The organism is Enterobacter sp. V87_3, from assembly GCF_029967835.1.
Classification (GTDB): domain Bacteria; phylum Pseudomonadota; class Gammaproteobacteria; order Enterobacterales; family Enterobacteriaceae; genus Enterobacter; species Enterobacter cancerogenus.
Window position 1 is genome coordinate 1 of record NZ_JASCAM010000030.1, and the last position, 57,671, is coordinate 57,671.

Sequence of the window (57,671 nt, forward strand, 5' to 3'; positions counted from 1 at the left end):
GCTTACCGGGCCTACACGTGGTAGGGGTTTGCCTCCCTCTCCCTGTGGGAGAGGGTTGGGGTGAGGGCACCAGACCGCACGTAATCCTTTGCCCGGTGGCGCTGCGCTTACCGGGCCTACACGTGGTAGGGGTTTGCCTCCCTCTCCCTGTGGGAGAGGGTTGGGGTGAGGGCACCAGACCGCACGTAATCCTTTGCCCGGTGGCGCTGCGCTTACCGGGCCTACACGTGGTAGGGGTTTGCCTCCCTCTCCCTGTGGGAGAGGGGTGGGGTGAGGGCATCAGACCACACGTAAGCCCTTGCCCGGTGGCGCTGCGCTTACCGGGCCTACACGTCATTACCCAACCAGCAAACGCGTCTTCTTTATCGTGACCCCTCTCCCAAATCCGCCTCGATCCCCAGGATCTTTATTTTGTAATCGATTACTTTTTAATTGAACTGTTTTGTAATCGATTACTTTCTCTGGGTGAGGCTTATCATGGTGTCAACAACCGAAAGTCGTGGACAGGCGATAGGGCAGCACCGGCTGCTGGTGCCGCGTTTGTCGCTGATGATGTTTCTGCAGTTTTTTATCTGGGGTAGCTGGTCGGTCACGCTCGGCCTGGTGATGACCCAGCACAACATGTCTTTGCTGATTGGCGATGCGTTTTCCGCCGGGCCAATCGCCTCCATTCTCTCGCCGTTTGTACTTGGTATGCTGGTGGATCGCTTCTTTGCCTCGCAGAAGGTGATGGCGGTGATGCACCTCGCGGGCGCGGCGATCCTGTGGTTCGTTCCCGGCGCGCTTATTGCACAAAACGGCGCATTGCTGATTGGCCTGCTCTTTGGCTATACGCTCTGCTACATGCCAACGCTGGCGCTGACCAACAACATCGCGTTTCACAGCCTGGCGAACGTCGATAAAACCTTCCCGGTGGTGCGCGTGTTTGGCACCATCGGCTGGATCGTGGCGGGGATATTTATCGGCGTGACCGGCGTGGCCTCAAGCGTCACCATCTTCCAGGTGGCGGCGGCCAGCTCCGTGCTGCTGGCGCTTTACAGCCTGACGCTGCCGCACACGCCCGCGCCGGCGAAAGGCCTGCCGGTGAAGGTGCGCGATCTTTTCTGCGCGGACGCCTTTGCGCTGCTCAAAACGCGCCACTTCCTGGTCTTCTCCGTCTGCGCGATGCTGATCTCCGTGCCGCTCGGTACCTATTACGCCTACACCGCCTCGTATCTCGCAGATGCAGGCATTGCCGACGTCAGCACCGCCATGTCCTTCGGACAGATGTCCGAGATCTTCTTTATGCTGGTGATCCCGCTGCTGTTCCGCCGTCTGGGCGTGAAATACATGCTGCTCATCGGCATGCTGGCGTGGTTCGTGCGTTACGCCATGTTCGCGATGGGCGTCAGTGAAGAGGGGCGCATCCTGCTCTACCTCGGCATTCTGCTCCACGGCGTCTGCTACGATTTCTTCTTTGTGGTGGGCTTTATCTATACCGACCGCGTGGCGGGCGAAAAGGTTAAAGGTCAGGCCCAGAGCATGATCGTCATGTTCACATACGGTATCGGGATGCTGCTCGGCTCGCAGATATCCGGCGCGCTGTATAACCGTCTGGTGGCGGGTCAACCTGTGCCGCAGGCGTGGGTCACATTCTGGTGGATCCCGGCGGTGGCTGCCGCGGCGATTGCACTCATTTTCCTTTTCACGTTCAGGTATGACGATGACAAGGCGTAAGGTTCAGGAGGTGGTATGAGGACGATAAAAGGACCCGGGATTTTTCTGTCGCAGTTTATCGGCGGAGACGCGCCGTTTAACTCGCTGGACGGGCTGGCGGGCTGGGCGGCAGGGAAGGGCTATAAAGCCCTGCAAATTCCCTGCAACCATCCGCACATTTTTGACGTGGAGAACGCGGCAGAAAGCCAGGCCTACTGCGACGACATTACCGGTAAGCTGGCGGAACACGGGCTGGTGATAAGCGAGCTGTCGACTCATCTTGAAGGCCAGCTGGTTGCGGTGAGCGACGTTTACAGCGATGCGTTTGACCACTTCGCCCCGGCCAGCGTGCGCGGTAACGACGCGGCGCGCCAGGCCTGGGCAACGGAGAAACTCACACAGGCGGCGGTGGCCTCCGCCAGGCTGGGGTTAAAGGCGCACGCGACGTTCTCCGGCTCGCTGGCCTGGCCGTTTTTCTATCCGTGGCCGCCGCACAACGCGCAGCGGTTTCAGGCGGCGTTTCAGGAACTGGCAAACCGCTGGCGGCCCATTCTCGACGCCTTCGATGAACAGGGCGTGGACGTCTGTTTTGAGCTGCATCCGGGGGAAGACCTGCACGATGGCGTAACCTTCGAGCGTTTCCTGGCGCTGCTTGATAACCATCCGCGCTGCAACATTCTCTACGATCCCAGCCACATGCTGTTGCAGCAGATGGATTACCTGACCTTTATCGACATCTACCACGCGCGCATCAAAGCGTTCCACGTCAAGGATGCGGAATTTCGCCCCAACGGGCGCAGCGGCGTATACGGCGGCTACCAGCCGTGGATCGATCGCGCCGGGCGTTTCCGTTCGCTCGGCGACGGGCAGATCGACTTCAAGGGTATCTTCAGCAAGCTGACCCAGTACGACTACGACGGCTGGGCGGTGCTGGAGTGGGAGTGCTGCCTGAAGGATGGCGATACCGGTGCCCGCGAAGGCAGCGAGTTTATCCGCCGCCATATCATTCCGGTTTCCGGGCGGGCGTTTGATGATTTCGCCGCAGGAGGCAGCCATGATTAACGTCGGTATAATCGGCAGCGGCTTTATCGGCCCGGCCCATATTGAGGCGCTGCGCCGTCTCGGTGTGGTGCAGGTTGTCGCGCTGTGCGACAGCTCGCTCGCGCAGGCGCAGGAAAAGGCGCGCGCGCTTAACGTCCCCCACGCCTATGGCCGCGTGGAGGATCTGCTTGCGCACCCGGATCTGCACGTGGTGCACAACTGCACGCCAAACCACCTGCACGCCGCGATTAACCGCCAGATTTTACGAGCAGGTAAGCATCTGTTTTCCGAAAAACCGCTGTGTATGACGCCGGACGAGGCGCGCGAGCTGGTGGTGCTGGCGGAGCAGGCGGGTGTGATACACGGCGTGAGCTTTGTCTATCGCCAGTTTGCGATGGTGCGTCAGGCGGCGAGCATGATGCGCGCGGGCAGCCTCGGGCGACTGTTTGCTGCACACGGCAGCTACCTGCAGGACTGGATGCTGCTGGAAACCGACTACAACTGGCGGGTGGATGCCGCGCTCGGCGGCGCATCCCGCGCGGTGGCGGACATCGGCTCTCACTGGTGTGATACCGTACAGTTTGTGACCGGGCGGCGTATCACCGAGGTGATGGCCGATCTCTCTATCGTCTGGCCGACGCGCAAGGCCAGCGTGGCGGGAAATCAGACCTTCAGCCACGATCCACACGCGGCGTATGAGGACAAACCGGTCACCACCGAAGATTTTGGCTCCGTGCTCATCCGCTTCGACGACGGCAGCAAGGGCAGTTTTAGCGTCTCGCAGGTCAGCGCCGGGCGTAAAAACCGCCTGACGCTGGAAATCAACGGCAGCGAGATGTCGGTGGCGTGGGATCAGGAGGTGCCCCAGCGGCTGTGGGTGGGGCATCGCGCGCAGGCAAACGAGATCCTCACCGACGACCCCGGTCTGATGAACCGCGACGCGGCCGACAGCGCCCACTTCCCCGGCGGCCATATCGAGGGCTGGCCGGATGCCTTCAAAAACATGATGGCGCAGTTCTACCGCGCCGTGCAGGCGGGCAGCATGCCCGCGCAGCCGCTGTTTGCGACCTTCCACGACGGCGCAAACGTCATGTATATCATTGATGCCATTGTAAAAAGCCATCAGCAGCAGCGCTGGGTGAGGGTGGAACGATGACGCGCTGCCCGGTTCGCCGGGCCGCGAAATTATGATAGCCTGCATAAAACGCTAACCGCAGGATGTGTCGTCGCTATGTCAATTCAGAAAATCGCTCAACTGGCCGGGGTGTCCGTGGCGACGGTTTCTCGTGTGCTGAACAACAGCGACACGGTTAAAGCGAAAAACCGCGAGCGCGTCCTGCAGGCGATCCGGGAGAGTAACTACCAGCCGAACCTGCTGGCGCGCCAGCTGCGCACCGCCCGCAGCTATATGATTCTGGTGATGGTTTCGAACATCGCCAACCCGTTCTGTGCCGAGGTGGTCAAGGGCATCGAAGAAGAGGCCGAGAAGAACGGCTACCGCATTTTACTCTGCAATTCCGGCTCGGATATCGAACGCTCCCGCTCGGGGTTAAGCCTGCTGACGGGGAAAATCGTCGACGGGATTATCACCATGGATGCGTTCTCGAAGCTGCCGGAACTCTCCGCGCTTATCGGCAACGCGCCGTGGGTGCAGTGCGCGGAATACGCCGATGCCGGGGCGGTGTCCTGCGTCGGCATTAACGACGTCGATGCTTCGCAGCACGTCGTCAGCCAGCTTGCCGAACGCGGGTGCACGCGCATTGCGCTGATCAACCACGACCTCAGCTACAAATATGCCCGCCTGCGCGAGCGCGGCTACAAGAGCGTGATCCACCTGCGCGATCTCGATTATCAGGCGGTTGAATACGCCAGCGATCTCAGTTCCGGCGCCGGGATGGCGGCGATGCAAAAACTGTTGAAGGAGGATCCGCCGGACGCGGTATTCGCGGTTTCCGATACTCTGGCGGCAGGCGCGCTGCGCGCGATTCAGCAGGCAGGGCTGCGGGTACCGGAGGATATCGCAGTGGTGGGGTTTGACGGTACGGAGCTGGCGGAGATGATCTCGCTTACCACCATCGAACAGCCGTCGCGGGATATCGGGCGCAAGGCCGTCGATCTGCTATTAAATAAGATCGACAACCCCGATGCGCCCACGGAAAGAGTGATGATGGACTGGCGCTTTATTTCCCGCGCCAGCGCCTGATTAGTTTGCTGAAACAACCGCCAGCGAGCGAATATCGTTCCCGGTCGGCGACTGATGGATCCGCAGACCAAATTCATCCACCACGGCAAAAATATGGTCGAAGATATCGGCCTGGATCTCTTCATATTCCGCCCAGACCACCGTATTGGTGAAGGCATATATTTCAACAGGCAGACCGTTGGCGTCCGGCGCGAGCTGGCGCACCATCAATGTCATATCTTTACGGATACGTGGGTGGTTGCGCAGATATTCATTCAGATAGGCGCGGAAGGTGCCGATATTGGTCATCTTGCGCAGGTTTAATACCGATTCCCCTTCGCCGTTTTGCTGATTCCACAGGTTAATTTCCTCATGACGCGCGGCCAGATAAGGTTTTAGCAGCTTCGCCTGAATCAGTTTCTGCTGCTCCTGCTCGTCGAGGAAATGAATGCTGGTGGTATCAATATTCAGGCTGCGCTTAATGCGGCGACCGCCCGAAGCTGACATGCCGCTCCAGTTGATGAACGCGTCGGACACCAGCGCCCACGTCGGAATGGTGGTGATGGTGTTATCGAAATTACGCACCTTCACGGTGGTCAGGCCGATGTCCGTCACCGTGCCGTTAGCGCCATATTTCGGCATCTCCAGCCAGTCGCCGAGCTTGAGCATATCGTTAGCTGAAAGCTGAATGCCCGCCACAAGGCCAAGGATCGGGTCTTTAAACACCAGCATCAGGACCGCGGCCATGGCACCCAGGCCACTAATCAGAATCGCGGGAGACTGACCGATCAGCAGGGAGATAATCAAAATCCCGACCAGAATGGCGCTCACCAGCTTAACGCCCTGGAAAATGCCTTTCAGCGGCAGTTGGGACGCGGTCGCCATTTTTTGCGACAGATTAAAGATCACGTCCAGCAGCGAGAAGAAGGACAGCAGGGCATACACCATCACCCACAGCTTCGCGCAGGTGGTGAGTATTTCCGCCGCTTCACTGCCTTTTTGTAACCACAGCGCCGCCTGAACGTTGACGATTATCCCCTGAATGGTAAAGGCCAGACGGTGAAATAACTTATTCTGGGTAATGATTTGCAGCCACAAATGGCTGCTGGCCTGCGCACGCTTTTCAAAGGCGCGCAGCACCAGTTTGTGCAATATAAAATGCACGATAAGGGCAGTCAGAAAAATAATACCAAAGATAATCACCAGCGATGTGGTGTGATTAATTTCAATCCCTAACTCTTCAACCTGAGCAATTAATTCCTGCATAACATCTCCTGTATTGTTGCAGCCCCATAATGGCGGCTGCGGATATATTATGCAAATTCTGGCGCGTTACTTCGTCGCGTGGCAGGTCGTGATCACCGGCAGGCACAGGCGATGGCGCATACGCACCGTTGCCAGCGCAAGGGCAATCATCATTGCCGTTTCCACCATCAGGAAGACGTTGACCGCCTGCGTGTAATCCCCGTGGTGACTTTGCAGCGCGTGCAGCAAAATCGCACCAAAAATCGCCGGGCCAAGCCCCAGCGCCGCCTGTTGAAGCGTGCTCAAAATGGCGCTTGCTGCGCCCGCGTCGTCCGGCTGGATATCGCGCATCCCGATGCGGTAGAAGCTGTTCACAATCAACGCCTGTCCGTAACCGACCAGCCCGGTCGCCGGTGCTAGCGTCAGGGCCGTATTGTTCATTCCCCAGTGGCGGAAGGTGGCGATCAGCGCCAGCAGGCCGAGGATCTGGATCGCCAGGCCGCTCAGCAGAAGGGTGCTGGTGCGGTAACGGGCAATCAGGCGCGGGGCAAACCACGCGGAGACAAAATAGGTCACCCCCAGCGCGATGAAGCTGTTCCCCGACTGCCACGGTGCCATGCCAAGACCGGTCTGCATGGTCAGCGCCATACAGAACATAAAGCCGGACCAGACGCTGAAAAAGAGCATCGCGATAAGCACGCCAAAGCGGATGCTCGCAAGCTGCATCAGGCGCGGCGGGATCAGCGGGTGGGCATCTTCGCGCTCTTTTTTACGCGCATTCAGCACCATCAGCCAGGCCAGCGGAATAATAGCAATCAGTGCAGCCTTCAGCGGCCACGACCAGTGCCACTGGGGACCGAGTGCCATCGGGAACAACAGGCAGCAGAGGATCATCGCCAGCAGCGCGGTGCCCGTCCAGTCGATGCGCGACGGCGTTTCGCGGCGGGTTTCCGGTACATAGCGACGGCTTAACGCCAGCACCACCAGACAAATGGGGACGTTGATGAAGAAAGCGTTGCGCCAGCCCAGCCCGGCGATATCCGCCGATACCAGCCAGCCGCCGCCCATCTGGCCGACGATAAAAGCTATTCCGCCGATACCGCCGAACAGGCTAATGGCTTTGGCGTGCGCCGGCCCTTTTAACGTCACATGCAGCGTGGCGAGAATTTGCGGCACGATCAGCGCCGCCCCGGCACCCTGAACGATGCGCGCGGCAAGCAGTTGTTCGATGTTGCCCGCCATCCCGCACAGCAGCGAGGCCAGTCCAAAGCTCGCCACGCCCCACATAAACAGACGACGGCGACCGAGGTTATCCCCGAGCTTGCTGCCGAGCGCCAGGCAGACGGCGAAGGCTACGCCGTAAAGCGCGACAATCAGCTCCAGTTCTGTGGCGGTGGCGTGCAGCGAATGGGTGATGGAGTCCAGCGCGACGTTGGTGATTGAGGTATCGATAAGCGGCAGCATCTGCCCGGTTAACAGCAGTATCAGGCCTGCACGGCCTGGTGAAATAACTGACCTGTTCATGGTAACTCCATTGCGTCAAACGGCGTAGAGACGTAGCATCGTCTATCTGATAAACGGGTACCAGTTCTTGCTTATACTGGTACTGGCACTACCATGCAGGGGGATTTATGGCGCTGATGTCTGAACCTGTCACCTCGCTTCAGGATGACACCCGAAAACAGCTCGGGGCATTTTTACGCGCACGGCGCGAAAGCCTCGACCCGCAGCGTCTCGGCTTGCCGCGCAGCGGGCGTCGCCGCACGCCGGGCTTGCGCCGCGAAGAGGTGGCGATGCTCGCAGACGTGGGCGTAACCTGGTACACCTGGCTGGAGCAGGGCAGGGACGTCAATCCGTCGAGCGCGGTGATGGCAGCTGTTGCTAAAGCGCTACAATGCACCCCGACCGAAGCCCGCCATCTTTTCGTGCTGGCCGGATTACCGCCGGGTGAAGCGCCGCAGGCGGTCTGCTGCGAGGGGATCAGCGAAGGCACGCGCCGCCTGCTTGATACCCTGATGCCAAAGCCCGCCAGCATCCAGAAACCAAACTTTGATATCGTGGCGTGGAACGATAGCTTTGGTCATTTGATGGGCGTCGATTTCAACGACATCCCGCCGGAAGACCGCAACTGTATTTACCTGTTCCTCACCCATCCGGCGTGGCGCGCAAGGCTGGGCAAGCGCGACGACGTGCTGCCGATCTTCGTTTCCTACTTCCGCGCGGCAATGGCCGAGCACCGGGGCGATCCGCAGTGGGAAGCCAAACTGGCGCGCTTTTTTGCGGTTTCAGATGAGTTTCAAACCCTGTGGCACCAGCGCAACGACGTGCGCGGTGTGGAAAACCAGCTCAAGCTGTTTACCCATCCTGAGCTGGGGGATTTTCATTTACAGCAGATGTACTGGTACTCAGCGCCGCGCAACGGCTCGCGACTGCTGGTGTACCTCCCGGTGGACGAGGCAGGGGAGAGAGTCATGGACTGGCTGGCGGAGCAGGCAAAATGAACGTGACGCGTAAGCAGGAGCGGGTTTTACGCCGGGCGCTCGCGGCGTGGGAGCAGGATGGGGCATTAACCCCCGACGAACATCAGCGTCTGGCCGGAACCCTGAGGCGCGTAACGATGGACTGGCAGCGGCTCAGCCGCTACGCCTTCTGGACCGCGCTCGCCTGCGTGATTATCGCCATCGGCAGCCTGTTTGCCGACAGCGAGTTGATGGCGCGCATTATCGCATTTTTCTCATACTCCTTTATCGCCCGCATCGGTCTGCCTCTGCTTGCCGCCGTGCTGTTTTACCTGTGGGGCTTCAGCCGCCAGCGGCGAGAAACCCCGTTGCACTACAGCACGGAAGCCATCCTGTTCCTTGGGGTGTTCTTTACCGCCATTGCCCTGTGGCAGCTTGGTGAACGTCTTGATAACGGCAGCGGCCACGTTGCGCCGTTGTTCCTGGCCGGGTGTGCGGTGTACGGCCTGGTTGGCTATTTCGGGCGCTCGGGGCTGGTCTGGCTCTTCTTTTTGCTTTCGCTCGGCAACTGGTTCGGTGCCGAAACGGGCTATATGTCCGGCTGGGGAGCGTACTGGCTGGGCATGAGCTACCCGGTGCGCTTTATCGTCTTCGGCGGCGTGCTGCTGGCGCTGTGCTATGTCCTGCGCGGCGTACTGCAACCCCGCCACCTCTACACCACCAGTAAGGCGATGGGGCTGACGTATCTGTTTGTCGCCCTGTGGATCCTGTCGATTTTTGGCAACAACGATATCGACAGCTGGTATGGCGTCACGCAGTCATCGCTGCTGCCGTGGGCGCTGCTCTTCGCCGTGGCGGCGGTGCTGTGCATCTTCATCAGCCTGAAAACCGACGACGGCATGCTGCGCGGTTTTGGCCTGACCTTCCTCGCCATCAATCTCTATACCCGCTATTTCGAATATTTCTGGGAGGGGATGAACAAGGTCGTGTTCTTCCTGATTCTGGCGGCATCGCTGGCGGTGATTGGTCGCTATGCGGAAAAAATCTGGCATGCCGGGAGCAGGGAAAAATAGTTTTTTCGAGGGGCTTTCAGGGAATAAGCGAGAGTCCAGCATCTCCTGAATGATGCAGGTAAGGTAAATCACGAAAGGCAAAATTAGCCTTTAATGCAAATTGCCTTATATGTTAATATTTTCAGGGATGAATAAAGATGTTCAGACTCATCGTCCATGAGGCCGTGAGGGAAGAGATCCTCGCGTTGCCCACCGTGGTTCAGGCGAAGCAGAAAACGCCGTCTGCGGAGATAAGTCTGGCACTGAAACGGCAACAGGAGATGTTGGATGAGCAAGAAAATAATCGACTGGGATGAGTTGAGAACCGAACTGTTAAGCCACGCAGACGTGCAGGCCGCATTTAACGCAGAAGAGCGCAAAGCGCGTCTGCAGGAGATGCTGGCGCAGTGGCGAAGCCATGCAGGCCTGACGCGTGCACAGGTTGCGGAACGGATGGGGGTCAGTGCGCCAACGGTGTCACGAATGGAAGCCAACATCACGCGAGCGAGCCTTGATACGTTAACGCGTTATGCGCTGGTATGCGGGGTGAAGCATCCGCAGATTACGCTGTATTGAACCCTGTTCAACCTACTTGTAATGGGCCGCTACGCGCGGCCCACGGTTACTAGCACTCGGTTACAATGGTGCTCAGCGGCAGGCGAGATTTTGGCAGCGTGGCGTTGAAATCTTCCACGCTGTGGTGGCCAACCGGTACCACCACCAGGCTGGTGAAGCCTTTCTCTTTCAGGCCAAACTCTTCGTCGAGGATCGCCGCGTCGAAGCCTTCAATCGGCACCGCGTCCAGACCCATCGCGGCCACGCCCAGCAGGAAGTTACCCACGTTCAGGTAAACCTGTTTTGCCATCCACTGGTCGTCATCTTTCAGATCCACGCGGTGCATGTCTGCGAAGTAGCAGCGGCCTTTGTGGTTTGCGGCTTTCGCTTCCGGCGTGGCGAAACGCCCGTCAGCTTCTTCTTGATCCACCACGCGCTCCAGCCATGCATCGTCCATCGCAGTTTTGGCGCAGAACACCACCACGTGAGAGGCATCCAGCATTTTGCGCTCGTTGAACACATAGGTACCCGCAGCAGATTTCGCCACGCGCGCTTTGCCTTCCTCAGTGCTGGCAACAATGAAGTGCCACGGCTGGGAGTTCGTGCTGGACGGGCTGTACTGCAGCAGGGTTTTGATTTTCTCCGCTTCTTCTGCGGTCAGTTTTTTGCTTGCGTCGAACGCCTTGGCAGAGTGGCGTTTCAGGGCGACAGAAATGATATCCATAACAACTCCTGGTAGTAAAAATCGCCCGCATATGGGCGCGAAAGGAAAGCAGATTACAGGGCGACGCGGAAAAAGATAAGTGCGATTCGAGCGCTTATTCTGTTCGTCTCAGACGAACAATCAGACGGGGCGTATCCGCTTCTGGTCCTTTTTCGCCAGCTTATCGACGACCAGATGCCACGAATCGTGGATGAAATCGGTCACCACGTCGGGCGTGATATCGTCGGTGCCGTAGAGCGAAATCCAGTGCTTTTTATTCAGGTGATAGCCCGGCTCTACGCCGCGGTAGATCTGCTGATTGAGCAGCGATTTTTCCGGATCGGATTTCAGACTGACGTGCGGACGCCCGTGAGCGACCGCGACAAGCATAAAAATCTTGCCGCCGACTTTAAACACGTCGAACTCCGGGCCGAACGGCCAGCAGTGCTCGGTGAACGGCAGCTCCAGCGCCACGCGCATCGCGTGTTCCTGTAATGATTTACTGTCCATCGGTGTTCTCTATGGCGAGCGCGCGCCACATGGCCTCAAAGCCGAGCGCTTTAAAATCCACGGCACGGGACGGATCGCGGGTGGCGAATTCCATGGTGGTCTCGGCCAGCGACAGGAAGATGGCATCGCCGAAGGTTTTAAATTCGTCGGACATAAATACCGGGCGAACCGAGCGGCGGCACAGTTCGTTCAGCTCCGGAAACATGTCGTGAACGGCCTGTTCGGTCTCAGTGGAAATTTTCTCGCTCACACCAAGCTGGCGGATCGCCCCGTGAGCCGCCGGGTTACGAATCCCCCAGTCCACATAGCTGTTCCAGATGTTGCGGGTATGCTCTTTTGGCAGGGTGATCGAGCGGTCAAGGTTCGCCATCATGGTCTGGCAGAGATCCTGCTTCAGGTGCAGGTAGAGGGCATTCAGCAGATCGTCTTTGGTAGCAAAGTAGCGAAACAGCGTGCCTTCGGCGACCCCGGCACTACGAGCGATGGTCGCCGTTGAGGCGGCAATGCCTGACTGTGCAAATGCAGCGGTTGCTGCCTCCAGTAAGGCCTGTTTTTTATCTTCACTCTTCGGACGTGCCACCAAATTCTCCTCTTTGTCAATTGTAAAAAAACGTATTGAATCATGCGCGTCAGGCTGCTGCAACGCGGAATGTCAAAGATCGAAAACATCTTGACGATATATTCATCGTATCTATAATGAGTGCTTACTCACTCATAATCAAGTGTCATCCGCGCAAACCATCGGAAGGGGCGCGTCGGCGAGTCGGGAAAATGAAAAAGCCTCTATTCATCTGCGTGGTGTTTGTCATGATTATTGCTTCAGCTGCAAGTTTACCCTTTGTCCTGAACGCCGGATTTGGCCAGCCGCCGCAGGGAGAACAGCTCTCCGGGTTGCAAGCTTCGCCCCAGTATCGCGACGGGGCGTTTCACAATGCACTGCCGACGCCGGGCTACAACGGCGACAAAAATATGCTGGTGGCGATGTGGGAGTTTCTGACGAAAAAAACCGAAAACGCCCGTCCCGCGCAGCCGCTGCCGCTGGTCAACACCGATCTCGCCAGCCTGCCGCTGGCGCAGGATACGCTGGTGTGGCTGGGGCACTCGTCCTGGTATCTGCAGTTAGCGGGGAAACGCATCCTGATCGATCCGGTCCTGGGCAACTACGCCGCGCCGTTCTCGTTCCTCAACAAAGCCTTTGAGGGGGACTACCCGTGGCGTGCCGCGAGCATGCCCGAGATCGACCTGCTGATCATTTCGCACGATCACTACGACCATCTGGATTACGCCACCATCAAAGCGCTGCTGCCGAAGGTGAAGCGCGTGGTCACGCCGCTTGGCGTGGGTTCACATCTGCGCTACTGGGGGATGGACCCGATGATTATCGACGAGCGCGACTGGAACCAGTCGGTACGCATCAGCGAGGCGCTGACCGTGCACGTTCTGCCTGCGCGCCACTTCTCCGGGCGCGGCATCAAACGCAACCAGACGCTGTGGGGCAGCTTTATGTTCGTCACGCCTGAACAGAAGGTGTACTACAGCGGTGACTCCGGCTACGGGCCGCACTTCCGGGATATTGGCGAGCAGTTTGGCGCAGTCGATCTCGCGATCATGGAAAACGGCCAGTATGACCAGGACTGGAAGTACATTCACATGCTGCCGGATGAAACGGCGCAGGCCGCAGCGGATCTCAATGCCAAAGCGGTGGTGCCGGGCCATAATGGACGGTTTGTGCTGGCGAAACATACCTGGAACGATCCGCTGATCCAGCTCGCAAAAGCCAGCCACGACAAAGGCTATCGGCTGTTAACGCCGGAACTGGGCGAGCCGGTCCGCGTGAATGATACCGCTCAGCAATTTCGCCCGTGGTGGGAATAAATGATGAATCAAAGAGCAGAAGGAGAGAGCAACATGACTATTTCCGCTCAGGTTATCGACACTATCGTCGAATGGATCGACGACAACCTGCATCAGCCGCTGCGCATAGAAGAGATCGCCCGTCACGCGGGTTACTCGAAGTGGCATCTTCAGCGGCTGTTTATGCAGTACAAAGGAGAGAGTCTGGGGCGCTATATTCGCGAACGCAAGCTGCTGCTGGCGGCGCGCGACCTGCGCGAATCCGACGAGCGGGTGTATGACATCTGCCTGCGCTACGGCTTTGACTCGCAGCAGACCTTTACGCGTATTTTCACCCGCACGTTCCATCAGCCGCCCGGCGCTTACCGCAAGGAAAATCATACCCGGGCGCATTGAAAATAATTCCCATTTGCATTAGCGTGAGTGCAAATTTTATCGGGGAACACGCGGTAATGAAGAGCGCATGGAGTGGATTGTTATTAGGGATCGGCGCGCTGCCAGCGATGGCGGCGACGTGCGAACACACTTCCCTGCAGGGAGAGGTTGAGGGGAAGTTTGATGCCAGCGGCGAAGTCTGTTTTATGCTGCCCGAGCTTGCTGAAAATTACGTTTCCGCCACGCTACAGGGCGTAACCGACGCTCGCCTGCTGGACGGGCAAAACCGCCGCATCCGCACGCTGGTGGAAAACGGGCCTGCGGATGGTGAACATACGCTGCTCTTTGCGCTGCCGGTAAAGCAGAACACCTCGCTGGTGCTGCACGGCGAAGCGGGCAAGCCGTGGCGCTTTCAGTGGCGGATGAAAGAGACATCTGCCCTGGCGCGGGTGCAAATGCTGGCGCCAGAAAGCCCGGCGCTGCAGGCGCTGGCTAAAACGGTAGCGGCGGGCGGAACTACCGAGGCGTTCTGGGCGCTGCAGCGCCAGCAGGGTACGCCAATGGTGGAGCCGGTCGATGCGGAGCACAAGCGGATCACCTTCCTGTGGCGCGGTGCGCGCGAAAATGTCTTTCTCTTCGGCTCTCCGTCGGGCGAACACGACCCGCTGTTCCGCCTAGGCACGACCGACGTCTGGTTTCGCAGCTACGTAGTGCCCGCCGACACGCTTATGCAGTACAAGCTTGCGCCGGATGTCCCCGCGGTGGAAGGCTCTGTGCACGATCGCCGCCGGGCGATCCTGGTGAGCGCTCAGGCCGATCCGCTCAACCCTCATACCTTTGGTGAACAAAAAGCCGACCGCTGGAACCGGTTTTCACTCCTCGATCTCAGCCCGGCGCGCTACTGCTCCGTGCAGGCGATGGCGCAGCCGGTGATAAACGGCACGCTCACCCGCCAGAAAATCACCAGCCGTATCCTCGGCAATACCCGAGACGTCACAACCTGGCAACCACGCGGCGCGCAGCCGGCGCGGTGGACGCTGATTCTTTTCGACGGGCAGATTTATCAGGACGAGTACCATTTCGCCAGCGTACTGGATGGCCTGATTGCCCGACACCATCTTCCGCCCGTCAACGTGGTGTTTATCGACAGCCTCGATCACGCCCGTCGCGGTAAAGAGTTACCGCCGAACCCCGATTTTGCTGATTTTATGGCGCATGAGCTGCTGCCGCAGCTTCGCGCGCGGGGGATCGCCACGCAGCGGCAGAAAACGGTGCTGGCAGGTTCAAGCTACGGGGGCATTGCCTCGTCATGGGTGGCGCTGCGCTATCCGCGACTGTTTGGCAATGTTCTGAGCCTGTCTGGCTCCTACTGGTGGGCACCGAAAGGGGAAGCGCCCGGCTGGCTGACGCGTCAGTATCAGCAGTCGCCGCTGTACCCGGTGCGTTTCTGGCTTCAGGCCGGCAAGTTTGAACAAGCGGGGCCGGGCGGGGGGAACTATCGCACCACGCGGGAGTTTGAAAACGTCCTGCGGGAAAAGGGCTACCGCGTGAGCTTCCACCCGTGGTCCAGCGGCCACGACTACGCGGTCTGGTGTGAAGCGCTGATCCACGGCATGCGCGATTTCACCGGCTTACGACGCCAGTGAAAACCAGCGGCGCCAGACGAAACGCAGGATAACGAATTCGATGGCGCCGAGCAGCAAGAACCACAGACAGAACAGAATGGTGTAAAGCTGGTTCAAATCGACCATGTGGAAGGTGACCACCAGCTTCTGCGCCAGTACCATCCCCAGCGAAGGCGCAGGTAGCAGCAGGCAGGAGAGCAGGGCCAACAATAAAATGCCGCCTGCGGTGAGCAGCGATTCTAACGGGTGTTTCATGATAATGTTAATCGTCAGTTAAAAATGTCATTGTCCGGCATCCTCGAACGTAAAGCAATATAAACCCCGTCAGCGATTTTTATTTAAAACGCTGCTTTTAGCCGCAAATAAATTCCTCTGGCAAAATACATAACGGCCCGCAATTCAATTATTATCGTGTTCTGTAAATAAACGTCTGTATTACGCAAATAATTTTACAAAGCTATAGGTGCTGTAGCCAATTAACGTAGCAATAACAATGGCTGCGACAATGTATAACGCCAGGCGGCGACCGCGATAAATACCAAACATGCTTCCTCCTCGTTTAATGTTGGTTTAGAAATATTTTGTAAAAATCAGCTTATCGAAATAGTTTTAAACAGTTTTGAATAACCCGGCAGTAATTATATTGCGGTAGATCAAATTAACCCGCAAGCATTAAAAATGAATTTATTAAGCCAGAAAGGAATTCAGGCTTCCGTCCACCGGAAATTAAAGGAAAGAAAATGACCAAAAAAAATATTTCTCAGAACATGCCGCCCGCGGGCAACAACGCTTTTCAGCAGACCGTCGAGCAGGTGCTGGCGCACCAGCAGACGCAGCCGCAAGGGCTGGATCGCGCTGAAGCGCAGGCGCGCCTGCAGAAAGTGGGGCCAAACGCGCTGCCTGAGAAAAAGGGCAAGCCGGGCTGGCTGCGTTTTCTGGCACACTTTAATGATGTCCTGATCTATGTCCTGCTGGCGGCAGCCGTATTAACGGCGGTCATGGGCCACTGGGTCGATACGCTGGTTATTCTGGGCGTGGCGGTCATCAATGCCTTAATTGGTCACATTCAGGAAAGTAACGCGGAAAAATCCCTGCAGAGTATTCGAAATATGCTCTCCAGCGAGGCGCGCGTTATTCGCAATGGTAATCACGAAACCATCCCGACCACCGACCTGGTGCCGGGCGATATTGTTGTGCTGCGCGCAGGCGATCGTATTCCGGCGGATATGCGTCTTATTGAAGCGCACAACCTACGCGTTGAAGAGGCTATTCTCACCGGTGAATCAACGGTGGTGGATAAACAGACCCAGCCGCTGAGCGGCGAATTACCGCTAGGCGACCGCACCAACCTGGTCTTCTCGGGGACAACCGTTAGCGCGGGCGGTGGCGTCGGCGTGGTCATTGCCACCGGGCAGGAGACCGAGCTTGGTCACATCAACCAGATGATGGCGGGTATTGAAAAACACCGCACGCCGCTGCTGGTGCAGATGGACAAGCTTGGCAAAGCGATTTTCGTCATTATTCTGGCGATGATGGCCGCGCTGTTTGTCTTCAGCCTGGTCTTCCGCGATATCCCGATGGGCGAGCTGCTGCTCTCCCTGATTAGCCTGGCGGTGGCCTCTGTACCGGAAGGTCTGCCGGCGATTATCTCCATCATCCTCTCCCTGGGCGTGCAGGCGATGGCGCGCAAGCGGGCAATTATCCGCAAACTGCCAACGGTGGAAACCCTGGGGGCAATGACCGTGGTCTGCTCGGATAAAACCGGCACCCTGACCATGAACGAAATGACGGTGAAAGCGATCATCACCGCTGAGAGCTGCTACCGCGTGGACGGCAACAGCTACGAGCCGGTAGGTAACATCTATCTGGAAGGCAGCGACGAGCCGGTGCAGATCCAGCCGGGGACCGTGCTGGAGCAGTACCTGCGCACCATCGACCTGTGTAACGACAGTCAGATGATTCAGGACGAGCGCGGCCTGTGGGCTATCACCGGGGGGCCAACCGAAGGCGCGCTGAAGGTGCTGGCGGCGAAAGCCAACCTCGCGCCGGTAATGACGACGCTGGTCAACAAAATCCCGTTCGACTCGCAGTACAAGTACATGAGCACCCACTACCAGATTGGTAGCGAGGAGCAGATCCTGATCACCGGTGCGCCGGACGTGATTTTCGCCCTGTGTGAGCAGCAGCAGACCCGCAACGGGACCGAAGCGTTCAACCGCGCGTACTGGGAAACCGAAATGGAGCGCTATGCCCGTCAGGGGCTGCGCATGGTTGCCGCAGCGTTTAAGCCAGCCAACGGCGAAACGGCGCTCACGCACGACGACCTGAATACCGGCCTGATCTTCCTCGGTATCGCCGGGATGATGGATCCGCCGCGTCCGGAAGCCATCGATGCCATTCATGCCTGCCAGCAGGCGGGGATCCGCGTCAAGATGATTACCGGGGATCACCCGCAGACGGCGATGAGCATCGGCCAGATGCTGGGGATCACCAACAGCGAGCAGGCGGTTACCGGCTATCAGCTGGAGAAAATGAGCGATGCCGAGCTTGCCGATGCGGCGGTGAAATATGACATCTTCGCCCGTACCAGCCCGGAGCATAAGCTGCGCCTGGTGCAGGCCCTGCAGGACAAAGGTGAGATTGTCGGCATGACCGGCGACGGTGTAAACGATGCCCCGGCGCTGCGTCAGGCGGACGTCGGTATCGCGATGGGCATCAAAGGGACGGAAGTCACCAAAGAGGCGGCGGATATGGTCCTGACGGACGATAACTTCGCCACCATCGCCAGTGCGGTGAAAGAGGGGCGTCGCGTGTACGACAACCTGAAAAAGACCATTCTGTTCATCATGCCGACCAACCTGGCGCAGGGGCTGCTGATTGTGATTGCGCTGCTGGCGGGGAACATTATTCCGCTGACGCCGGTCCTGATCCTGTGGATGAACATGGCGACCTCCGCCACGCTCTCCTTCGGCCTGGCCTTTGAAGCCGCCGAGCGCAACATCATGCGCCGTCCACCGCGTCAGACCGGACAGCACGTGATGGACGCCTACGCCGTCTGGCGCGTGGCCTTCGTCGGCACCATGATTGCGATTGCGGCGTTTGCCCTGGAAGCCTGGCTGGCCCCGCGCGGCCACAGCGCGGAGTTCATCCGCACCGTGCTGCTGCAGATGCTGGTGTGTGCGCAGTGGGTGTACATGATTAACTGCCGTAACACCGAAGGGTTCTCCCTGAACCGCGGTCTGCTGGCGAACAAAGGCATCTGGCTGGTCACGGGCGTGCTGTTCCTTCTCCAGGCGGCCATCATCTACCTGCCGTTTATGCAGATGCTGTTTGGCACCGAAGCGCTGCCGCTGCGCTACTGGTTCGTGACGCTGGCGGTTGCAGGGGTGATGTTCTTCATCGTTGAAATCGAGAAGCGACTGACCCGCAGGTTCCGTAAGGCTGCATAACCTAAAACCTGACCCCTCACCCTGCCCTCTCCCCAAAGGGGAGAGGGTATAAATGTTCCCTCTCCCCTTTGGGGAGAGGGTTAGGGTGAGGGGAAAATCCCTGAGGTACTCCCCATGAAACTCCCACTCCTGTTCGCGCTGCTCGCCTGCACCCTGCAACCCGCTTTTGCCGCCGTCATTCCCGTGCGCGTGGCCGCCGTAGAGCAGACCGCCCACGCCGCCGAGCGGCAGATCCCTGGCCGCATCGAGGCTATCCACACCGTGGAACTGCGCGCCCGTACGGAAGGGGTGATCACCAACATCCACTTTCGCGACGGGCAGTACGTAAAAAAAGGTGATGTGCTGTTTGAGCTGGACGATGCCGAGCCGCGCGCCGCCGTGCGTCTGGCGCAGGCCGAGGTGACCAGCGCCGAAGCCACGCTGCGTCAGGCGCAGCAGCAGCTTTCCCGCTTCGAAAGCCTGGGCAGCAGCAACGCCATCAGCCGTCACGACGTGGATAACGCCCGCATGCAGCGCGACGTTGCCCGCGCGGCGCTGGAGCAGGCAAAAGCCCGGCTCGAAACCCGCAACGTCACCCTGGCCTACACCCGCATCATCTCGCCGATTGATGGCCGCGTGGGCCACAGCCAGTTCCACGTGGGCAGCCTGGTCAACCCCGGTAGCGGCGTGCTGGTGGAGGTGGTGCAGCTTGACCCGATCCGCATCGCGTTTGCGCTGGAAGAGGGGGCGTTTGCCACCAAGGCCGGGCAGCACGCCGATATCAGCGCCATGAAGCGTGCCTGGCAGGCGCTGATCGACAGTAACGGCCAGCGCGTTCTCGGGGAATTAACCTCCGTGGACAACCGTATCGACCCGCGGACCGCCAGCGTGATGCTGCGCGCCGAGTTCGCCAACCCGCGCCATCAACTGCTGCCCGGCGGTAATGTGAACGTTTACCTGCGCCCGGCAAGCGTTCAGCCGGTTTTGACGCTGCCCGCCGCGGCGGTCCAGCAGAACGGTGACGGATTCTTTGCCTGGGTGATTAACGCCGACGGCAAAGCCGAAAAACGCCCGCTGACCATCGCCGGGCAGATGGGCCAGCAGTTCCAGATTACCTCCGGCGTTAAGCCGGGTGAGCGAGCGATTACTGACGGCGCGCAGCGCGTACAGCCTGGCGCTGCCGTCCAGATACTGAACTAAGGAGCCATCATGCTGACGTTTTTCATCAAACGCCCGCGCTTTGCGATGGTGATTGCGCTGGTCATCACCCTGCTTGGTGCCATTGCGCTGCGCATTATTCCGGTGGAACAGTATCCGCAGATCACGCCACCGGTGGTGAATGTCTCCGCGAGCTGGCCCGGCGCCAGCTCGGCTGACGTGGCGGAAGCCATCGCCACGCCGCTTGAGACCCAGCTTAACGGCGTGGATCACATGCTTTACATGGAATCCACCAGTTCGGACGAGGGCAGCTATAGCCTGAACATCACCTTTGCGGCAGGCACCGACCCGGATCTTGCCGCCATCGACGTACAAAACCGCGTGGCGCAGGCCCTGGCGCAGTTGCCCGCCGAGGCGCAGCAAAACGGCGTGCAGGTGCGCAAGCGCGCCACCAACCTGATGATGGGGGTAAGTCTTTACTCACCGAACAACACCCACACGCCGCTGTTCGTCAGCAACTACGCCAGCACCCAGGTGCGCGAGGCACTGTCCCGCCTGCCGGGGGTTGGCCAGGTGCAGATGTTTGGCGCGCGTGATTACAGCATGCGCATCTGGCTGCGTCCGGATCGCATGAACGCCCTTAACGTCACCACCGACGACGTGGCGCAGGCATTGCGCGAGCAAAACGTCCAGGGCGCGGCGGGCCAGGTCGGCACGCCGCCGGTGTTTAACGGCCAGCAGCAGACCCTGACCATCAACGGGCTGGGGCGCTTAAGTCAGGCCGGGGATTTTGCCGACGTGATCATTCGCGTGGGGGAGATGGGGCAACTGGTGCGCCTGAAGGACGTGGCGACCATCGAGCTTGGCTCGCGCAGCTACAGCTCCGGTGCGCAGCTCAACGGGCATGACTCTGCCTACCTCGGTATTTACCCCACGCCGTCCGCCAACGCCCTGCGCGTGGCCGATGCGGTACGCGCCGAGCTGGAGCGGCTCTCCGCGCGCTTCCCGGACGACCTCACCTATGAGGTGAAATTCGATACCACCTCCTTTGTGGCCGCCACCATCAAGGAGATCGGCGTCTCGCTGGCGCTGACCATGCTGGCCGTGGTGGTGGTCGTCTCCCTGTTCCTGCAAAGCTGGCGCGCAACGCTGATTGTCGCCCTTGCGATTCCGGTGTCACTGGTGGGGACCTTTGCGGTGCTCTACACGCTCGGCTACTCCGCCAACACGCTGAGCCTGTTCGCCATTATTCTGGCGCTGACCATGGTGGTGGATGATGCCATCGTGGTGGTTGAGAGCGTCGAAACGCTGATGGCGGAAGGGCAGAGCCGCACGGCGGCGACCGCGCTGGCGCTGCGCCAGATTGCCGGGCCGGTGATTGCCACCACCCTCGTGCTGCTGGCGGTATTTGTGCCGGTGGCGCTGCTGCCGGGCATCGTCGGCGAGCTGTACCGTCAGTTCGCGGTCACGCTCTCTACCGCCGTCACGCTCTCAAGCCTGGTGGCGCTGACGTTAACGCCCGCCCTGTGCGCCATGCTGCTGCGTCCGCGCCCGGCGCATCCGGCCGCCATTTTCCGCGGCTTCAACCGCGGGCTGGATGCCACGCGCAACGCTTACACCCGCATGGTGAGCGCGCTTAACCTGCGCCCATGGCTGGCGCTGCTGGCAACCGCAGGGGCGGCGGCCATCGTCGTGTTCAGCTTTATATCGATGCCAAAAGGCTTCCTGCCACAGGAAGATCAGGGTTACTTCTTCGCCAGCGTCCAGCTGCCGGAGGCGGCGTCGCTTGAGCGTACCGAGGCGGTGATGACCACCGCGCGTGAGCTGATCGCTAAAAACCCGGCGGTGGAGGATGTGATTCAGGTCTCCGGGTTTAACATTCTCAACGGCACCAGCGCCTCTAACGGCGGCTTTATCTCCATCATGCTGAAGGACTGGAGCGAGCGTCCGCCGCTGGACGAGGTGATGGGCACTTTGCAGCGCCAGCTTCTGGCCCTGCCGGAAGCAACCATCATGACCTTCGCGCCGCCGACGCTGCCGGGGTTGGGCAACGCCTCCGGTTTCGACCTGCGTATTCAGGCGCAGGCGGGGCAAAGCCCGGCGGAGCTGGAGGGCGTCACGCGCGAGGTGCTGGCGAAAGCGAACCAGCACCCGCAGCTGAGCCGCGTGTTCACCACCTGGAGCAGCAACGTGCCGCAGCTTACGCTGACGGTCGATCGCGAGCGTGCGGCCCGTCTCGACGTGCCGGTCTCGCGCATCTTCAGCAGCCTGCAAACAGCGTTCGGGGGGACGCGCGCCGGGGACTTCAGCGTGAACAACCGGGTCTACCACGTGGTGATGCAAAACGAGATGCAGTGGCGCGAGCGCGCAGAGCAAATCAGCGAGCTGTTTGTGCGCAGCAACGGCGGCGAACGCGTGCGCCTGAGCAACCTCGTCACCATCACGCCGAGCGTCGGCGCGCCGTTCCTGCAGCAGTACAACCAGTTCCCGTCCGTGTCGGTGAGCGGCTCGGCGGCAGACGGGGTGAGCAGCAGCACGGCGATGGCGGTGATGGGCCAGATCCTGGCCGCGAACCTGCCCGCCGGGTATGACTACGCCTGGAGCGGCATGTCGTATCAGGAGCAGCAGACCGGTAATCAGGCGATCTGGATCGTGCTGGCGGCGGTGGTGATGGCGTGGCTGTTCCTCGTCGCCCAGTATGAGAGCTGGACGCTGCCTGCGAGCGTGATGCTGTCGGTGCTGTTCGCCATCGGCGGAGCGCTGGTGTGGCTGTGGATTGCCGGATACGCTAACGACGTGTACGTGCAGATTGGCCTGGTGCTGTTGATCGCGCTGGCCGCCAAGAACGCCATCCTGATCGTTGAGTTTGCCCGCGCGCGGCGTATGGACGGAATGGCGATTGTCGATGCGGCGCGGGAAGGGGCATCACGCCGCTTCCGTGCGGTAATGATGACCGCCGTGTCCTTTATTATCGGCGTTCTGCCGATGATGCTGGCGAGCGGGGCAGGTGCCCAGAGCCGACGCATCATCGGTACCACGGTGTTCAGCGGCATGCTGGTGGCGACCGTGGTCGGCATCCTCTTTATTCCGGCGCTGTTTGTGCTGTTCCAGCGCCTGCGTGAGGGGGGGCATCGCCTTACGGGCTAGTCGCCCACAGTTCGCTGTGTTTCTGCACTAAGGAGATGAGCGAGCCACCGTCTGCAATGAAGTCCCGCATGCGCTGCGCCTCGCTCTTGCCCTGTTTCAGCATCAGGGCAATTTCCTTTATCGCGCTGGTCGCGCCGAGCTTCTCGGCCGACGGCGCAACCTGCTCCAGCAGCCAGGCAATATCTTGCGCCACGGTTTTGTGCTCACCGGTATGCACGTCCGTCAGGATCCCTTCCAGCCCGTAACGGCACGCCTGAAAACGGTTGAAGCGGTACAGCAGAAAATCTTTTTCCTGATGCTTATAGGGCCGCGTGGTCAGCAGCCAGTGCGACGTCGCCTGAATCAACCCGGCGATGTTGATCGCATGACCGAGCGTCAGCGGCGTATCCATCACCCGCACCTCCACCGTGCCAAAGTGCGGGCTGGGGCGGATGTCCCAGTGCAGATCTTTAATGCTGTCGATCATGCTGGTGCTGCTCAGGCGGCGGAACAGCCCTTCAAACTCCTGCCAGCTATTGACCCACGGCATCTGACCGTTGTCCGGGAAGCCCGAGAAAATGTTCAAGCGTGATGAGGCAAATTTGGTATCCGTTCCCTGCATGTAGGGCGATGAGGCCGCCAGCGCGATAAAGTGCGGCACAAAACGCGACAGGCCGTGCAGCAGGTAAATGGCGTCATCCCCGGTCCGGCAGCCCACGTGCACGTGCTGGCCAAACACCGTGGCCTGCAAAATCAGATAGCCAAAGCGCTCCAGCGTGACGTTATAGCGCTCGTCGTCGCACACTTCCTGACGCTGCCACTTCTGAAAAGGGTGCGTCCCGCCGCCGCAAATCTGGATATGCTGCTCTGCCGCCGCACGCAGAATGCTCTGCTGCATGACCGAAAACTGCGCCGCCGCCTGGTCGATGTTATGGCACACGCCGGTGGCAATCTCGAGCATGCTCTCGGTGATGTCGTGCTTCACTTCACCGCCTTTGATGTCGTGCTCAACGGCGGCGATAAGGGCAGAGGAGTCCTGGCTCAGGTCGTAGCCCGGCGGGTTGACCACCTGGAGTTCAAGCTCAATGCCAAGGGTATAAGGATCAGAGGAATGAAAGTCGGGTAAAGGCATGGTGCACTCCGTTGTCTGTTATGAGTTGAGTATAGACAAAGAAGCCAGCGTGAAGGTGAGGCTGTAAATAAGGCGCCCGCAGGGCGATATAATAAAATAACTCTCAGCGCTTTCATTATTCTTAATGTCGGAAAAGTGATGCCGTGAAGAACGTTTCCTTTGTTGCTGAAAATTCCTGGATTATGATACGCATTGAGATTGATACAATAGATTAACATTGCTGATTTTATTTTTTATGGTTAAAAATCAATTGGTTAAGCTTTCTGTTTTTTCGAGTTAATTTTCTGTTGAATTGTCGTTGTAATTAAAATTCTTAATTAATAGACGCACTGTTTACGTCGTCATTCTGCCTTCCATATACTATGCAATAAGGAATAACCAAAGGGCCTTCCTCCGGTATTTACCTTCTTAAAATAATCTTTTCCCATGACGGAAGAGGCATCTTTTGCCTGAAATTTCATACATCCTCTGGAGGTCGTTATGAAAAAAAATGGAATTATGACGCTGTCAGTCCGATTTAAAAAATCGGCATTGGCCTGTAGCGTTGCCGGCGTGCTGGGGGGAGCCTTTAGTCTCCCTGCCAGCGCGGAAACGGAAAGCTGTGACTTAAGTGAGGCGGGGAAAGCGACCTGTACCTCTTCGCTAGGGGCAACCGATGCGAAAACTATTTTCGATCTTTGGGATACCGTGCTGATTGATTCGTCAAAAGACGTTATCGTTTTGTCTGCAGAAGATTTGGGCACGATAACCAATAAAGATGTGGCGTTAAAATCGCTTGACGGCGCAGGGATTTATCTCAACGGCGGCAGCGCGGTATTCACAGGAAAGATCGGGGTTGAAACGTCAGGAAACGCTATTTATCTGGCGCAATCGTATCTTTCGCAGCCGCGCGGCTCCAGCCTGAAGGTGGGAGATGATCTGAACGTCTATGCCGAAGAGGGCATGGGCATTGCTGCGGAGATAACCAACCATATTGACGGTAACCGGATAACCGTGGGTGAAAACGCGGTCATTCGCACGGCGGGAGACGCTTTAAGGCTATTACCCGGTCGTTCAGATACGGGTTACGGCGTCTTTTCCGGTGCGTCGTACTATGATTTGACGTCTTCACGCAACCGCCATTTTTACACATGGTCTGCGAGGGTAACGCTAGGGCACGACGCCTGGGTTGAAACTCTGGGTAACAATGCGCACGGCGTCTATGCCAATAAAACCGGTCTGGTTGATACAGGGGATATTACCGTTCAGACGTGGGGTAACGGAGCCTCTGGCCTGGTTGCCGAGGACGGGTACAAAGCAACTCGTCCCGCAATGTCTCCCATGCAGACAGCAATGGCTCTGAGTAATTCTTTCCCCTCCGAAGAAGTCGAGATTAATCTTTCTGGATGGGCAACGCATTTCGACGGTGGACGGATCTACCTGAACCGCGACGTCAACGTTCAGGTGAATGGTGGAGACAGCTTTGCCATGTTCGCCTCCGGTAATTTGGCCTGGATTGGTTCCGGCTATCTTGATGGCCCGGAAAGCGAGGGGGTATATCATGTTTACGGCGACATGTTGACCGAACGTAAGGGCACCATCGATCTGCGCATGATCCAGGGCTCGGTGTTCTCCGGTATGGCAGATTCAACGCAGCTCTACGCGGATGGCCAGTTCAACACCACGGATAATGGCTACATCTACCTGAATATGAAAGGCGACACCAGCCTGTGGGATATGACCAGCAGTTCGGTAGTTACGCGGATGGATTTGAACGATGCCCGCCTGACCTATCGTGCACCGGTCAGCGCGGAGTCATTTTCGCCGGCCTACCTGACGGTGGTGGAAAATTATTCTGGCAACAACGGCCTGCTGACGCTCAATACCGTGCTGGAGGGAGATCACTCTTTGACTGATCAATTGCACGTACTTGGCGATGTTGAAGCAGGCAATACGCGGGTGAGTATCAACAACATTGGCGGTAAAGGCGCGCTGACGCAGGAAGGGATTGAAATTGTTACCGTCGGCGGAGAATCCATCGGTACCTTCACCAAAGCCGGGCGTATTGTCGCTGGCGCGTATGATTATGATGTCGTACGAAAAGGGCAAAACTGGTATTTGATGAGCGCGGTCACGCCGGTACCACCACCGGATCCGGTGCCTCCGCCAGATCCTCTTCCACCCCCTGGTCCGGACCCTGTTCCACCACCTGGCCCTGATCCTTTGCCGCCACCCGGCCCGGATCCAGTTCCACCACCTGGCCCGGACCCGGTTCCACCACCTGGCCCGGACCCGGTTCCACCACCTGGTCCAGACCCTGTTCTACCACCTGGTCCGGATCCGTTGCCGCCACCCGGCCCGGATCCTGTACCCCCGACTAAAGCACCCGAACCCGAGGCTTTGGTCCGCCCCGAATCCGGTGCCTATCTCGCCAACCATGCAGCGGCCAACGGTATTTTCGTGATGCGACTGCACGATCGGCTGGGAGAAACACAATATACGGATGCGCTGACCGGGGAAAAGAAAGTCACGAGCATGTGGCTGCGCCAGGTGGGAGGACATAATGTCTTTCACAGCGCTGGACAGCTGACAACCCAAAGCAATCGCTATGTCGCGCAACTGGGAGGCGATATCGTGCAGTGGTCGTCGGACGGAAAGGATCGGTGGCATCTTGGCGTCATGGGCGGCTATGCCAACAACCAAAGCAATACTCGCTCTCGCTGGAACCACTATAAGGCGGACGGTACGCTGAGTGGTTACAGTGCCGGAATCTACGGCACCTGGTATGCGGATAACGAAAACAAGGAAGGGCTGTATACGGATAGCTGGTTGATTTATAGCTGGTTTAATAACCACGTGAAGGGAGATGAGCTACCGGCTGAACGCTATAAATCTCGCGGCATTACCGCGTCAGTGGAAACTGGGTGGACTGAGCATATGGGCGCTTTCTACGGCAGCAAAGGTACGTTGAATAATTGGTACCTTCAGCCAAAAGCGCAGGCTATCTGGATGGGCGTTCGTAGCCGTGCGCATACTGAAGATAATGGATCCAATATCTCATTTGGCGGAGATGGTAACGTGCAGACACGCCTGGGACTGAGGGCCTATATCAATGGACATCACAAGATCGATGAAGGTAAGCGCCGGGAGTTTGAGCCATTCATCGAAGCAAACTGGCTGCATAACACTAAAACGTTCTCGGTGAGCCTGGATGACCGCACTATCAGCCAGCAAGGTGCGCGTAACATTGGTGAACTTAAAACTGGCGTAGAGGCTAAGCTGGGCGACCACCTGACGATGTGGGGGAACGTCGCTGTCCAGATGGGAGGAAAAGGCTATCATGATGCGCAAGCTATGTACGGTATCAAATATCAGTTCTAATCCAATCCTTACAGCCAGCTGATTTCGATTTTCAGCACCCGAACGCCATCGCTAATGCCGATGGCGTTTTTTATAAACCCATGATCGCGCCGCAGGTTAACAGCTCATTAATATTGCTTACGCCTAATTTGGCAAATAAACGACTCCGGCTGGCATAAACGGCCTGCGTGGAAATATTAAGCCTTGTGGCGATCTCAGACACGCTATGCTCAGCGATAATTAATCGTAACAGCTGTTTATCCTCTGGCGTCAGATTACGGGTATGATTATGCAGCGTCTCCAGGCTGGCCCCATAGTCAGTTGTCATTATTCTGAATAACGTTTTTTTTATAAAGTTAAGATCCGGTTTGCAGGGTAGAAAGTTGATCTGTGAGGTAAAAGAACATCCTCCAGTGGAAAGAAAAAAAACGTTATTAAATGTTGCCTGGCAATTTTTTGCTAATAATAAATCATGGAAGTGGCGGAAGCTGTCTCGTTCGATCACCAGACAGTGTTCTGTATTTTTAGATAATTTATCCATGTCCAGTTCATCAGGGGTGTTGAATGTTTTTATATCGCATAGTTTACCTGTCTTGTGGAAAATCATCGGTTGAAGGTTGTTGACAAGGTTGGTCATGCCAATATTGAGGTAATTGTTCTTACAAATTATTAACAGCGACAGAGTGGGGGGGAAGGGTGTGAGAGTGACGTGTTCATTACGGGCTCCTGAATTAATTTGAGCACAAAATATCAGCCTTCTCTTTGGTGTCAAATTGAGACTGATAGTACATTCCCGCGAACGCTTACCTGAATAGAGCTGTATTTTCGAAATTAGCCAATGCATGAACTTTAATGACAAATAATTACACAGGGTAAAATTTTTTTTGCATGCTGTTGAAGAACAATTTAACTATAGCCGCCATAGTGTCTTTTTGTTTACGTCATCCTATCGATGAGTTTGTAAAAGCTATTAGTAATTAAAGGGTTGGATAGTAAGTAGACTAAGCCAGTCTGCGGACAATAATTTACGTTTATATTACTTAATATCGTCAACGGAACGTCAATAGACGGCAATATTATAACCGCCGAAACGGTTATCTTGCTACCCTTCCGTTAACCACAGCCAAGTTGTGTGTAGAGTTCTTGTAAACTTTTAACACCGGCTTTACGGTACAGGCGAGAGCGATGCGCATAAATCTGTTTGACATTCATCTTGAGCATCTTCGCCATCATCGGAGGCTGAAAGCCATTCATAATAAGGCTCAACAATAATGCCTCATCATGGCTTAAATACTGATGTATTTGCTGTACGGAGGGCATTTGACCGGACAAGGTTCTGCGGGTAATCTCAAGCAAGCGCGAGCATGTTTCGTCCAGGCTTGCATGGCTGGATAAAAAAAGAGGAACTCCGTTATTATAATCATGAAGTTTTGAAATAAAGGTAATGCCATCAAATAACCCGAGAATAGCGTCAACCGAGCGATCTTTTTTGCTGGCAACACAAAGCCTTGGGTCGAAATCTGTAATCAGTATGTTTCCCTTTCCTTTCGTGATTTTGTTGTTATTGAGATCTTCAATGCTATTTACGCATATTACGTCATAAAACATTGAGTTTTCACTCAGCAGTTTCGGGGTGATGGAAGCCATGAGCGCTTTCAACCCATGAAAGAGATAATGGTTGAGCGTGACAACTACAATCGTGCTATTACCTAAAGGACTTTGATTTTTATTATTTTTACAGTCGTACATGGTCGCTACCTTCCTGGTACTAAAAGAACTATCAACTCTCTGTGGATCTTGTTATCTGTCAGCCTGCATTTCATTGAATTTGCATTACTCTGCATGGAATAATTATGGGGTTTTTAGAATGAAAGTAAACGCATTGGAAAAGAGTTGTTATATTTTCAGATTATAATTTGTTTTTTTTAAATATTAATTGTGCGTTGAATATGAAGGTTGGCAGATCGCGACAATAAGTATAGTGGTAGATTTTGATAAATTAGTGGAAATGCAGTCTTGATGGTTTTTAATTTCACATAGTAAATGTTTTATAGTGCTTTTTTCTAAATGTTTAATTAATGTAATGGAAGTGTATGAACACCTGGGGTGAGGTTTATTGTCCGTTAAATTAGGAATTTTCAGGCGTCTTAAAAGCGTAATGTAGGTGCTTTCGCTACATAAAACGTTTTCTGCATAGTACTAACGACACCTTATACAACACTCCTTCTGAGCAGAGTGCTCTGCTGCATCACTGAGGACTGCGCTGCCCGGTCGACTGTCTGGCACATGCGGGTGGCTGTTATGTGTTAAGTAGAGACAACGGGCGTGGCGTGCTCGTCTCAGGGTGGTATAACTGATAGCAGGCTTAGCAAAAGGGGAGTGAATGATGACCGACTATCCAACCATTGCGCTGATAGGTCCCGGTGCGATTGGGACGACCATTGCCGCGGTATTGCATGACGCGGGCCGCACGCTGCTGCTGTGCGGGCGCACCGCGCATTCTGAACTGCGTTTGCGCTACGACGAAGGTGAAACGGTCGTGCCCGGTCCGGTATTAACCGATCCGAGCGTCATCACGCGCCCCGCCGATCTTGTTTTTGTGGCGGTTAAAACGACGCAAAATGCCGACAGCGCCGGATGGCTGAGCGCGCTGTGCGATGAAAACACCGTTGTCTGCGCCCTGCAAAATGGCGTGGAGCAAAAGACCCAGCTTGAGCCTTTGGTCAATGGCGCAACGGTGCTGCCGTCGGTGGTCTGGTTCCCGGCGCAGCGCGAGCCGGATGCCTCCGTGTGGCTGCGCGCCAAACCGCGCCTGACGCTGCCGGACGTTCCGCAGGCGCAGCGGGTGGTAGAGGCGCTTCGCGGTACGCGCTGCGCGGTTGAGCTTTCGGAAGACTTCGCCACCGTCGCGTGGCGTAAGCTGTTGCAAAACGCGGTCGCCGGGCTGATGGTGTTGTCCAACCGCCGCGCCGGAATGTTCAGGCGCGAGGATATCAGCGAACTTGCGCTGGCCTACCTGCGCGAGGGGGTTGCAGTCGCCCACGCCGAGGGGGCAAAGCTGGATGATGACGTGGCGCAGGAGATACTGGCGAACTTTCAGCGTGCGCCGGTGGATTTGGGCACGTCTATCCTTGCCGACCGTCAGGCAGATCGCCCGATGGAGTGGGATATCCGCAACGGCGTGATCCAGCGCTACGGCCACAAACACGGTATTGCGGTGCCAATCAGCGATGTGGTGGTGCCGCTGCTGGCGGCGGGGAGTGAAGGGCCGGGTTGAGGAGCGAAGAAAGATCCGGCCGTTGTGCGCTGGGTAACGCTTACTTAGCCTGACGGGCTTTATCTGCTTTTAGCTCTTGCATGGTTGCCTCCAGGATCCAGAGGCACTGAGCACCCTCAAACGTTTCCAGCAGCGCCTGCCGGGTGCGCTGATAGAACGCGTCGACTTCAGCGGGGGATTTCTCTAAGGGCGGAGTGCAGACGATATCGCTGCCTACCATGTGCGGCCACTTTCCGGCGTCAAGGGTGCGTAGCGCTTTCAGCGTGGCGTTGGTGTTTGCTGTGAGCGCTGCGGCAAGCGCATCCTCCAGCTGCTGCGCCTGGTTACCATCAGCCGTGGCTGCCAGCGCTGGGGCTTGCTCAATCCAGCGTGTATCTCCTGATGCGATTCCCTTTAGTGCTGAAGACCAGTCAGTGCTGGCTGCAATGGCTGGGACAGTAAGAGCACAAAGTAGCATAGCGATCGGGTATTTCATCGCACCACCTCAAGCTCACCGCCGTCGCGAAGTATCTTACGTCTCGTTGACGGTGAAAGGATAATGCATCCCTCGGACGCAAAACCGGCGGGACCATATTTGTGATCACCATGAATACGGAATTCTGAGCGACCAAAACTTTCTCCCGAGGTTTGCTCAAGAATGATGGTAATTGGTCCTTTTGAATTCGAATGACCTGCAATTTTATACGTCCCGCGAGGTAATGGCCCCAGGCCCTTCACATGCTGACGGTCTGGGTTGTTTTTATTCGTCAGAGCGCCGGAGTACCCGGTCTCAATTAATTTGCCGTCTTTATACATCTTGCCGGAAGACTGCTCATACTTCCATCCCATATCGTTCTCCTTATGCTGTCTTACGCTCATTCCAGCTATCTGAATGCATGAAGTTACCGTCGACATAGCGCCAGGTAATTCTTTCGTACAACAGTTCCACAAGTTCCAGATGATTATGTTTCTCATAGTCAGGGTCTTTAATGTCAAGCATCATTGGGCAGACGCTGACAATTGTCACGCCCTCCATAAGCGTGGAAAAATATTCCACTTCCTGACCTGCATCGTTGATATGGTAAAATTTAATCTCTGCAGACTTAAGCTTCAGGCCCGTGCTGACAGCCTTGTACAAGTAGGGGCTGGAGGCATCAATCTCTTTATCGAAAGAAAAAGGGTAATGGACGCGAATACCGGTCGCCTTGCCGTTATGCTTGTCGGTGGGCTGCATCACGCCGTGATTGAATCCGATAACCTCGATACTTCCTTCACGACCGTATATATCGACAGAGCCTTTGATGTCGGCACCACCGTCGTCTTTAAGCCATAGATAAGCGGGAATAGCCATTTTTTTAAACTCCATTTAAGAAAATCCTAAAAAAGACCTTTAATTCAGTTTTTTCACGTAACGAGCACAACGCTAGCGCTTACAAAATAATGCGTCAATTTATGTACGGTGTGGATATAAAAAGATCTGCGTTTTCGTTGACGTAAATTAAGAAATGATGGGGTCTTAAGGTTTGGAACGGGTTTATTGTTAATGAATAGTACGGTGGTTTTACTTAATTCTTGATTAAGTCAATGTTAATTGAATATGTAATAAATAGTGGGGCGGTTATTAGATTTATAGTAATTTGACGATTTATTAGATGATTAAAAGCACATAACGGCTTGTCGAAATACCCGCCATCCCTTGGCGACACGCCTGAAAACGGTTGAAGCAGTACAGCAGAAAATTCTCCTCCTGCTGCTTTTATGGACGGGTGGTTTGCTGCCAGTGTGATGTCGTGCTCAACGGCGGCGATAAGGGCGGAGGAGTCCTGGCTCAGGTCGTAGCCCGGCGGGTTGACCACCTGGCGTTCAAGCTCAATGCCAGGAGTGTAAGGATCAGAGGAAAGAAAGTCGGGTAAAGGCATGGCGCACGCCGTTGTCTGGTTTTCAGTGAGTATAGACAACGAAGCCGTTTGCCTTAGCAACGTGCTGGCACGCTCCCGCGCAGAAGCGGCAAAACCGTAAACAGAGTTGATATATTTCGTCTGTTTTTTAACCCAGGAAAACGATTGCAGAAAAATTATGGCCTTTAATCACGAACGGCTAAGCGCAAAATTTATCAATTTCACCTTTTAAATCTAAATAGCTAACGATTTATGAACAAATAAATTACCTAATACATCAAATTAAAATAGTCATCTAAATCAATTAGTTTGGTGAATGATTAAAAAGCGTCAACCGGCGGCGTGGGTTGGATATTGACTCTTAAATTTACCTTTTGTAATGTGCTGACGCAATACGTCACTGCGTATCGCCATTCCCTTCGAATTTAGTAAATTTAACGATTTTGCTATGAAATAATATAATGAAGAACAAGCTTAACTTTACCAAGCCATTAAATCTTATCTTTATGGGCATCATCATCGCCCTTGTTGTTATCTGCTTATTTGTCACTCGAGGACAATGGCGAGAAATCTACGACTCTTATCATGATAACAATGAAACGCATTTGCATAATATCAACAGCTATTTAAACGATATCTTTGATAACTACAAATATTCTCTGTATGGCGTGGTGAAATCAACGACCGGTCTGTCAATGGCGTCGCCTGAGCAAAAAATCAAATTACGTAAAAGATTAATGGACCAGCTGTACTCCATTCCGCATATCAGCGGCATCAGCCTGGGCGACCTTTCCGGTAATTATATTCGTGTTCCCCAGCCCGGAGTTAACCCGGAAGAACTGGCGAACTTCGACCCGCGCACGCGCCCGTGGTTTAGCAATCCGTCCAACAACTCCAATGAGATTGCGTTTACGGACCCGTACAAAGATTTAGCGCTAAAAAAGAAAATCATCTCGCTCTCCCTGCCTGTACTGGATGAGAACTCCACCACGCAGGGCGTTATCGCGCTGGATATCGACTACACGTTTTTGCTCGGCTTTTTTAATCGTCTGGAGCATCCGGTGGAAGGTTCGGTGTTCATTCTTACCAGCAACGGCCAGGAGGTTCTGAAAGACATCAGCCTGCAGTCGCCTGAAATCATCAAAAAGATCTTTAATAAAGTCAGCACCAGCGATGGCTATTTTTATCTGGAAGACAATGATTCATATTACTACCATAAAACCTTAAGTAACCCGGACTGGGTCATTTTTTATCGGGTCAGTAAAGAGAAGCTCGACAACATCGTGTTGAATGAAACGCTCAGAGTGACCTACGGGGCAACGTTTGCGCTCATTATCGCGCTGTTTGCCTGGTGGATTATCAATACCAAAATTAATAACATTTACTTAGCCATTGCCAATGGCCTGCGTTATGGCGACCTGAAAAATAAAAAAGCCTCAGATATGCTTTTGGATGAAATTAAGCATACCGCTGAGCATATCGTGCATATGACGGAAGAGGTGCAAATAGATGGCCTGACCGGGCTGCTTAATCGCCGGGCGTTTGATAAAGACCTTAAACGCGTTAACGCGTCTGAAGATTGCTTTATTGCCATGGTGGATATCGACAATTTCAAATCCATTAATGATACCTACGGCCACCAGACGGGCGATGCGGTGTTAAAAAGCGTGGCAACGCTTGGAATGATTCATGAGAGTGAAGATATCACCCTGTATCGCTACGGCGGGGAGGAGATCGCCGCGATCATGAAAGGGGTCACACGCGACGAGGCCTTCACGATTATTGATGCATGGCGAAGCGACGTTGAGAAACGTAAGTATCGCGAGCCTGGCCTGAAAACCACCTTCAGCGCAGGCCTGTGCGACATGGCGGGCGGTACCGCAAGCGAAGCCTTAGCGAAAGCCGATGCGTTACTGTACGCGGCCAAACGCGCGGGTAAAAACCGGGTCTGTACCCGCGGTGATTCCTGAGGTCAGCACATTTTAGCTGCAACAAAAATCCGGAACTGCTATACTGTATATAATTACAGTGTGGAGGTGCAGAATGGCTGTTGAAACAAAATTCGTTGTCGTTAGAAAAGGTGAAGAGAAAATGACATTTGCCAGTAAGAAAGAGGCTGACGCTTACGACAAAATGCTCGACATGGCAGATGCGTTCACCGACTGGCTGTTACAAAGCGAAATGCAGTTGGATGAAACGCAGGCTGAAAATCTGGGGCTGTATCTTGCCGAGCAGAAAGAGGCCGTGCAGCATATTCTGCGTACCAGTAAGCTGCCCGACCTGAAGGCGGCCACTGCAACAGATAACCCCGAGTCAGAGGCGGCTGGCAGTAAAAAAATCAGAGCCGTGAAAGCAGCCTGAGCGCCAGACCAAACGCCGCGAGCTGTTAAACGCTCGCGGCGTTTTGTTGCGCGCCGGGAGCCACCACGGCGTTGTCTGCGCCCGGCATGACGTCGGTTAATCGGAACCGTGATGCTCGCTGATGGCCTGCGCCGCGCAGATAAGGGCGAGATGGCTCAGCCCCTGGGGCATATTGCCCACCCATTCGCCGGTGCGGGTATCAAACATCTCATTGAAGGTTTCGACATTGCCGCGATGGCACAGCGTCTTCAGAATCTCCTCCATGATCTCTTCGGCCACCGCCGGATCGCCCATCGACGCCCAGGCCTCTGCCAGCCAGAATGAGCAGGCGATAAAAGTGCTTTCCTCCTGCTCAACGCCGCTGTAGCGGTAGACCATCGCGCTGTTATGACCCAGCTCGCGCGCAATAGCCTGATAGGTCAGCTTCATGCGTTTCGGGTTGACCTTCACACCGTAGCGCGAAACCAGGGCAAGTGAGGCGTCCAGCTTCCCGCCGTCCCCGACGTAAAAGCAGTAGGACTGATGGGCTTCGGACCAGCAGTGCTCTTCAACCCAGTCGCGGATGCGGTCCCGCTCGCGTTTCCAGCGCGCCTTCCAGGTGGGTTCTATGTGGCTGGCCTCCGCCAGCACCACGGCGCAGTCCAGCGCCAGCCAGCAGGACATTTTAGAATGGGTATAATGCTGCTCGTCCGGCAACTCCCAGATCCCGGAGTCCTTCATGCGCCAGCGGTCGGCGCACTGATTGGCAAGGTGCCCGAGGAAGCGTGACGTGCCCGTATCCAGAATATGGCCCGCCTCAACAAACAGCTTTGCCACCCCAAGCATATCGGCATACATGCTCAGCTGGCGCTGGTTGCGGGCGTTATTGCCAATGCGCACCGGCTGCGAATTGCGGTAGCCCTGCAGTTCTGCGTACTGCTCCTCCGGGACCAGCTCGCCTTCGAGGGTGTAACAGGCCCGCATCTCCGGGCCGTGTTTGATAATGGTTTTCGACAGCCAGGAAAACGCTGCCTTACACTCTTCAAGCGTGCCCAGATAGGTAAAGGCTTTGATGATCAGGCAGGCATCTCTGACCCAGGCAAAGCGATAGTCATAGTTTTTTTCGCCGCCGATCCCTTCCGGCAGGGAGGTGGTGGCCGCTGCGGCCAGCGCGCCGGTTGGCGAATACCAGAGGAACTTCAGCGCCAGCGCAGAGCGGATAACATGATCTTTGTACAGACCGTCATATTTAAGCCCGTTCACCCAGTCCTGCCAGGCGGTGTGGCTGGTTTCGATGCGGTTATCAATGGCCTGAATGTCCGGCACGGCCAGCGGTTCGCTCTGGGTCACGAGCAGGGCGACTACCTCCCGGCTTCCCTTCTTCAGGGTGATCTCCGCTTCGATCTCCTCGTCATCGGCACGGGTGATGACAACGTTTTCGCTGGTGTGCAGCATCGCCATGAGATCGCCGATATGGTAAACGCTGCCCTTAAAGGTGTCTGACCGCCAGGGTGATCGCGTTTCGATCATCGTGCCGAACCGCAGATGCAGCCGGAAAGGGACAGTCCCGCGCACGCCCTCGAGCCGCCGCGCCAGTTCACTCCAGGGCAGGCGTCCTGCCAGGGTGCTGTTGATCGATTCCGTTAACAACACCGCGCCGTCATCCGTCTCAAAGCGGGTTTCCAGCACGTTGCTGTCCTCGCGATAAGCGCGGGTGACGGTGTAATCAACCGCGGGTGTCAGGCTGAAAAAGCCGCCAATGGTCGGGTCCAGCAGGCGATCAAAAAGGGGCGGCGAGTCGAGATTCGGTGCGCCCCACCAGTCGATCGAGCCATCCGGCGCGATGAGCGCCACGGAGCGGCCCTCGCCGATCGCGGCATAATCCCCCAGACCAATAAACCCTTCCTCGCGTAACGGCATTGTGTATTTTGCATTTTTCAAATGAGTCATCCCTTATGTCCGGCACAGCAGACCGCGTTGTCGTCACGTTGTGATGGTGCCCATAAAGCCTGGCATACTGTGATGAATATCGCGCTTTCAGGAGGAGGATTTGAGCATTGAGCCGGGTGGAGAGGGGAGAAGACAGCATGTACCCTGGGCCTGGCGGTAGCCAGAAGCGGTCCTTCGCATTGCGCGCGCCATGCTGCCTGGTGGGCGTTCAGGACGCAGCACCCTGCGCCCGGTGAACGACCCGTTTACTTATCTGCGGACAACTTCATCTTTTCTGCAGACTCGAGATGCTGCTCAACAACCGGGGTGTGCGCGTCGGCCAGAGCCTTCACGTCCGGGTCCTTGATATTTTTGGCGTCGCTCTGCAGTTTTGACAGCACCATCTTGTGGTCTTTGGTACCGGCGTTTTCCATATACATTTTGTCAAAGGCGTTGCCGCTCTCTTTTTCCAGCTTGTCGGCCATCGCCTTGTGGCTGGCATCCGGCTCGGTTGGCAGGGTGACGCCTTTTTGTTTAGCGACCGTCTCTACTTTTTCCAGCGCGCTGCCGTGATCGTCAACCATCTTCTGCGCGAAGGCTTTCACCTCGCTGCTCTGGGCCTTGTCCAGCGCGATTTTGGCCGCGGCGACCTCATTGATATTGGCCTGCGCCATGTCCTTGAGCGCTTTTTCGTCACCGGAACTGAGCTTAGCCATCGATCCCGTTGAGCTGGTCTGGGCGGAGGCGTCACTTTGCGCGGCGCTCGTTGTCTGGGCATACGCGCCGAAAGTGCTGAACATCGCGGCTACAGTTGAGGCAACGAGCAGCCCTTTTACGGTTTTACACTTTTGCATGTCGTTCTCCTGATGGTCATGGGTAGGGTTGATGTCAGGTAAAGAGTCGTGCAATGGTCAGTATAGTGTATTGACAGGGGGCGGCAGCAGATTGCGCTTTTATCCTGGTAGAAGGGCGGAAGAAATGACTGATGCAGGGGAGCTTTCGCCATGCCCGATGCGGCGAAACAAACCCAGCTCATGCAAGCGCCGCACCGCCGTTACGCCGCGCTCAGCATCGCCAGGAATCGTTTTACCGTGCGGGAACGTTCAAACCGCCGCCAGCAGATGGCGATATCGGTAAACAGGTCGGGGGTGGTCAGCGCGTGATAGGTCACATCCGGCGGAGAAATTGCCGCCATTGACTGTGGCACCAGCGCGAATCCGCCGCCTGCCGCAACCATACTCAGGGAAGAAGAGAGCTGCGAGGCCTGCAGCGTGGTGTGCATATTGATGCCCGCGCGTGCGCAGTAGTTGTAAACCCGGTCGTACAGCCCCGGCGCGACCTCCTGCGGAAACAGAATCACCGGCGTGTCCCGCAACGCCTCCAGCGCCAGCGCATCACGGTCTGCCAGCGGATGGGCGCGATGCAGCGCCACCACCATCGGCTCCCGATCGAGGATTTTCAGGTCAAACGCCTTACTGCTGTCGCACGGCAGACGCACGAAGGCGATATCCAGTTCCCCCTCCGCCAGCATCGCCATCAGCGATGCCATATTGGCTTCCACCTGGTGAACCGTCACCGCCGGGTTCTGCACCTGATACTGGCGGATCAGGGTGAAGATTTTGGGGTGAAAGGCATCTGAACTGGTGATGCCAATCGACAGGCTGCCGTTCAGCCCGCGTGCGATCCCCCGTGCTTTTTCCAGCGCGGCGTCGCTCATCGCCAGAATTTTACAGGCGTCCTCGTAGAAGGCTTCCCCCGCTTCGGTCAGCTCAACGCCGCGCGTGAGCCGCCGGAACAGCGGGGTGCCCACCTCCTCCTCCAGTCGCTTGATCTGCTGACTCAGCGGAGGCTGCGAAATGCCCAGCGCGTTGGCCGCTTTGGTGAAGTGTCGCTCGCGTGCAACCGCGACGAAATAGCGCAGATATCGAAGTTCCATATCAAAAACGTCTCAAACCAGCATGGTTTCTATATTGGAACTCTCTGCTGAATCGGGTCAACATTTATTTAACCTTTCTAATAAAAGTTGAAGAGGACGCATGATGACTCATTCATCTGCCTGCGACTGTGAGGCCAGCCTGTGCGAAACCCTGCGAGGGTTCTCCGCGCAGCATCCTGACAGCGTGATCTATCAAACATCGCTCATGAGCGCCCTGTTGAGCGGCGTTTATGAAGGGGAGACCACAATAGCCGATCTGCTCCGGCACGGCGACTTTGGGTTAGGCACCTTTAACGAACTGGACGGTGAAATGATTGCCTTCAGCAGCCAGGTCTACCAGCTGCGCGCCGACGGCAGCGCCCGGGCCGCGAAGCCCGAGCAAAAAACGCCGTTCGCGGTGATGACCTGGTTCCAGCCACAGTATCGTAAAGTCTTTGATACCCCCGTGAGCCGTCAGCACATTCACGACGTCATCGACCAGCAAATCCCCTCCGACAACCTGTTTTGCGCCCTGCGTATCGACGGCAATTTTCGCCACGCGCACACCCGTACCGTGCCGCGCCAGACGCCGCCGTACCGCGCAATGACCGACGTGCTGGACGACCAGCCGGTGTTCCGCTTTAACCAGCGCAAAGGTGTGCTGGTCGGGTTCCGTACGCCGCAGCATATGCAGGGCATCAACGTGGCGGGCTATCACGAGCACTTTATCACCGACGACCGCCAGGGCGGCGGCCATCTGCTGGACTACCAGCTTGAAAACGGTGTGCTTACCTTCGGGGAGATCCACAAGCTGATGATTGACCTGCCCGCCGACAGCGCGTTTTTACAGGCCGACCTTCACCCCAGCAACCTTGATGCAGCGATCCGTTCCGTCGAAAACTAACAGGAGAACACCGTGAACAGTGATAAACAGTCACGTCAGTGGGCGCATGGCGCCGATATGATTGTCGCCCAGCTGGAAGCGCAGGGCGTGAAGCAGGTTTTCGGCATCCCAGGCGCAAAAATCGACAAGGTTTTTGATTCTCTGCTCGACTCCTCCATTGAGATCATCCCCGTTCGTCATGAGGCAAACGCGGCGTTTATGGCCGCGGCGGTCGGGCGGCTCACCGGCAAGGCCGGGGTGGCGCTGGTCACCTCCGGGCCGGGCTGTTCGAACCTGATCACCGGTATTGCCACCGCGAATAGCGAAGGCGACCCGGTGGTGGCGCTGGGCGGGGCGGTGAAGCGTGCGGACAAAGCGAAGCTGGTGCACCAGAGCATGGACACCGTCGGCATGTTCAGCCCGGTCACGAAATATGCCGTTGAGGTGAACTCGTCCGAAGCCATTGCCGAAGTGGTCTCAAACGCCTTCCGCGCCGCCGAGCAGGGCAGGCCGGGCGGGGCGTTCGTCAGCCTGCCGCAGGATATTGTCGATCAGCCCGTTACCGGGGCGATTTTACCTGCCAGCACCGCCGCGCTGATGGGGCCGGCACCGGCGTCTGCCATTAACGACGTGGCGAAGCGTATTCAGAGCGCTAAAAATCCGGTGATCTTGCTGGGCCTGATGGCCAGCCAGCCCGCTAACAGCGCCGCGCTGCATAAGCTGCTTGAGAAAAGCCGTATCCCGGTCACCAGCACCTATCAGGCCGCCGGGGCGGTAAATCAGGAGCACTTCACCCGCTTCGCGGGCCGCGTGGGTCTGTTTAATAACCAGGCGGGCGATCGGCTGCTGCATCTGGCGGATCTGATCATCTGCATCGGCTACAGCCCGGTAGAATACGAGCCGTCGATGTGGAACCGCGGCGACGCGACCCTGGTGCACATTGACGTGCTGCCTGCCTATGAAGAGCGCAACTATGTGCCCGACCTCGAACTGGTGGGGGATATCGCCGAAACGCTGAACCTTCTGGCCAGCCGCATCGATCGCAAGCTGGAACTCAGCCCGCGCGCGACCGAGATCCTCGTCGATCGCCAGCATCAGCGCGATCTCCTCGACCGCCGCGGCGCGTCGCTCAACCAGTTTGCCCTCCATCCGCTGCGCATCGTGCGTGCGATGCAGGACATCGTGAATAACGACGTGACGCTCACCGTCGATATGGGCAGCTTCCACATCTGGATCGCCCGCTATCTCTACAGCTTCCGGGCACGTCAGGTGATGATCTCCAACGGCCAGCAGACCATGGGGGTGGCGCTGCCGTGGGCGATTGGCGCCTGGCTGGTCAACCCGGGCCGCAAGGTTGTTTCCGTCTCCGGCGACGGCGGGTTCTTGCAGTCGAGCATGGAGCTGGAAACCGCCGTGCGCCTCAACGCCAACGTGCTGCACATTATCTGGGTGGATAATGCCTACAACATGGTGGCGATCCAGGAAGAGAAAAAATACCAGCGGCTTTCCGGGGTCGAGTTCGGCCCGGTCGATTTTAAAGCCTACGCCGACGCCTTTGGTGCGAAGGGCTTTGCCGTCGAAAGCGCCGACGCGCTGGAGCCGACGCTGCGTGCAGCAATGGATGTCGAGGGGCCAGCCGTGGTGGCGATCCCCGTCGACTATAGCGATAACCCGCTGCTGATGGGCCAGCTCCATCTCAGCCAGATTTTGTGAATCACGATAAGGATACAGATATGCAAAAAGTGGCTCTCGTCACCGGCTCCGGCCAGGGGATCGGTAAAGCAATCGCGCTTCGTCTGGTGAAAGACGGTTTTGCCGTTGCCATTGCGGATTACAACGAAGAGACGGCGAAAGCCGTCGCCGAAGAGATTGTCCGCAGCGGCGGGAAAGCCGTCGCCGTGAAGGTGGACGTGTCGAACCGCGAGCAGGTCTTTGCGGCGGTGGAAAAAGCGCGTACCGCCCTGGGCGGATTCAACGTTATCGTTAACAATGCGGGCGTGGCACCCTCGACGCCGATTGAGTCCATCACGCCGGATATTGTCGACAAGGTTTACAACATCAACGTGAAAGGGGTGATCTGGGGCATCCAGGCCGCGATTGACGCGTTTCGCAAAGAGGGGCATGGCGGCAAAATTATCAACGCCTGCTCGCAGGCGGGCCACACCGGGAACCCTGAGCTGGCGGTCTACAGCTCCAGCAAGTTCGCGGTACGTGGGCTGACCCAGACCGCCGCGCGGGACCTCGCGCCGCTCGGGATCACCGTTAACGCCTACTGCCCGGGCATCGTCAAAACGCCAATGTGGGCCGAAATAGACCGTCAGGTTTCCGAGGCAGCGGGTAAACCGCTCGGCTACGGAACGGAAACCTTCGCCAAACGCATCACCCTTGGCCGGTTGTCCGAGCCGGAAGACGTGGCGGCCTGTGTCTCCTACCTTGCCGGGCCGGATTCCGACTACATGACCGGCCAGTCGCTGCTGATTGATGGCGGAATGGTATTCAACTAATAAAAAATAAGCTCTGACATGAGTTTCCCCTGCCTGAAGGCAGGGGCTTTTTTTTGTCTGTACGGCCATTGTGCATTACACTGCGCGCTGCAAAAATTGAGTTAACGATCGACAGACAGGCGGAAGCAGCAATGAACGGTACAATCACCACGTGGTTTAAAGATAAAGGCTTTGGATTTATCAAAGATGAAAACGGCGACAACCGCTATTTTCACGTGATTAAGGTTGCCAACCCCGATCTGATCAAGAAAGACGCGGCGGTGACCTTCGAGCCGACCACCAACAACAAAGGCCTTTCCGCCTATGCGGTGAAGGTGATCCCGGAAAGCAAACACCTCTATATCGCGGGCGAGCGCGTGAAGCTCACCTCGATCAAATCTTTCGTGGTGTTCAGCGAAGAAGAGCCGGTTGAGACCAAAATCGACAAAGAGAACGCGGTGCTGTCGGTAGGGCTGCTGATGAACAGCATCAAACCGAAATCCGACAAAAAACCGGGCGAGATGCGTTCGGTGAAGAAGCTGGCGATCACCACCTTCCAGAACACGACAATGATTTTCACCGAAGATGAAATTGACATCGACGCCACGGTGAAACTGCTGAAGTAATCTTTTTGCCGGGTGGCGATAGCGCTTTACCCGGCCATTTTTCGGGTCTTTTCGTTCTCTTTTTAACCTGCTATAACCATTCCCTTACCTTTCAGGGAGTCAACACCGTGCCCGAAATCAATCAATATGGTCAAACCGTTAACGATATCGTTCCCGACTGGAAATGTGCGCGGGCGCTAACCCGCACGCCGCTGGTGGGCCAGTATTGTCGCCTGGAGCCGCTGGATGTAGACCGCCACGCGGCGGATCTGTTTGAGGCCTACGCGCTGGGTGATGAAAGCGACTGGACGTGGCTTGCCAGCACCCTGCCTGCCAGCGTGGAGGCCACCGCCCACTGGATCCTCGGTAAAGTGCTGGATGACGACCTGGTGCCTTTTGCCGTCATTGATTTACACACCGGGCGCGCGGTGGGGCTGGTGAGCTATATGGCGATTGAGCGGATGCAGGGGTCGGTGGAGATCGGCCACGTCACCTGGTCGCGCAAGATGAAAGGCACCCGCATCGGCACTGAGACGGTATGGCTGCTGCTGAAAAACGCCTTCGAACACCGCTACCGACGGCTGGAGTGGAAGTGTGATTCGATGAATACCGCCTCGCGCCATGCGGCTGAACGGCTGGGCTTCGTCTGGGAAGGGCGACTGCGCCAGAAGCTGGTGCGCAAAGGACGCAACCGCGACAGCGATATGCTTTCGATCATTGACCGCGAATGGCCGTCGCGTGACGCGGCGCTGCGCGCGTGGCTGGCGGCCGAGAATTTTGACGCGCAAGGGCAGCAGCGTCAAAAGCTGGAGACGTTTCGCTAGCTAAAAGGTACTCGGGGGCAGCGCAGTAATCGCCTGCGCTGCCCGTCGGGCTTATTTCTCAATCATCTGCACAATCTGGTCCCGGTTAATAGCGTGCTCATTACCGGCGACGTCTTCATAGGTAATTAACCCGTTGTCATCATCCACCTCGGGTTTCCCGTGGGTGATAATCATCTCTCCGTTTTTTTTCTGTAAAACATAATCGCTGGAACACCCTGCAATGGTGAGGGTGATAAATGCCAGACTCATAATTGCGACAACTTTTTTCATCTTAATACCTGTTGTAATAAGGCCTGTCGTGGCCGAATGCGTGAATAACTTTCTGGTTAGCGAAATTGCGTGAACAGCAATACGCCATAGATGACCAGGATAAAAAACAGCGAGCCTGCGACAACGCGCCGCTCAAGTGTGGTGACCTCTTTTTTTGGATGACCTTCTGATGTTGGTAACACAGACATTTTCCCCTTTATCCGGCCAGCGTACCTGATACCCGTACGGGCAGGCCGATATGTTGAGCAATGCGCAGGACGTTATCCAGATTTGCGGAATAACAATTCCACGCGTATTCCCTGTTGAGTAATGTGTATTTCCCTGTCCCAAAGCGATGGTAAGGCAATAATTCAACGCCCAGTACGTTGTCCCGTCCGTGGATTAAAGAATAAATAAGTGTCAATAATTGCTCTGCTGATTCCGGCGCGTCATTAAAATCGGGGATGACCGGGATACGAATAATTATCTTGCGCCCCTCGTCAATGAGCCGGACCAGATTGCGCACGATGATTTTATTGCTGACACCGGTAAAGCGCTGGTGCAGCGCGTCATCCGCGCTTTTAAGATCGTACAGAATAAGATCGCAGCCCGACGTGACCTGATGGAGCGCGCGCCAGGAGGCATAACCCGCCGTTTCAATCGTGGTGTGAATATCTTCGGCCTTGAGCCGGGCGATCAGCGCCTGGGCGAAATCCGGCTGGGTAGCCACTTCGCCGCCGCTCAGCGTTACGCCCCCACCAGACTGCCGAAACCAGATCTCATCAGCCATCACCCGGTCGAACACCGTTTCAACGCTGAGCGGTTCGCCAACCACGTTGAGGGCGGCGGCGGGGCAGCGTTCTTCGCACAGCCCACAGCCCGTGCAACTGCGGTCGCGGTTCAGGCTGTGCAGCCCGTCCTGCCAGCTGTGCAGCCCTGTCGGGCACAGCTGCGCGCATTGTCCGCAGTGCAGGCAGCGTTCGGCATGGAAAAAGATCTCCCGACCGGGGTGAAGCCCTTCGGGATTTGCACACCAGGCGCAGCGCATCTGGCACCCCTTGAAAAAGACGATACTGCGGATCCCCGGCCCGTCATGTAATGAAAACCGCTGAATGTGGGTGATCCAGCCGGTGACCTGTTCAGAAGTGCCGTTGCGTGGTTCGGCTGATAATTTCATCCTGCACCTCCTTACTCAGCTCCACAAAGAAGGCGCTGTACCCCGCCACCCGAATCATCAGATTGCGATAGTCGCCGGGGTTCTGCTGGGCCTGGCGCAGGGTGTCGTCGTCCACATAGCTGAACTGCAGCTGGGCATTCCCGAGGATGCTGGCCGTGCGCAGCAGGTGGATGAGGCTGTTCTGGCCCTCCGGGGTTTCCAGCATGCCGTACATCAGCTTGATATTGTGCACCATGCCAATATCCATCTCCTCGACGTTGATCCGGCTGACGGAATTGATGATGGCCGTCGGCCCCAGATAATCCGTCTGTTGAGAGGGGCTGATCCCATCGGCCAGCGGCTTGCCCGCCAGTCGGCCCGAAGGCAGCGCACCGGTGATAAGGCCAAACGGCGTGTTATTCGAGATAGAAAGCGTGCCGAAGGCAAAAGGCGCATACAGCATCCGGTACTGACGGTGCTCCTGCTCCAGGAAACGCACCAGCTCGCGGGCGATCTCATCCACCGCGCGAATGTCATTACCGTATTTGGGCGCCCGCAGGCAGGCGGTCAGAATGTCGTCGTGGCCGACAAAGTTGTGTTCGAGCGCGTCCACCACCTGCTGCAACGTAAAGCGTTGGGTCTCAAAAACCAGCGTCCTGATGGCCATCAGCGAGTTAACGCAGTCTGCCAGCCCGGTCCAGATCAGCCCCGGCCCGGCGTTGAGCGCCGCGCCGCCCTGGGTGACGTCTTTGGCTGTCGCCATGCAGCCGTCGATCAGGCTCGACATCAGCGGTTTTCGGGCGTAATCGGCATGCAGCTTTTGCACAATCAGCGTGGCCTGCGCGGCTTTCCTGACGATGGCGGAGAGCTGCGTGCGAACGGCACGCTCCACGTCGTTATAGCAGCTGAACGCGGACACCTCACCCGTTGCCGGACCACAGGGTTTACCGGCTGACGATCGCCCGTTACGCAGCGCCAGTTCGATGGCGGCGGTGAAGGTGGTGTAACCCACCGACGTCCACTGATACATTTTGCCTGCCTTCTGTGGCTCAACGCAGCCCATCAGGCAGTAGTCGCGGGCATCCTCATAGCTGAAGCCTTTGTGCAACATCATCCGGATATGCGCATCGTCGAAATGGCAGGCCGGGAAACCCATTCCGCTGCGCACCACATCGACCACCTTGCGCATAAAGGGCTGAGGCGACTGGTTGTGGATCCGCACGGACAGGCCGGGCTGATAGATTTTTAACTGCGCCGAGCAGTCCATGATCATCAGGGTCAGCGGATTGGTGGCATCGCCGCCCTCACGCTTCTGGCCCCCGACCACGACGTTGATAAACGGCTGATAGCCGGCGAAATACATCGCCGTAGATTCACTGCAAATCCACAGGATCTCGGCCATCTTGATCAGCCAGCAACAGAGCAGCTCTTCTGCCTGCGCGTGCGTCAGTACGCCGTCATTAAGATCCCGCTCCAGCAACGGCCAGAGGTATTGATCGACGCGGCCCAGGGAGATACCGGTTTGGTTTTCTTCCAGGGTAAAAAGAGAGTGGACGAACCAGATAGCCTGCAATGCATCGTGAAAATGGCGCGGCGGGTGTTCCGGTACGCGACGGCAGATGTCCGCCAGATGCCGCAGCTCGTCCTGGCGAAGCGGGTCGCCTTCGGTTTCAGCCAGCTCGCTCAGCCGGGCCGCGTAACGGTGGGCATAGGTCAGCACGCCATCGCAGGTGTGCAGCATCGCCGTGTAAAAGCTGAACGCCTCTGCGCCTTCCGGCGATGCCGGATCAACAGCGGCAAGCCGGGCTGCCGCCTCTTCACGGATCCCTTTTATCCCTTTAGTGAGCAGGATATTGTCGTACCCGGGGCAGGAGTCACCCCCGCCGTTTTGCGTCTTGATGGTCACATCGCAAATGCCGTCGTCGTGACACCACTCCCACAGCCCCAGAACCTGTAGCTGCGTTTGCGCCATCTCATCCAGCGAGCGGCCTTCCCAGTAGGGGAACACCTCTTCGCGAAGCAGGCGCTTTGTTTCGTCATCAATCTGATACGGGTCCTGCGCCCGCTGCGGGAGGGTATCCAGCTCGTCGGCGACCCAGCGCCAGCTGATTTCCGGCGATATCTCACCGCCGCGTGCTCCTCCGGCCGGATGGCTTACGATCAGTTCATTGTCGGCCACATACAGGGGCGCATTCTCACAGGCGCGGCGAAAAGCCAGCGCCCGGAGGAGCGTGTTATCCATGCCCGGGTTTTCTTTATAAACCCGGGTGACGCTGATCGCCCGCCGGGCAGAGACAAAGGGTTTGGCCTGCAGGTAGTTATCGCGAAGCTGGCGCACCCGAAGTGAAAGCGCATCGATTTTCATTTTTTCTCTCGTTAAACCGCTATCACAATCAGACCGGCCACGATGCAGCAGATCCCCACCTTTTCCAGCACGCTGCTGCGCATCTGATAAAAGATGCTGCTCATCAACGCGATCATGACAATGCCAAAACCTGACCAGACGGCATAAGCGACTACCGGTGTCACCGCATCCATCAGCATTGACAGGGCATAAAAGGACATGACGTAACAGACCATGCATAAAAGCGTCACGGATTTATTTTTAAAGTTATTCGTTTGGGGTAGCAGTAGAGTAACAATAACTTCCATGGTGACTGAAATAATCAGCCAGAAGAGGTAAGTCAATAGTGTAAACATCATGATTCGTCGCGTGATTTATTTTTGTTTAATGGCCAGATTTAAAATTACCGTGCCGCTTATCACAAGGCAGATGCCGATCCATGCGCTCTGCGTCAGAATATAATCGAAGCAGCGCGTCTGAATATAGGTAATACTGAGTATGCCCACCGCAGACCAGATGGCATATGCTACGCCAATGTGAATTCTGCGTAACGCAACGGATAAGAAATAATAGCTTATGCCATAAAGCAGTATCGCCGTCATGCCGATAACAGGGCGCTGAAAACTATTGGATAACGACAATAACGTTGTGGCTATAATTTCAATGGATACCGCAGCAATAAGCGCGGTAACGCTTTTGGATAACGTCACGGAAAAATTCTCATGCTGATTAATAATGGGTTATGTCTTTTTTGCTAAAAAAATAGTAATTCGTCTTTGATAATATTAAAAATAAGACACACGTCCGCGTGTTTACAGAATATACGCGCCTTCGATAATCAGGCATGCCTCGCCGGAGAGTGCGACGCGTCCATTTTCTTTTATCTCGCAGGTCAGCTCACCTTTGCGGCTGCCGCCCTGCTGCGCATGCAGCGTTTTTTTCCCGAGCTTCTCACTCCACAGCGGGGCGAGGAAGGTGTGTGCAGAACCCGTGACCGGATCCTCGTTCACGCCAACCTGCGGGCCAAACCAGCGGGAGCGGAAATCGACGTCGCGTGACGCTGCCGTGACCACAACGCCGCGGGTATCGAATTTTTCCAGCGCGTTGAAATCCGGCTTCAGCAAATCCAGCGAGTTTTCATCATTAATAACCACGATAAGGTCGGATGCCTGCCAGACTTCGCCCGCGTCCTCGTGAAGCCCCAGCGCCGCGAACAGACCTTGCGGTGGGGCAATCCTGACGGGCGTCACAAGCGGAAAATCGAGTGTATAAACGCCGTTACAGGCGGTGACGGTCAGCACGCCGCTGCGCGTATGAAAGCGCATCCGCTCGCCCGCCTCGTTACGGCTCAGCAGGACACTGGCCGCCGCGAGCGTCGCATGGCCGCAGAGATCCACCTCCACCGCGGGGGTAAACCAGCGCAGCCCGAAGTCGTCGCCCTGTTTGATAACAAACGCGGTTTCAGAAAGATTGTTTTCCGTGGCGATGCGCTGCAGAACCTTGTCATCCGGCCACGCATCCAGCAGGCAAACCGCCGCCGGATTGCCCGTAAAAGGCCCGTTAGAGAACGCGTCTACCTGGTAAAACGGAATGCGTTGCTGCCCGTTATTTTTCACCCAATACCTCGAGATCGTTATAAACCGTATAACGTGTTATGCCCAGGGCCTGAGCCGCGTGCTGAACGCCGCCCCGCATTTTGAAAATGCCTTTAGCGTGCATTTCAGCAACGATTTTAAGCCGCTGCGCTTTCTGGATTTTCTTACCCGGAACCGAATGCTTATCAATAATTTCCTGAATAGACTGCTCAATCAGACCGCCGAGATTAATATCCTGAGCGTCTGAATCGGGACGCGTGCAGGCCATCACGGCGTCCAGGCTTTTGCGCATTTGTTCATACGGCGAGGTGTCCACGTTGATGCAGAAGGCCATCAGGGGAATACCGTCTTCGCTGAAATAGAGCGTCGAGGCGCTGTTGAGGATCTTTCCTGATAACGTCGCGGTTTTATAATCTTTTACCGTGACCGGGGTACTGTCCTGGCGGTTTTTAAGCAACAGAGCGAACCCTTTGTCCTTCTCAGGGCCGGACAGGAGATTGTCACCGGCCTTTCTGCCGCTAACGTGGCCGTTGATGATTTTGACAACCGAGCACTCCGGCCTGGTGAGGTTATGCAGCACCACCTCCTGATTGGCCGATAATGTGCTTGCCAGCGCATCCATTGCCGCTTCCAGCGGCCCGGAAATCAGTTCAATCTCTTTGGCGTAATCTGATTTCATTTTTACTCCCTCGTATGCAGCGTTGTCAGATGACAGTGTAGACCTTCATGTTGATCGCCATCCCGTACGGTTGAAGGAAATCAGAAAAGCCTGGTCAGGGTAAACTATACGCTCTATGTGTAATAATCAACAAAAAGTTGTATTTGGATATTGCGGCATAAAGCCTTACGGCAAGGGCATGTCGATGGGGGACAGAAGGGCGTAAACAGAGGCTGAAGGGCAAACGCGGGACGAATTGTTGAATAATGCTAATCAATGCATTGAGGAGGCCAGAAGAAACAGGCCTCTGCAAGAGAGGCAGACTGATGAACAGGTTGTGATTAACCTATGCGCTTACGGGCTTCACTTTGCCGTGAGGGCAGGTAGTAAAGATACATCGCGCTGTGGAGGTACAGTGCATGTTCTCGGGTTCGGTGTCGCCTGGGCAGCTGGACATGTTCTGCATTACCCGCCAGAGCGTGGCGCTATGCTTATCTATCTGGATGATATTGATTTGCCGTAACTGGTCGGCAATAAGAAAGCCGCTGTTACAGACTTTAATCAAGTCGCCGGTTTTAATGAGATAGTCGCCCTTGTACCAAAGTACATATTTATGATTATGCTGAGTAATGATTGTCGTAAAAAATGTTCCTGTAATTGGACTGACAATGGTACCTAATGAAATCCAATTTTTCGACGTTACCATTAATTTACCTTTTATTAAAAACATGCTCTTTTTTAACAGGTTATCTATATTGGTAAAACGTGCAAAATAGTTATCCCCTATCAATTTGATTCTATTGTAAAAGCATCTGGCGGGCATCCTGTCAAATATTTACTGCCAGAAATGCAATAATAAAAAATAAAGTGGAAAAATTAACAAAATGAAGAGCGTATTCACAACATTTCGTTGGTTTTTTTACATGATGGAATAGGTTCACCGACCCGGGCGGATAATAAATGATCAGTGCAATGTGCTTCTTTCTTTCGGGTAGTGCAGCGTTATCGTTGCAATGTCGAGAGCGCTTAAACGAGAAATGCTCTAGCCTGGTTAGTTTTCATCCCAAATTGTTAAAACTTCCTCAACATTCCTCACGCCGTCCCGGAAATAATTGACGTGGTTTTTTTCCATAAGCACGATTTCAATGCAGGCGATGATCAGGACGATCAGCAGAGAGAAGGTGACAATCTTTTTAATCATAGTGGTGTTCCGTAAAACAAAATCGGTTTATCAACTGAAGTACGGTGCCGCATGGCGTAACCTATGGCCCTGTGCGCCATGCACAGGGCCACATTGTTTCTGGCGACTTAGGCCTGCTTATAGAGAGAGAATTTTTTGGTCACACATGCCATTGAGTCGGTATCGCCGTAAAGTGCGATAGCCACAAACTCGAGCGAATCCAGGGCGGCTTTTTGCGTGTCGCGGATCTGAATTTCGCTGGAAGGCCCCAGCATGGTGGTGGTAAAGAAATTGGTTTCTATGCCCGCCTCCTGACACTTAAGCAGCGCTGTTTTTAATTGATTGCTATTTTTTGCCTGCAGGATCACCATCGGATAGTGGCTAAGCGAGGCACGCAGCCCGCTCTCTGCATTCGGATAATCATTAAACAGCACGTTTTCGGCTTTGCGCATGATACCGGCCGCGACATGGGCGGTGGCATTCAGAAGCAGTGCCGGATCCTGTTGACGATTGACAATGACGTAGAGCTTTTTTTGGTTGTCTTCAAACATACTCCATCCCCGATAACGATATTCTGATACACACTGGCCTGGCCATCAATGATGGTGATGGTAGCCATGATAATGTAAGGACTCATGGTGCCAGGAATGATGGTCCGGGTGATGGCGATCGTGGGAAGCGTGCCCGCCGATCACACAGCCGCTGAGCATCAGGCTCATGGAAAACAGAGTGGCCTTCAGCAGGGCCTTAACGTTCAGCATTCTTTCTTTACCTCAATGACGGTCCGGATTGCGAAGAAAATACTAACAAAAAGTTGTGTTTTCAACAAATAATTGATTGCATCTTGACCTGTAACAAGGTGAGTGGTTTTTTGCTATCCCGAAGGGGTAGAGTTTATGGTCACCAGAAGGGTAGGGATGAAAGTGGTGCGTCATCAGACATGTATTTCCAGAAGATGGGACAGTCGCTAAATAAAAATTCAGATAACGGTCTGCCATTATTTTTGTAGTGGAAGTAAACATCCATAAAATATAAATAAGGACCCTGGAAGTCTGCTGCAATTTAACGGAAATGTGACATTATCCTAAAGCTAAAATTTAGTTTAATTATACACATTTAGTTGAATTCAGGAGTCGGATTTCCGTTGTTTTGCGTGTTTTATCGTCACTTGCTGTTGCTGATAGTGAGTATTGCTAAAGATTTGGCAACAATTATGAAATATTTAATCATTGCATTTAAAATATACCTATCACATCAATCATTCATTCAATTAACTCCTTTTTCTTATTAACAATTAACCAAAATAATAGCGAAATTAATGTGTAAATTCGCAGGAATGGCTATTGTTACGGGTAACGCAAAGGTATAGAGTTTTCGCCCTGCCAGGGAGGTCCGCCTCTCTGGCTAAAAAGATATGACTCTCAACGCGCTCTTTTTGTGAGTTTATATATTGCATATACAGGTTAATGAAATGACGCCACGATTACAGTTCATAATTTCATTTATTATCTTTATTCTTAGCCCGATGTGTCTGTTCATAGGCTATAAAAAAACAGACAAAGAGATGAATGACACTGAGCAAAAAATCAATATCCTGATAAAGAAAAATGCGCTAATCGAGGCGATAGGCGAGGATTTCCTGTACTCTTCCACCCCCAATCCCAATCAGGGGGGGAAGTTGCGCACTACCTATCAACACTATATCACTGCGCTGAAGAGCAGTGCGCTGCCTGCGTCTATCGTTAGTCCTGAACTTGATAAAACGAAGGCGATGATGCTTGCCGCGAGTCGACATGATGTCGCTAAAATGAGAACGTACTTTGCAACGGATACCTTTGCCAGGGAAATTCAATCTGTTAACCAGCGCTCTACCCGCAGAACGACCTGGATTAAGCTATCACTGCTGCTTTGCCTCCCGCTGTTAATTTCCCTGGTGCGGACGGTTTATCATTATTACCTCACCACCCGGTTCAAGTTACTGGAAAAGGATTATTATCGGGACTCGCTGACCAAAGTGTATAACCGGAATTATTTAGACGTGGCGTTGAAATCGCACCAGTCGTCACATCTGCTGCTCGTAGACGTTGATGATTTCAAACGGGTCAATGATAAATATGGCCACTACACGGGAGATGTGGTTCTGGCGGAAATTGCCCGCAAGATCTCTCAGTCCGTCAGGAGTCATGACATTGTCATTCGATTTGGCGGCGATGAGTTCCTGGTTATGCTGCATGACACCACGCACGAAGAAGCCAAAAAGATTGCGCGCAGAATCGCCAGGCCGGAAAAAAAGACGCTGATGGTGAACCGGGAAGAAATTACCCTGCCGACCGTTTCTATCGGTATGGCTGACTTTAATGATTCATTCGTCAACAGTTTTAATTTAGCCGATAAAGCTATCTATAAAATGAAAAATAATGGCAAGGGAGGGGTATATCATGAGTAATGCGTTTAACGCCAGGATCTATCCTCTGACATTGTTGCATACCATTCTGCTGTTTTTAGCGATCACCTTCGCGACGGTTTTCTGCACCGTGTTCTTTATGCTCAAACATGCCAGTCAGGACATACTGAACACCATGAGCGATAAGATCATCAGCTCAAAGGGGGAAACGATAAAAAATACCATCAATTACTATATTGATACCCCGCGTCAGGTGAATTCCATTATTACGCATGCGCTGCAAAAGAATACCCGCGAGCATGTCGATCTGGTGAAGGTTCGTTCCGAACTGCTCAACGTCATGGAAACCGTTTTTGCAGATAACTATTACTTAAGCTCAACGGCATTTGGATCGGTTGAGGGCGACTATGTCGGTATCGCCAGGGAGTTAAGCGCACAAAACAAAGAATACCTGACGCAAAAGTCAAAAAGCACGGGTAATAACCTGACTTTTTATAGCGGCACCTCGGAAGCCTCAGGCATTGATGATGTGATTTCAGGCTATGATATGTTTCAGCGGCCGTGGTATGCCCAGGTGTATAAAGAGAAAAAATCGTCCTGGACCAATGCCTACCGCGACATGAACTCGACCAGCGCGGTAAGTATCTCTTACAGTTCACCCACCTACGATCTCAACGGGAAGTTCATCGGTGTGGTTTCAAGCGATCTTCGCTTAACGGAGCTCAATAAGTCTCTTGAGAAGATCAAACCCTTTGACGGCAGCATCCTGATCGTGGTGAATGAAAATAATCAGATTGTGGCCGCCTCTGACAGCTCTTTAACCCGGGGAGACAAACATGGGCGATTAACCGATCAGCACGGTTTTGATATCCCCTATTTGAAGGACTCCTCCCTGCCGGTGGTAAAAAAGGTAGGGCAGTTAATCGACCATAAACTCCCGGCGCGTGTATCACGTATCAGTGTCAATGATTCGCAGTATTTTGTTCTGGTACTGCCGTTAATGGATAATAACCATCTGTTGAACTGGAAAAGCGTGATTATTGTTCCTGAGAATATCATGCTTAAAGAGCTGGAGAACTTTAAATACCTCGGTTTTTTAGGCTTGTTGGGTATATTTTCGCTGGGGTTAATACTCATACTCGTTGTGGTATCAAAAGTGATATCCCCGCTTCGCGCGATATTAAATAAAACAGATGAACTTACCAGCTACCGCTGGACGTTACCGGAAGATAAGTGGGTTTTTCCCGAAATTGCCCAGCTTGAGCAATCCTTCTGGAAGCTGTCTCGTCACCTGGCGAAAAGTTTCGAAGCGCTTGAAAAGCAAATCAACCTGGATGCCACCACGGGGCTGCTCACGCGTGCAGGCTTAACCAGTAAAGAGGAAACCTTTGCGCAAAGGAATCTCCTGGCGGTTATCAGTGTTGATAACATGAACGCGATTACAAACTCCCTTGGATATGAGTATGGCAATGAATTTATCCGGGCGTTTATCGATAAAATGCAAACGACTTTTCCTCAGGGTACCCTGATATGTCGCGATGCGGTCGATAAATTCATTGCCATTTTCCCCGGGATGCATCAACACGCTGACGTGGAATGGTATCAACAGCTCATCACCAACCTGTTTACTGATAAATACCATCCGAAGGAGTCCCTGCCTAAGAAGTTTGTTTTTACCGGTTATGCGGGGGCTGTCCTGAGCCGGGTGACGAAAAGTACGCTGACGGAAGCGATAATGAACGCCGGGATTGCGCTCGAATACGCCCGTAAAAGCACGACCTGTCATGCCATGCTGTTTACAGAGTCCATGCACGCTCAGGAAGTCTATAACCTTCAGTTACATGAAAACTTAAGCCGGGGCATCTATAACCAGGAGTTCCATCTGGTTCTGCAGCCTATTGTCGATCTCAGCACCGGGCAATGCACTGAGGGCGAGTGCCTGATACGCTGGCATTCCAAAGAGATGGGGATTGTGCCGCCTGACAGGTTTATCGCGCTTGCGGAAGAGACGGGATTAATATTGCCTTTAGGTAACTGGATTATTGAGCACGCCTGCCTTGAGCTGGCGGATCTGATTACGCGTGGCGCGTCAGACGATTTTAAACTGCATATTAATATTTCCGCCAGACAGCTGCTGAGCGCGGATTTCGCCTGGTTTTTACTGGACGCCATTAAATCAAACGGTTTGAAGAACCAAAATATTTGCATCGAAATCACCGAAACGGTACTGCTTCAGGAAATTGAGCGTACCCGGAAAACGTTGCAGTATCTTCGCCGACACGGCATCACTGTGGCTATCGATGATTTCGGCTCAGGCTTTTCCAGCCTCTCTTACCTGAATATTTTACCGTTTGACGCGGTGAAGATAGATCGTACCTTTACGGCGGGTGTGTTAACCGATCAAAAATGCGAGTCAATTATCTCCTCTATCGTGACGTTAACCAACGGGTTTTCCGTTCCGCTTATCGCTGAAGGCATTGAAGATGACGCTACACGGTTGAAATTAATTGACCTGGGGTGCATGAAAGCGCAGGGCTATTATTTTAAAAAACCCGCGCCGTTCAGCGACTTTGTATGCAGTAAAGGCAACATTATCTTATAAAATTTTTTGCTTCTGAGTGGTTCAGGGGCGCATTACGTAACGGGAAATAACATGAGATTTGTGTGTTTGATCGTCTTCGCCACGATCCTGACGGCATGCGGCGTGCTGCATCCCTTCGGCAATTCCGCGGTGTACCAATCCTATTACGCATCTGCAGAAACGGGGCTGGAGGGGCACTATATCTGTATGCGAAATCTGCTTAGCGCCGCGGGGTATGAGGTGGAAACCATTATCCCCGAGCGGGACAGCCCTAACTTTTTTGATATTGAGAAAGGGGGCGAGCGGATTGCGCAGATAGATATGTATCAGCTGACGGGGGAGAAGGGGATTAGCATCACCCTGATTGCGGGGTCGAAACAGACCAGCGCGGACATTGACCGGACGATCGCCTCGTGCGTTAACGATTAAGCGGTAACAGGGGCCTGCGCTAGCAAGCCCCTCGGCACGTTACCGGCGCACCGGTGCGCCGTTCGCCACATAATAGGCTGCCGTGCTTTTTGCCAGCGGCTCGCGCCCGCGGATCGCATCGGCAATTTTCTCGCCAATCATAATGGTGGTGGCGTTCAGGTTGCCAGTGATGATTTGCGGCATGATCGACGCATCCACCACGCGTAACCCTTCCAGCCCGTGAACACGGCCTTCGCCGTCTACCACCGCCATCTTGTCGTAGCCCATCTTGCAGGTGCCGCACGGGTGGAAGGCGGTTTCAGCGTGGTTACGCACGAACTCGTCCAGTTGCTCGTCGGTCTGGCACTCCACGCCCGGGCTGATTTCCCGGCCACGGTATTTGTCCAGCGCGGGCTGGTGCATGATCTCGCGGGTGATGCGGATCGCGTCGCGGAACTCCTGCCAGTCCTGTTCGTGGGACATGTAGTTAAACAGGATCGCCGGATGCTGATGCGGGTCGCGGGATTTGATCCGCACGTGCCCGCGGCTCGGCGAGCGCATGGAGCCGACGTGACACTGGAAGCCGTGTTCTTTCACCGCGTTCGAGCCGTTGTAGTTAATCGCCACCGGCAGGAAGTGGTACTGAATGTTCGGCCACGCGAACTCCTCGCGGCTGCGGATAAACCCGCCCGCTTCGAAGTGGTTGCTTGCGCCCACGCCGGTGCCGCCAAACAGCCACTCCGCGCCAATTTTCGGCTGGTTCCACCACTGCAGGGCAGGGTAGAGGGAGACCGGCTCTTTACACTCGTACTGGAGGTACATCTCCAGGTGATCCTGCAGGTTCTCACCCACGCCGGGTAAGTCATGCACCAGCGGAATGTCGAACTGCTTCAGGAGTTCAGCGTTGCCCACGCCGGAACGCTGAAGGATCTGCGGAGAGGCAATCGCCCCCGCGCACAGCAGCACTTCTTTGTTCGCCGTTGCTTTCGACGGGATAGTGCTTTCGCCCTCGAGCCACTCGACGCCCACCGCGCGTTTGCCGTCAAAGATAATGTGATCGGTCATGGCGTGAGTGCGGATGGTCAGGTTCGGGCGCGGTTTCGCCTGGTCCAGATAGCCGCGTGCCGTGCTGGCGCGTCGGCCCTGCGGCGTGACGGTGCGATCCATCGGCCCGAAGCCTTCCTGCTGGTAGCCATTGAGATCGTCGGTGCGCGGATAACCCGCCTGCACGCCCGCTTCCACCATCGCCTCAAACAGCGGGTTCACGCCCGGTTTGGAGGTGGTAACGCTCACCGGGCCGTCGCCGCCGTGGTAGTCATTCGGCCCCACGTCGCGCGTCTCCGCCTTGCGGTAGTAGGGCAGGCAGTTGAGATAGCTCCAGTGCTCCAGCCCGGCTTCCTTCGCCCAGTTATCCAGATCCATGGCGTTACCGCGCACGTAGCACATGCCGTTGATCAGCGATGAGCCGCCCAGCCCTTTACCGC

The 57,671-nt window shown here is 55.5% G+C and carries 53 protein-coding genes and 1 pseudogene (1 of these 54 running past the window's edge); 26 read left to right on the top strand and 28 right to left on the bottom strand.

The window, feature by feature from the left end; genetic code table 11:
• Positions 1-477: 477 nt before the first annotated feature.
• The 4 genes from QLG21_RS18375 to QLG21_RS18390 all read left to right on the top strand — a co-directional run bounded on the left by QLG21_RS18375 (position 478) and on the right by QLG21_RS18390 (position 4,939).
• Positions 478-1,716 carry an MFS transporter gene (locus QLG21_RS18375; protein ID WP_042321419.1) on the top strand — a complete coding sequence of 413 codons (1,239 nt, stop codon included), beginning with the start codon at positions 478-480 and terminating at the stop codon, positions 1,714-1,716.
• Between the two features lie 15 nt (positions 1,717-1,731).
• On the top strand, positions 1,732-2,757 hold the full coding sequence (locus tag QLG21_RS18380) for a sugar phosphate isomerase/epimerase (RefSeq protein WP_282484942.1): 1,026 nt from the start codon (positions 1,732-1,734) through the stop codon (positions 2,755-2,757).
• Entirely contained in the window at positions 2,750-3,892 is a 1,143-nt protein-coding gene (locus QLG21_RS18385) for a Gfo/Idh/MocA family oxidoreductase (RefSeq protein ID WP_282484943.1), read from the top strand. The genes QLG21_RS18380 and QLG21_RS18385 overlap by 8 nt, the downstream gene beginning before the upstream one ends.
• A 75-nt stretch (positions 3,893-3,967) precedes the next feature.
• Complete coding sequence (locus tag QLG21_RS18390) at positions 3,968-4,939, top strand: LacI family DNA-binding transcriptional regulator (protein WP_006177011.1); 972 nt, start codon at positions 3,968-3,970, stop codon at positions 4,937-4,939.
• Here the strand turns inward: QLG21_RS18390 and QLG21_RS18395 are convergent, their stop codons facing one another.
• Positions 4,940-6,184, bottom strand: coding sequence for a mechanosensitive ion channel family protein (locus tag QLG21_RS18395; RefSeq protein ID WP_102891302.1), 1,245 nt, complete (start codon positions 6,182-6,184; stop codon positions 4,940-4,942).
• A gap of 66 nt (positions 6,185-6,250) precedes the next feature.
• Positions 6,251-7,687 (bottom strand): MFS transporter, encoded by a 1,437-nt coding sequence (locus QLG21_RS18400; protein WP_282484944.1) that lies wholly within the window; start codon positions 7,685-7,687, stop codon positions 6,251-6,253.
• A 107-nt stretch (positions 7,688-7,794) separates the two neighbouring features.
• On the opposite strand from QLG21_RS18400, the gene QLG21_RS18405 reads away from it, so the two are divergent.
• The 4 genes from QLG21_RS18405 (at position 7,795) to QLG21_RS18420 (ending at position 10,250) form a co-directional block, all read left to right on the top strand.
• Positions 7,795-8,664, top strand: a complete 870-nt coding sequence (locus tag QLG21_RS18405; protein ID WP_006177015.1) for a helix-turn-helix transcriptional regulator — start codon at positions 7,795-7,797, stop codon at positions 8,662-8,664.
• Positions 8,661-9,695 carry a DUF2157 domain-containing protein gene (locus QLG21_RS18410; RefSeq protein ID WP_282484945.1) on the top strand — a complete coding sequence of 345 codons (1,035 nt, stop codon included), beginning with the start codon at positions 8,661-8,663 and terminating at the stop codon, positions 9,693-9,695. Before QLG21_RS18405 ends, QLG21_RS18410 begins: the two co-directional genes overlap by 4 nt.
• A 137-nt stretch (positions 9,696-9,832) precedes the next feature.
• Positions 9,833-9,991 carry a hypothetical protein gene (locus QLG21_RS18415; RefSeq protein ID WP_282484946.1) on the top strand — a complete coding sequence of 53 codons (159 nt, stop codon included), beginning with the start codon at positions 9,833-9,835 and terminating at the stop codon, positions 9,989-9,991.
• On the top strand, positions 9,963-10,250 hold the full coding sequence (locus QLG21_RS18420; RefSeq protein WP_006177018.1) for a helix-turn-helix transcriptional regulator: 288 nt from the start codon (positions 9,963-9,965) through the stop codon (positions 10,248-10,250). The genes QLG21_RS18415 and QLG21_RS18420 overlap by 29 nt, the downstream gene beginning before the upstream one ends.
• Before the next feature lie 49 nt (positions 10,251-10,299).
• Here QLG21_RS18420 and nfsB read toward each other — a convergent pair whose 3' ends face one another.
• The 3 genes from nfsB to QLG21_RS18435 form a co-directional block, all read right to left on the bottom strand.
• Positions 10,300-10,953 (bottom strand): oxygen-insensitive NAD(P)H nitroreductase, encoded by a 654-nt coding sequence (nfsB, locus tag QLG21_RS18425; RefSeq protein WP_006177019.1) that lies wholly within the window; start codon positions 10,951-10,953, stop codon positions 10,300-10,302.
• Positions 10,954-11,073: 120 nt separating this feature from the next.
• A complete protein-coding gene (locus tag QLG21_RS18430; RefSeq protein ID WP_088207748.1) occupies positions 11,074-11,442 on the bottom strand; it encodes an MmcQ/YjbR family DNA-binding protein in 369 nt (122 codons plus the stop codon).
• Positions 11,432-12,022 (bottom strand): TetR/AcrR family transcriptional regulator, encoded by a 591-nt coding sequence (locus QLG21_RS18435; protein WP_042320908.1) that lies wholly within the window; start codon positions 12,020-12,022, stop codon positions 11,432-11,434. The genes QLG21_RS18430 and QLG21_RS18435 overlap by 11 nt, the downstream gene beginning before the upstream one ends.
• Before the next feature lie 191 nt (positions 12,023-12,213).
• Between QLG21_RS18435 and QLG21_RS18440 the strand changes: the two genes are divergently transcribed.
• The 3 genes from QLG21_RS18440 to QLG21_RS18450 are packed head-to-tail and all read left to right on the top strand — an operon-like array spanning position 12,214 to position 15,317.
• Positions 12,214-13,317 (top strand): RomA family MBL fold metallo-hydrolase, encoded by a 1,104-nt coding sequence (locus QLG21_RS18440; RefSeq protein WP_282484947.1) that lies wholly within the window; start codon positions 12,214-12,216, stop codon positions 13,315-13,317.
• A gap of 33 nt (positions 13,318-13,350) precedes the next feature.
• Positions 13,351-13,692, top strand: a complete 342-nt coding sequence (locus QLG21_RS18445) for a RamA family antibiotic efflux transcriptional regulator (RefSeq protein ID WP_088207746.1) — start codon at positions 13,351-13,353, stop codon at positions 13,690-13,692.
• A gap of 56 nt (positions 13,693-13,748) precedes the next feature.
• Positions 13,749-15,317, top strand: coding sequence for an alpha/beta hydrolase-fold protein (locus QLG21_RS18450; RefSeq protein WP_282484948.1), 1,569 nt, complete (start codon positions 13,749-13,751; stop codon positions 15,315-15,317).
• Here the strand turns inward: QLG21_RS18450 and QLG21_RS18455 are convergent.
• Positions 15,303-15,551, bottom strand: coding sequence for a DUF1158 domain-containing protein (locus QLG21_RS18455; RefSeq protein WP_153681413.1), 249 nt, complete (start codon positions 15,549-15,551; stop codon positions 15,303-15,305). The two genes, QLG21_RS18450 and QLG21_RS18455, sit on opposite strands and share 15 nt — an antisense overlap.
• Before the next feature lie 485 nt (positions 15,552-16,036).
• On the opposite strand from QLG21_RS18455, the gene QLG21_RS18460 reads away from it, so the two are divergent.
• The 3 genes from QLG21_RS18460 (at position 16,037) to QLG21_RS18470 (ending at position 23,029) form a co-directional block, all read left to right on the top strand.
• Positions 16,037-18,745, top strand: coding sequence for a cation-transporting P-type ATPase (locus tag QLG21_RS18460; protein ID WP_102891296.1), 2,709 nt, complete (start codon positions 16,037-16,039; stop codon positions 18,743-18,745).
• Positions 18,746-18,859: 114 nt separating this feature from the next.
• Positions 18,860-19,924: an efflux RND transporter periplasmic adaptor subunit gene (locus QLG21_RS18465; RefSeq protein ID WP_282484949.1), complete on the top strand. Its 1,065-nt coding sequence runs from the start codon at positions 18,860-18,862 to the stop codon at positions 19,922-19,924.
• Between the two features lie 9 nt (positions 19,925-19,933).
• Entirely contained in the window at positions 19,934-23,029 is a 3,096-nt protein-coding gene (locus QLG21_RS18470) for an efflux RND transporter permease subunit (protein ID WP_282484950.1), read from the top strand.
• Here QLG21_RS18470 and QLG21_RS18475 read toward each other — a convergent pair.
• Positions 23,019-24,140 carry a YbdK family carboxylate-amine ligase gene (locus QLG21_RS18475; RefSeq protein ID WP_088207743.1) on the bottom strand — a complete coding sequence of 374 codons (1,122 nt, stop codon included), beginning with the start codon at positions 24,138-24,140 and terminating at the stop codon, positions 23,019-23,021. The genes QLG21_RS18470 and QLG21_RS18475 overlap by 11 nt on opposite strands.
• A gap of 480 nt (positions 24,141-24,620) precedes the next feature.
• On the opposite strand from QLG21_RS18475, the gene QLG21_RS18480 reads away from it, so the two are divergent.
• Positions 24,621-27,500, top strand: coding sequence for an autotransporter outer membrane beta-barrel domain-containing protein (locus tag QLG21_RS18480; RefSeq protein WP_282484951.1), 2,880 nt, complete (start codon positions 24,621-24,623; stop codon positions 27,498-27,500).
• 70 nt (positions 27,501-27,570) lie between these two features.
• On the opposite strand, the gene QLG21_RS18485 is transcribed toward QLG21_RS18480, so the two are convergent.
• A complete protein-coding gene (locus tag QLG21_RS18485; RefSeq protein WP_282484952.1) occupies positions 27,571-28,116 on the bottom strand; it encodes a helix-turn-helix transcriptional regulator in 546 nt (181 codons plus the stop codon).
• 476 nt (positions 28,117-28,592) lie between these two features.
• Positions 28,593-29,228, bottom strand: coding sequence for a hypothetical protein (locus tag QLG21_RS18490; protein ID WP_282484953.1), 636 nt, complete (start codon positions 29,226-29,228; stop codon positions 28,593-28,595).
• 637 nt (positions 29,229-29,865) lie between these two features.
• On the opposite strand from QLG21_RS18490, the gene QLG21_RS18495 reads away from it, so the two are divergent.
• Positions 29,866-30,756 carry an oxidoreductase gene (locus tag QLG21_RS18495; RefSeq protein WP_282484998.1) on the top strand — a complete coding sequence of 297 codons (891 nt, stop codon included), beginning with the start codon at positions 29,866-29,868 and terminating at the stop codon, positions 30,754-30,756.
• Positions 30,757-30,796: 40 nt separating this feature from the next.
• On the opposite strand, the gene QLG21_RS18500 is transcribed toward QLG21_RS18495, so the two are convergent.
• From QLG21_RS18500 to QLG21_RS18515, 4 genes and pseudogenes are all read right to left on the bottom strand, one after another.
• Complete coding sequence (locus QLG21_RS18500) at positions 30,797-31,231, bottom strand: hypothetical protein (protein WP_282484954.1); 435 nt, start codon at positions 31,229-31,231, stop codon at positions 30,797-30,799.
• Positions 31,228-31,584: a tlde1 domain-containing protein gene (locus tag QLG21_RS18505; protein WP_282484955.1), complete on the bottom strand. Its 357-nt coding sequence runs from the start codon at positions 31,582-31,584 to the stop codon at positions 31,228-31,230. The genes QLG21_RS18500 and QLG21_RS18505 overlap by 4 nt, the downstream gene beginning before the upstream one ends.
• A gap of 10 nt (positions 31,585-31,594) precedes the next feature.
• Positions 31,595-32,086, bottom strand: a complete 492-nt coding sequence (locus tag QLG21_RS18510) for an Hcp family type VI secretion system effector (RefSeq protein WP_282484999.1) — start codon at positions 32,084-32,086, stop codon at positions 31,595-31,597.
• A gap of 430 nt (positions 32,087-32,516) precedes the next feature.
• Positions 32,517-32,654 (bottom strand): annotated as a pseudogene (locus QLG21_RS18515) (glutamate--cysteine ligase); the annotation flags it as partial.
• Between the two features lie 440 nt (positions 32,655-33,094).
• Between QLG21_RS18515 and QLG21_RS18520 the strand changes: the two are divergent.
• A complete protein-coding gene (locus QLG21_RS18520) occupies positions 33,095-34,603 on the top strand; it encodes a sensor domain-containing diguanylate cyclase (RefSeq protein ID WP_282484956.1) in 1,509 nt (502 codons plus the stop codon).
• A gap of 73 nt (positions 34,604-34,676) precedes the next feature.
• Positions 34,677-34,994 (top strand): YebG family protein, encoded by a 318-nt coding sequence (locus QLG21_RS18525; protein WP_006177030.1) that lies wholly within the window; start codon positions 34,677-34,679, stop codon positions 34,992-34,994.
• Between the two features lie 96 nt (positions 34,995-35,090).
• On the opposite strand, the gene QLG21_RS18530 is transcribed toward QLG21_RS18525, so the two are convergent.
• From QLG21_RS18530 to QLG21_RS18540, 3 genes are all read right to left on the bottom strand, one after another.
• Entirely contained in the window at positions 35,091-36,914 is a 1,824-nt protein-coding gene (locus QLG21_RS18530) for a glycoside hydrolase family 15 protein (protein ID WP_042320916.1), read from the bottom strand.
• Positions 36,915-37,168: 254 nt separating this feature from the next.
• Positions 37,169-37,756 carry a DUF4142 domain-containing protein gene (locus tag QLG21_RS18535; protein ID WP_006177033.1) on the bottom strand — a complete coding sequence of 196 codons (588 nt, stop codon included), beginning with the start codon at positions 37,754-37,756 and terminating at the stop codon, positions 37,169-37,171.
• Positions 37,757-37,956: 200 nt separating this feature from the next.
• The gene (locus QLG21_RS18540) at positions 37,957-38,838 is read right to left on the bottom strand and encodes a LysR family transcriptional regulator (RefSeq protein ID WP_006177034.1); all 882 of its coding nucleotides are present in this window, start codon (positions 38,836-38,838) and stop codon (positions 37,957-37,959) included.
• Between the two features lie 103 nt (positions 38,839-38,941).
• On the opposite strand from QLG21_RS18540, the gene budA reads away from it, so the two are divergent.
• From budA to QLG21_RS18565, 5 genes are all read left to right on the top strand, one after another.
• Positions 38,942-39,721, top strand: a complete 780-nt coding sequence (gene budA / locus QLG21_RS18545; RefSeq protein ID WP_071599721.1) for an acetolactate decarboxylase — start codon at positions 38,942-38,944, stop codon at positions 39,719-39,721.
• A gap of 12 nt (positions 39,722-39,733) precedes the next feature.
• Positions 39,734-41,413, top strand: a complete 1,680-nt coding sequence (gene alsS, locus QLG21_RS18550; protein WP_042320919.1) for an acetolactate synthase AlsS — start codon at positions 39,734-39,736, stop codon at positions 41,411-41,413.
• Between the two features lie 20 nt (positions 41,414-41,433).
• Entirely contained in the window at positions 41,434-42,204 is a 771-nt protein-coding gene (locus QLG21_RS18555) for a (S)-acetoin forming diacetyl reductase (RefSeq protein WP_042320920.1), read from the top strand.
• A gap of 131 nt (positions 42,205-42,335) precedes the next feature.
• A complete protein-coding gene (locus QLG21_RS18560) occupies positions 42,336-42,809 on the top strand; it encodes a cold shock domain-containing protein (protein ID WP_042320923.1) in 474 nt (157 codons plus the stop codon).
• A 107-nt stretch (positions 42,810-42,916) separates the two neighbouring features.
• Positions 42,917-43,612: a GNAT family protein gene (locus tag QLG21_RS18565; RefSeq protein ID WP_282484957.1), complete on the top strand. Its 696-nt coding sequence runs from the start codon at positions 42,917-42,919 to the stop codon at positions 43,610-43,612.
• Positions 43,613-43,663: 51 nt separating this feature from the next.
• Here QLG21_RS18565 and QLG21_RS18570 read toward each other — a convergent pair whose 3' ends face one another.
• From QLG21_RS18570 to QLG21_RS18620, 11 genes are all read right to left on the bottom strand, one after another.
• Positions 43,664-43,882: a YgdI/YgdR family lipoprotein gene (locus QLG21_RS18570; RefSeq protein WP_137849131.1), complete on the bottom strand. Its 219-nt coding sequence runs from the start codon at positions 43,880-43,882 to the stop codon at positions 43,664-43,666.
• A gap of 56 nt (positions 43,883-43,938) precedes the next feature.
• Complete coding sequence (locus QLG21_RS18575; RefSeq protein WP_280638530.1) at positions 43,939-44,064, bottom strand: hypothetical protein; 126 nt, start codon at positions 44,062-44,064, stop codon at positions 43,939-43,941.
• A 14-nt stretch (positions 44,065-44,078) separates the two neighbouring features.
• Positions 44,079-45,038, bottom strand: a complete 960-nt coding sequence (locus QLG21_RS18580; protein WP_006177042.1) for a glycyl-radical enzyme activating protein — start codon at positions 45,036-45,038, stop codon at positions 44,079-44,081.
• A complete protein-coding gene (gene cutC / locus QLG21_RS18585; protein ID WP_282484958.1) occupies positions 45,001-47,382 on the bottom strand; it encodes a choline trimethylamine-lyase in 2,382 nt (793 codons plus the stop codon). Before cutC ends, QLG21_RS18580 begins: the two co-directional genes overlap by 38 nt.
• Positions 47,383-47,393: 11 nt before the next feature.
• The gene (locus QLG21_RS18590; protein WP_348994648.1) at positions 47,394-47,720 is read right to left on the bottom strand and encodes an SMR family transporter; all 327 of its coding nucleotides are present in this window, start codon (positions 47,718-47,720) and stop codon (positions 47,394-47,396) included.
• A gap of 15 nt (positions 47,721-47,735) precedes the next feature.
• A complete protein-coding gene (locus QLG21_RS18595; RefSeq protein WP_282484959.1) occupies positions 47,736-48,071 on the bottom strand; it encodes an SMR family transporter in 336 nt (111 codons plus the stop codon).
• A gap of 102 nt (positions 48,072-48,173) precedes the next feature.
• Positions 48,174-48,977, bottom strand: a complete 804-nt coding sequence (locus tag QLG21_RS18600) for a PhzF family phenazine biosynthesis protein (protein WP_282484960.1) — start codon at positions 48,975-48,977, stop codon at positions 48,174-48,176.
• Positions 48,967-49,635: a PAS domain-containing protein gene (locus tag QLG21_RS18605; protein ID WP_006177047.1), complete on the bottom strand. Its 669-nt coding sequence runs from the start codon at positions 49,633-49,635 to the stop codon at positions 48,967-48,969. Before QLG21_RS18605 ends, QLG21_RS18600 begins: the two co-directional genes overlap by 11 nt.
• Before the next feature lie 1,030 nt (positions 49,636-50,665).
• Positions 50,666-50,815 carry a hypothetical protein gene (locus QLG21_RS18610; RefSeq protein WP_171007391.1) on the bottom strand — a complete coding sequence of 50 codons (150 nt, stop codon included), beginning with the start codon at positions 50,813-50,815 and terminating at the stop codon, positions 50,666-50,668.
• Between the two features lie 107 nt (positions 50,816-50,922).
• Entirely contained in the window at positions 50,923-51,345 is a 423-nt protein-coding gene (locus QLG21_RS18615; protein ID WP_282484961.1) for a DUF2000 domain-containing protein, read from the bottom strand.
• 45 nt (positions 51,346-51,390) lie between these two features.
• Positions 51,391-51,555, bottom strand: a complete 165-nt coding sequence (locus QLG21_RS18620; RefSeq protein WP_171007390.1) for a hypothetical protein — start codon at positions 51,553-51,555, stop codon at positions 51,391-51,393.
• A gap of 710 nt (positions 51,556-52,265) precedes the next feature.
• Here QLG21_RS18620 and QLG21_RS18625 point away from each other — a divergent pair.
• Genes QLG21_RS18625 through QLG21_RS18635 form a run of 3 tightly spaced genes read left to right on the top strand, consistent with a single transcriptional unit; the run spans position 52,266 to position 56,208 of the window.
• Positions 52,266-53,240 (top strand): GGDEF domain-containing protein, encoded by a 975-nt coding sequence (locus QLG21_RS18625; RefSeq protein WP_137849125.1) that lies wholly within the window; start codon positions 52,266-52,268, stop codon positions 53,238-53,240.
• Positions 53,233-55,800, top strand: a complete 2,568-nt coding sequence (locus QLG21_RS18630) for an EAL domain-containing protein (RefSeq protein ID WP_171007389.1) — start codon at positions 53,233-53,235, stop codon at positions 55,798-55,800. The genes QLG21_RS18625 and QLG21_RS18630 overlap by 8 nt, the downstream gene beginning before the upstream one ends.
• 51 nt (positions 55,801-55,851) lie before the next feature.
• Positions 55,852-56,208, top strand: a complete 357-nt coding sequence (locus QLG21_RS18635; protein WP_006177056.1) for a hypothetical protein — start codon at positions 55,852-55,854, stop codon at positions 56,206-56,208.
• A 39-nt stretch (positions 56,209-56,247) separates the two neighbouring features.
• On the opposite strand, the gene betA is transcribed toward QLG21_RS18635, so the two are convergent.
• Positions 56,248-57,671 carry the 3' portion of a choline dehydrogenase gene (betA, locus tag QLG21_RS18640; protein WP_282484962.1) on the bottom strand. It continues 241 nt past the right edge of the window, so 1,424 of the gene's 1,665 nt are visible here — the last part of the coding sequence; the start codon falls outside the window, past its right edge — the gene reads right to left on this strand; it ends in the stop codon at positions 56,248-56,250.

Bases quoted from the DNA above. Each gene is read 5' to 3' on its own strand.
- QLG21_RS18440 (WP_282484947.1), top strand. From the start codon at position 12,214: ATGAAAAAGCCTCTATTCATCTGCGTGGTGTTTGTCATGATTATTGCT.
- QLG21_RS18480 (WP_282484951.1), top strand. From the start codon at position 24,621: ATGAAAAAAAATGGAATTATGACGCTGTCAGTCCGATTTAAAAAATCG.
- QLG21_RS18485 (WP_282484952.1), bottom strand. From the start codon at position 28,116: ATGACCAACCTTGTCAACAACCTTCAACCGATGATTTTCCACAAGACA.
- QLG21_RS18430 (WP_088207748.1), bottom strand. From the start codon at position 11,442: ATGGACAGTAAATCATTACAGGAACACGCGATGCGCGTGGCGCTGGAG.
- QLG21_RS18405 (WP_006177015.1), top strand. From the start codon at position 7,795: ATGGCGCTGATGTCTGAACCTGTCACCTCGCTTCAGGATGACACCCGA.
- QLG21_RS18605 (WP_006177047.1), bottom strand. From the start codon at position 49,635: ATGAAATCAGATTACGCCAAAGAGATTGAACTGATTTCCGGGCCGCTG.
- QLG21_RS18500 (WP_282484954.1), bottom strand. From the start codon at position 31,231: ATGAAATACCCGATCGCTATGCTACTTTGTGCTCTTACTGTCCCAGCC.
- QLG21_RS18520 (WP_282484956.1), top strand. From the start codon at position 33,095: ATGAAGAACAAGCTTAACTTTACCAAGCCATTAAATCTTATCTTTATG.
- QLG21_RS18570 (WP_137849131.1), bottom strand. From the start codon at position 43,882: ATGAAAAAAGTTGTCGCAATTATGAGTCTGGCATTTATCACCCTCACC.
- QLG21_RS18375 (WP_042321419.1), top strand. From the start codon at position 478: ATGGTGTCAACAACCGAAAGTCGTGGACAGGCGATAGGGCAGCACCGG.
- nfsB (WP_006177019.1), bottom strand. From the start codon at position 10,953: ATGGATATCATTTCTGTCGCCCTGAAACGCCACTCTGCCAAGGCGTTC.
- QLG21_RS18465 (WP_282484949.1), top strand. From the start codon at position 18,860: ATGAAACTCCCACTCCTGTTCGCGCTGCTCGCCTGCACCCTGCAACCC.
- QLG21_RS18540 (WP_006177034.1), bottom strand. From the start codon at position 38,838: ATGGAACTTCGATATCTGCGCTATTTCGTCGCGGTTGCACGCGAGCGA.
- QLG21_RS18475 (WP_088207743.1), bottom strand. From the start codon at position 24,140: ATGCCTTTACCCGACTTTCATTCCTCTGATCCTTATACCCTTGGCATT.
- QLG21_RS18510 (WP_282484999.1), bottom strand. From the start codon at position 32,086: ATGGCTATTCCCGCTTATCTATGGCTTAAAGACGACGGTGGTGCCGAC.
- QLG21_RS18380 (WP_282484942.1), top strand. From the start codon at position 1,732: ATGAGGACGATAAAAGGACCCGGGATTTTTCTGTCGCAGTTTATCGGC.
- QLG21_RS18625 (WP_137849125.1), top strand. From the start codon at position 52,266: ATGACGCCACGATTACAGTTCATAATTTCATTTATTATCTTTATTCTT.
- QLG21_RS18505 (WP_282484955.1), bottom strand. From the start codon at position 31,584: ATGGGATGGAAGTATGAGCAGTCTTCCGGCAAGATGTATAAAGACGGC.
- budA (WP_071599721.1), top strand. From the start codon at position 38,942: ATGACTCATTCATCTGCCTGCGACTGTGAGGCCAGCCTGTGCGAAACC.
- QLG21_RS18450 (WP_282484948.1), top strand. From the start codon at position 13,749: ATGAAGAGCGCATGGAGTGGATTGTTATTAGGGATCGGCGCGCTGCCA.
- QLG21_RS18385 (WP_282484943.1), top strand. From the start codon at position 2,750: ATGATTAACGTCGGTATAATCGGCAGCGGCTTTATCGGCCCGGCCCAT.
- QLG21_RS18525 (WP_006177030.1), top strand. From the start codon at position 34,677: ATGGCTGTTGAAACAAAATTCGTTGTCGTTAGAAAAGGTGAAGAGAAA.
- QLG21_RS18460 (WP_102891296.1), top strand. From the start codon at position 16,037: ATGACCAAAAAAAATATTTCTCAGAACATGCCGCCCGCGGGCAACAAC.
- QLG21_RS18415 (WP_282484946.1), top strand. From the start codon at position 9,833: ATGTTCAGACTCATCGTCCATGAGGCCGTGAGGGAAGAGATCCTCGCG.
- QLG21_RS18445 (WP_088207746.1), top strand. From the start codon at position 13,351: ATGACTATTTCCGCTCAGGTTATCGACACTATCGTCGAATGGATCGAC.
- QLG21_RS18535 (WP_006177033.1), bottom strand. From the start codon at position 37,756: ATGCAAAAGTGTAAAACCGTAAAAGGGCTGCTCGTTGCCTCAACTGTA.
- QLG21_RS18495 (WP_282484998.1), top strand. From the start codon at position 29,866: ATGACCGACTATCCAACCATTGCGCTGATAGGTCCCGGTGCGATTGGG.
- QLG21_RS18410 (WP_282484945.1), top strand. From the start codon at position 8,661: ATGAACGTGACGCGTAAGCAGGAGCGGGTTTTACGCCGGGCGCTCGCG.
- QLG21_RS18630 (WP_171007389.1), top strand. From the start codon at position 53,233: ATGAGTAATGCGTTTAACGCCAGGATCTATCCTCTGACATTGTTGCAT.
- QLG21_RS18590 (WP_348994648.1), bottom strand. From the start codon at position 47,720: ATGATGTTTACACTATTGACTTACCTCTTCTGGCTGATTATTTCAGTC.
- QLG21_RS18420 (WP_006177018.1), top strand. From the start codon at position 9,963: ATGAGCAAGAAAATAATCGACTGGGATGAGTTGAGAACCGAACTGTTA.
- QLG21_RS18560 (WP_042320923.1), top strand. From the start codon at position 42,336: ATGAACGGTACAATCACCACGTGGTTTAAAGATAAAGGCTTTGGATTT.
- QLG21_RS18635 (WP_006177056.1), top strand. From the start codon at position 55,852: ATGAGATTTGTGTGTTTGATCGTCTTCGCCACGATCCTGACGGCATGC.
- cutC (WP_282484958.1), bottom strand. From the start codon at position 47,382: ATGAAAATCGATGCGCTTTCACTTCGGGTGCGCCAGCTTCGCGATAAC.
- QLG21_RS18615 (WP_282484961.1), bottom strand. From the start codon at position 51,345: ATGTTTGAAGACAACCAAAAAAAGCTCTACGTCATTGTCAATCGTCAA.
- QLG21_RS18555 (WP_042320920.1), top strand. From the start codon at position 41,434: ATGCAAAAAGTGGCTCTCGTCACCGGCTCCGGCCAGGGGATCGGTAAA.
- QLG21_RS18390 (WP_006177011.1), top strand. From the start codon at position 3,968: ATGTCAATTCAGAAAATCGCTCAACTGGCCGGGGTGTCCGTGGCGACG.
- QLG21_RS18395 (WP_102891302.1), bottom strand. From the start codon at position 6,184: ATGCAGGAATTAATTGCTCAGGTTGAAGAGTTAGGGATTGAAATTAAT.
- QLG21_RS18620 (WP_171007390.1), bottom strand. From the start codon at position 51,555: ATGCTGAACGTTAAGGCCCTGCTGAAGGCCACTCTGTTTTCCATGAGC.
- QLG21_RS18490 (WP_282484953.1), bottom strand. From the start codon at position 29,228: ATGTACGACTGTAAAAATAATAAAAATCAAAGTCCTTTAGGTAATAGC.
- QLG21_RS18470 (WP_282484950.1), top strand. From the start codon at position 19,934: ATGCTGACGTTTTTCATCAAACGCCCGCGCTTTGCGATGGTGATTGCG.
- QLG21_RS18610 (WP_171007391.1), bottom strand. From the start codon at position 50,815: ATGATTAAAAAGATTGTCACCTTCTCTCTGCTGATCGTCCTGATCATC.
- QLG21_RS18455 (WP_153681413.1), bottom strand. From the start codon at position 15,551: ATGAAACACCCGTTAGAATCGCTGCTCACCGCAGGCGGCATTTTATTG.
- QLG21_RS18400 (WP_282484944.1), bottom strand. From the start codon at position 7,687: ATGAACAGGTCAGTTATTTCACCAGGCCGTGCAGGCCTGATACTGCTG.
- QLG21_RS18580 (WP_006177042.1), bottom strand. From the start codon at position 45,038: ATGAAATTATCAGCCGAACCACGCAACGGCACTTCTGAACAGGTCACC.